Annotated in this window: 51 protein-coding genes and 1 pseudogene (1 of these 52 cut by a window edge); 42 read left to right on the forward strand and 10 right to left on the reverse strand. The window is 61.3% G+C overall.

From position 1 onward, the window contains the following. The 14 genes and pseudogenes from C1M53_RS27075 to C1M53_RS27140 all read left to right on the forward strand — a co-directional run. Positions 1-278: the final stretch of a VOC family protein gene (locus C1M53_RS27075; protein WP_245488305.1), read on the forward strand. 625 nt of this gene lie to the left of the window's left edge; only the last 278 of its 903 coding nucleotides appear in the window; its start codon lies beyond the left edge, outside the window; the stop codon is at positions 276-278. Further along, a pseudogene (gene kdsA, locus C1M53_RS27080) lies at positions 275-1,107 on the forward strand (3-deoxy-8-phosphooctulonate synthase). Before C1M53_RS27075 ends, kdsA begins: the two are co-directional and overlap by 4 nt. A gap of 91 nt (positions 1,108-1,198) precedes the next feature. Then, on the forward strand, positions 1,199-1,402 hold the full coding sequence (locus C1M53_RS27085; RefSeq protein ID WP_129415122.1) for a dodecin family protein: 204 nt from the start codon (positions 1,199-1,201) through the stop codon (positions 1,400-1,402). Positions 1,403-1,491: 89 nt separating this feature from the next. Next, entirely contained in the window at positions 1,492-2,481 is a 990-nt protein-coding gene (locus C1M53_RS27090; RefSeq protein WP_129415124.1) for a 2OG-Fe(II) oxygenase family protein, read from the forward strand. Between the two features lie 132 nt (positions 2,482-2,613). After that, entirely contained in the window at positions 2,614-3,888 is a 1,275-nt protein-coding gene (eno, locus tag C1M53_RS27095; RefSeq protein WP_129415125.1) for a phosphopyruvate hydratase, read from the forward strand. Next, on the forward strand, positions 3,888-4,340 hold the full coding sequence (locus C1M53_RS27100) for a DUF6636 domain-containing protein (RefSeq protein WP_129415127.1): 453 nt from the start codon (positions 3,888-3,890) through the stop codon (positions 4,338-4,340). Before eno ends, C1M53_RS27100 begins: the two co-directional genes overlap by 1 nt. Before the next feature lie 127 nt (positions 4,341-4,467). Then, complete coding sequence (locus C1M53_RS27105; protein ID WP_129415129.1) at positions 4,468-4,791, forward strand: septum formation initiator family protein; 324 nt, start codon at positions 4,468-4,470, stop codon at positions 4,789-4,791. A gap of 264 nt (positions 4,792-5,055) precedes the next feature. After that, the gene (pdhA, locus tag C1M53_RS27110) at positions 5,056-6,093 is read left to right on the forward strand and encodes a pyruvate dehydrogenase (acetyl-transferring) E1 component subunit alpha (protein WP_129415131.1); all 1,038 of its coding nucleotides are present in this window, start codon (positions 5,056-5,058) and stop codon (positions 6,091-6,093) included. Between the two features lie 15 nt (positions 6,094-6,108). Beyond that, complete coding sequence (locus C1M53_RS27115; protein ID WP_129415133.1) at positions 6,109-7,494, forward strand: pyruvate dehydrogenase complex E1 component subunit beta; 1,386 nt, start codon at positions 6,109-6,111, stop codon at positions 7,492-7,494. Positions 7,495-7,512: 18 nt separating this feature from the next. Then, positions 7,513-8,886 (forward strand): pyruvate dehydrogenase complex dihydrolipoamide acetyltransferase, encoded by a 1,374-nt coding sequence (locus tag C1M53_RS27120; protein WP_129415135.1) that lies wholly within the window; start codon positions 7,513-7,515, stop codon positions 8,884-8,886. 20 nt (positions 8,887-8,906) lie between these two features. Continuing rightward, positions 8,907-9,548: an SGNH/GDSL hydrolase family protein gene (locus tag C1M53_RS27125; protein ID WP_129415137.1), complete on the forward strand. Its 642-nt coding sequence runs from the start codon at positions 8,907-8,909 to the stop codon at positions 9,546-9,548. A 166-nt stretch (positions 9,549-9,714) separates the two neighbouring features. Further along, a complete protein-coding gene (lpdA, locus tag C1M53_RS27130; protein WP_129415138.1) occupies positions 9,715-11,157 on the forward strand; it encodes a dihydrolipoyl dehydrogenase in 1,443 nt (480 codons plus the stop codon). A gap of 125 nt (positions 11,158-11,282) precedes the next feature. Continuing rightward, entirely contained in the window at positions 11,283-12,257 is a 975-nt protein-coding gene (lipA, locus tag C1M53_RS27135) for a lipoyl synthase (protein WP_129415140.1), read from the forward strand. Positions 12,258-12,266: 9 nt separating this feature from the next. Then, a complete protein-coding gene (locus C1M53_RS27140; protein WP_129415142.1) occupies positions 12,267-12,719 on the forward strand; it encodes a type II toxin-antitoxin system RatA family toxin in 453 nt (150 codons plus the stop codon). Positions 12,720-12,755: 36 nt separating this feature from the next. Here the strand turns inward: C1M53_RS27140 and C1M53_RS27145 are convergent, their stop codons facing one another. Beyond that, positions 12,756-13,244 carry a CinA family protein gene (locus tag C1M53_RS27145; protein WP_129415144.1) on the reverse strand — a complete coding sequence of 163 codons (489 nt, stop codon included), beginning with the start codon at positions 13,242-13,244 and terminating at the stop codon, positions 12,756-12,758. Then, on the reverse strand, positions 13,241-14,470 hold the full coding sequence (locus C1M53_RS27150) for a bifunctional 2-C-methyl-D-erythritol 4-phosphate cytidylyltransferase/2-C-methyl-D-erythritol 2,4-cyclodiphosphate synthase (RefSeq protein WP_129415146.1): 1,230 nt from the start codon (positions 14,468-14,470) through the stop codon (positions 13,241-13,243). The genes C1M53_RS27145 and C1M53_RS27150 overlap by 4 nt, the downstream gene beginning before the upstream one ends. 139 nt (positions 14,471-14,609) lie before the next feature. Here C1M53_RS27150 and dusB point away from each other — a divergent pair, with 139 nt between their 5' ends. The 9 genes from dusB (at position 14,610) to C1M53_RS27195 (ending at position 25,132) form a co-directional block, all read left to right on the forward strand. Continuing rightward, a complete protein-coding gene (gene dusB / locus C1M53_RS27155) occupies positions 14,610-15,638 on the forward strand; it encodes a tRNA dihydrouridine synthase DusB (protein ID WP_129415147.1) in 1,029 nt (342 codons plus the stop codon). Beyond that, a complete protein-coding gene (locus C1M53_RS27160) occupies positions 15,635-16,768 on the forward strand; it encodes a nitrogen regulation protein NR(II) (protein WP_129415149.1) in 1,134 nt (377 codons plus the stop codon). Before dusB ends, C1M53_RS27160 begins: the two co-directional genes overlap by 4 nt. Further along, positions 16,765-18,225 carry a nitrogen regulation protein NR(I) gene (ntrC, locus tag C1M53_RS27165; protein ID WP_129415151.1) on the forward strand — a complete coding sequence of 487 codons (1,461 nt, stop codon included), beginning with the start codon at positions 16,765-16,767 and terminating at the stop codon, positions 18,223-18,225. Before C1M53_RS27160 ends, ntrC begins: the two co-directional genes overlap by 4 nt. A gap of 145 nt (positions 18,226-18,370) precedes the next feature. Beyond that, positions 18,371-20,656 (forward strand): PAS domain-containing sensor histidine kinase, encoded by a 2,286-nt coding sequence (locus C1M53_RS27170; protein WP_165358248.1) that lies wholly within the window; start codon positions 18,371-18,373, stop codon positions 20,654-20,656. Next, on the forward strand, positions 20,646-22,007 hold the full coding sequence (locus C1M53_RS27175) for a sigma-54 dependent transcriptional regulator (RefSeq protein WP_129415155.1): 1,362 nt from the start codon (positions 20,646-20,648) through the stop codon (positions 22,005-22,007). Before C1M53_RS27170 ends, C1M53_RS27175 begins: the two co-directional genes overlap by 11 nt. A 91-nt stretch (positions 22,008-22,098) precedes the next feature. Continuing rightward, entirely contained in the window at positions 22,099-22,959 is an 861-nt protein-coding gene (locus C1M53_RS27180) for a D-amino-acid transaminase (RefSeq protein WP_129415157.1), read from the forward strand. Positions 22,960-23,103: 144 nt separating this feature from the next. Then, entirely contained in the window at positions 23,104-23,349 is a 246-nt protein-coding gene (hfq, locus tag C1M53_RS27185) for an RNA chaperone Hfq (RefSeq protein ID WP_018428055.1), read from the forward strand. Then, positions 23,350-24,735 carry a GTPase HflX gene (gene hflX, locus C1M53_RS27190; RefSeq protein ID WP_129415161.1) on the forward strand — a complete coding sequence of 462 codons (1,386 nt, stop codon included), beginning with the start codon at positions 23,350-23,352 and terminating at the stop codon, positions 24,733-24,735. Further along, complete coding sequence (locus C1M53_RS27195) at positions 24,704-25,132, forward strand: VOC family protein (protein ID WP_245488306.1); 429 nt, start codon at positions 24,704-24,706, stop codon at positions 25,130-25,132. The genes hflX and C1M53_RS27195 overlap by 32 nt, the downstream gene beginning before the upstream one ends. A gap of 95 nt (positions 25,133-25,227) precedes the next feature. On the opposite strand, the gene mazG is transcribed toward C1M53_RS27195, so the two are convergent. Beyond that, a complete protein-coding gene (mazG, locus tag C1M53_RS27200) occupies positions 25,228-26,052 on the reverse strand; it encodes a nucleoside triphosphate pyrophosphohydrolase (protein WP_129415163.1) in 825 nt (274 codons plus the stop codon). Positions 26,053-26,192: 140 nt separating this feature from the next. Continuing rightward, positions 26,193-27,377 (reverse strand): amino acid aminotransferase, encoded by a 1,185-nt coding sequence (locus C1M53_RS27205; RefSeq protein WP_129415164.1) that lies wholly within the window; start codon positions 27,375-27,377, stop codon positions 26,193-26,195. Positions 27,378-27,655: 278 nt separating this feature from the next. Between C1M53_RS27205 and C1M53_RS31800 the strand changes: the two genes are divergently transcribed. Then, a complete protein-coding gene (locus C1M53_RS31800) occupies positions 27,656-27,805 on the forward strand; it encodes a hypothetical protein (protein ID WP_165358249.1) in 150 nt (49 codons plus the stop codon). Positions 27,806-27,886: 81 nt separating this feature from the next. Then, entirely contained in the window at positions 27,887-28,819 is a 933-nt protein-coding gene (locus C1M53_RS27210; protein ID WP_129415166.1) for an LLM class flavin-dependent oxidoreductase, read from the forward strand. A gap of 63 nt (positions 28,820-28,882) precedes the next feature. Here C1M53_RS27210 and C1M53_RS27215 read toward each other — a convergent pair whose 3' ends face one another. From C1M53_RS27215 to C1M53_RS32255, 5 genes are all read right to left on the reverse strand, one after another. After that, positions 28,883-30,250: an FAD-dependent oxidoreductase gene (locus C1M53_RS27215; RefSeq protein WP_129415168.1), complete on the reverse strand. Its 1,368-nt coding sequence runs from the start codon at positions 30,248-30,250 to the stop codon at positions 28,883-28,885. A gap of 237 nt (positions 30,251-30,487) precedes the next feature. Further along, positions 30,488-31,852: a PepSY domain-containing protein gene (locus tag C1M53_RS27220; RefSeq protein ID WP_129415170.1), complete on the reverse strand. Its 1,365-nt coding sequence runs from the start codon at positions 31,850-31,852 to the stop codon at positions 30,488-30,490. 62 nt (positions 31,853-31,914) lie between these two features. Next, positions 31,915-32,304: a DUF2946 family protein gene (locus tag C1M53_RS27225; protein ID WP_129415172.1), complete on the reverse strand. Its 390-nt coding sequence runs from the start codon at positions 32,302-32,304 to the stop codon at positions 31,915-31,917. Between the two features lie 134 nt (positions 32,305-32,438). Next, entirely contained in the window at positions 32,439-33,419 is a 981-nt protein-coding gene (locus C1M53_RS32250; protein ID WP_245488307.1) for a TonB-dependent receptor, read from the reverse strand. After that, positions 33,416-34,612, reverse strand: a complete 1,197-nt coding sequence (locus C1M53_RS32255; RefSeq protein WP_245488308.1) for a TonB-dependent receptor plug domain-containing protein — start codon at positions 34,610-34,612, stop codon at positions 33,416-33,418. Before C1M53_RS32255 ends, C1M53_RS32250 begins: the two co-directional genes overlap by 4 nt. Positions 34,613-34,811: 199 nt before the next feature. Between C1M53_RS32255 and C1M53_RS27235 the strand changes: the two genes are divergently transcribed. From C1M53_RS27235 to C1M53_RS27315, 17 genes are all read left to right on the forward strand, one after another. Next, positions 34,812-35,810: an AraC family transcriptional regulator gene (locus tag C1M53_RS27235; protein ID WP_129415174.1), complete on the forward strand. Its 999-nt coding sequence runs from the start codon at positions 34,812-34,814 to the stop codon at positions 35,808-35,810. 209 nt (positions 35,811-36,019) lie between these two features. Beyond that, a complete protein-coding gene (locus C1M53_RS27240; protein WP_207213044.1) occupies positions 36,020-38,599 on the forward strand; it encodes an ATP-binding cassette domain-containing protein in 2,580 nt (859 codons plus the stop codon). Then, positions 38,596-40,296 carry an ABC transporter ATP-binding protein gene (locus C1M53_RS27245; RefSeq protein WP_129415176.1) on the forward strand — a complete coding sequence of 567 codons (1,701 nt, stop codon included), beginning with the start codon at positions 38,596-38,598 and terminating at the stop codon, positions 40,294-40,296. The genes C1M53_RS27240 and C1M53_RS27245 overlap by 4 nt, the downstream gene beginning before the upstream one ends. A 16-nt stretch (positions 40,297-40,312) precedes the next feature. Beyond that, complete coding sequence (locus tag C1M53_RS27250; RefSeq protein WP_129415178.1) at positions 40,313-40,555, forward strand: hypothetical protein; 243 nt, start codon at positions 40,313-40,315, stop codon at positions 40,553-40,555. A 44-nt stretch (positions 40,556-40,599) separates the two neighbouring features. After that, entirely contained in the window at positions 40,600-42,126 is a 1,527-nt protein-coding gene (locus C1M53_RS27255; protein WP_129415180.1) for an ABC transporter substrate-binding protein, read from the forward strand. A gap of 96 nt (positions 42,127-42,222) precedes the next feature. After that, positions 42,223-43,152, forward strand: coding sequence for an ABC transporter permease (locus C1M53_RS27260; protein WP_245488309.1), 930 nt, complete (start codon positions 42,223-42,225; stop codon positions 43,150-43,152). A 9-nt stretch (positions 43,153-43,161) separates the two neighbouring features. Continuing rightward, positions 43,162-44,019 carry an ABC transporter permease gene (locus C1M53_RS27265; protein WP_129415182.1) on the forward strand — a complete coding sequence of 286 codons (858 nt, stop codon included), beginning with the start codon at positions 43,162-43,164 and terminating at the stop codon, positions 44,017-44,019. After that, positions 44,016-45,686, forward strand: coding sequence for an ABC transporter ATP-binding protein (locus C1M53_RS27270; RefSeq protein ID WP_245488310.1), 1,671 nt, complete (start codon positions 44,016-44,018; stop codon positions 45,684-45,686). Before C1M53_RS27265 ends, C1M53_RS27270 begins: the two co-directional genes overlap by 4 nt. 46 nt (positions 45,687-45,732) lie before the next feature. Beyond that, on the forward strand, positions 45,733-46,929 hold the full coding sequence (locus C1M53_RS27275) for a serine hydrolase (RefSeq protein WP_129415183.1): 1,197 nt from the start codon (positions 45,733-45,735) through the stop codon (positions 46,927-46,929). Positions 46,930-47,153: 224 nt separating this feature from the next. Continuing rightward, a complete protein-coding gene (locus C1M53_RS27280) occupies positions 47,154-48,188 on the forward strand; it encodes an extracellular solute-binding protein (protein WP_129415185.1) in 1,035 nt (344 codons plus the stop codon). Between the two features lie 82 nt (positions 48,189-48,270). Beyond that, the gene (locus C1M53_RS27285) at positions 48,271-49,233 is read left to right on the forward strand and encodes an alpha/beta hydrolase (RefSeq protein ID WP_129415186.1); all 963 of its coding nucleotides are present in this window, start codon (positions 48,271-48,273) and stop codon (positions 49,231-49,233) included. Between the two features lie 6 nt (positions 49,234-49,239). After that, positions 49,240-51,207, forward strand: a complete 1,968-nt coding sequence (locus C1M53_RS27290; RefSeq protein ID WP_129415188.1) for an MOSC N-terminal beta barrel domain-containing protein — start codon at positions 49,240-49,242, stop codon at positions 51,205-51,207. 242 nt (positions 51,208-51,449) lie between these two features. Continuing rightward, positions 51,450-52,859, forward strand: coding sequence for an aminotransferase class III-fold pyridoxal phosphate-dependent enzyme (locus C1M53_RS27295; RefSeq protein ID WP_129415190.1), 1,410 nt, complete (start codon positions 51,450-51,452; stop codon positions 52,857-52,859). Beyond that, positions 52,843-53,814 carry a 3-hydroxyacyl-CoA dehydrogenase NAD-binding domain-containing protein gene (locus C1M53_RS27300; protein ID WP_245488311.1) on the forward strand — a complete coding sequence of 324 codons (972 nt, stop codon included), beginning with the start codon at positions 52,843-52,845 and terminating at the stop codon, positions 53,812-53,814. The genes C1M53_RS27295 and C1M53_RS27300 overlap by 17 nt, the downstream gene beginning before the upstream one ends. Beyond that, on the forward strand, positions 53,811-54,635 hold the full coding sequence (locus tag C1M53_RS27305; protein ID WP_245488312.1) for a 3-keto-5-aminohexanoate cleavage protein: 825 nt from the start codon (positions 53,811-53,813) through the stop codon (positions 54,633-54,635). Before C1M53_RS27300 ends, C1M53_RS27305 begins: the two co-directional genes overlap by 4 nt. Continuing rightward, the gene (locus tag C1M53_RS27310) at positions 54,628-55,539 is read left to right on the forward strand and encodes a siderophore-interacting protein (protein ID WP_129415192.1); all 912 of its coding nucleotides are present in this window, start codon (positions 54,628-54,630) and stop codon (positions 55,537-55,539) included. The genes C1M53_RS27305 and C1M53_RS27310 overlap by 8 nt, the downstream gene beginning before the upstream one ends. A gap of 59 nt (positions 55,540-55,598) precedes the next feature. Further along, positions 55,599-56,759, forward strand: a complete 1,161-nt coding sequence (locus tag C1M53_RS27315) for a serine hydrolase (protein ID WP_129415193.1) — start codon at positions 55,599-55,601, stop codon at positions 56,757-56,759. 5 nt (positions 56,760-56,764) lie between these two features. Here C1M53_RS27315 and C1M53_RS27320 read toward each other — a convergent pair whose 3' ends face one another. Beyond that, positions 56,765-57,457 carry a GntR family transcriptional regulator gene (locus tag C1M53_RS27320; protein ID WP_129415195.1) on the reverse strand — a complete coding sequence of 231 codons (693 nt, stop codon included), beginning with the start codon at positions 57,455-57,457 and terminating at the stop codon, positions 56,765-56,767. Positions 57,458-57,671 lie beyond the last annotated feature (214 nt).

Consider the following 57,671-nt stretch of genomic DNA (forward strand, 5'->3'; position numbering starts at 1 on the left):
GGGGCAAGTCTTCGGCTCAGCCGGATGGTCTGTTGGTATTGCCGAATGCGGATGTCGCGGTCATGCGACCGGATGAATTCGAGGCAGAATTCGCGATAGGTGCCGGCGGGCGCACGGCGCTGCGTTTCGCCGCCGTGATTTTCGCCGTGGCAGATCGTGGCGCGACAGAACGACTGCTTGTTTCGGCGGGCATCAGGCACCATTTACAGGGCGGCCGGCTTGTCGTGCCGCCCGCGCCGGGCCAGGGTGCAGCCTTCATCTTCGAGGACCTGAAATGACCAAACCCAATGCCAAGGTGACTGTCGGGCAGACGCTGTTCGCCAATGATGCGCCACTGTCGCTGATCGCCGGGCCTTGCCAGTTCGAATCGCGCCAGCATGCCTTCGATATGGCAGGTGCGTTGAAAGAACTGACGGGAAAGCTTGGTATCGGCTTCGTCTACAAGTCCTCCTTCGACAAGGCCAACCGCAGTTCGCTGAGCAGCACGCGCGGCGCCGGGCTGGAAGCGGCGTTGCCGGTCTTCTCGGAGCTGCGCCAGGAACTTGGTGTGACGATCCTGACGGATATCCACACCGAGGAGCAGTGCGCGATCGTGGCGCCGCATGTCGACGTGCTGCAGATCCCGGCATTCCTGTCGCGCCAGACCGACCTGCTTGTCGCCGCCGCCAGGACCGGCAGGTCGTCAATGTGAAGAAGGGGCAATTCCTCGCTCCCTGGGACATGAAGAACGTGGTGACCAAGCTCACGGATTCGGGCAACCCGAATGTGCTGGTGACCGAGCGCGGGGCCTCGTTCGGCTACAACACGCTGGTTTCCGATATGCGGGCCCTGCCGATCATGGCCGACATCGGCGCGCCGGTGATCTTTGATGCCACCCATTCGGTACAGCAGCCAGGCGGGCAGGGCGCCACGTCAGGCGGCGAGCGTCGCTTCGTGGAAACGCTGGCTCGTGCGGCGGTGGCTGTTGGCGTGGCTGGTGTCTTCATCGAGACGCATGAAGATCCCGACAATTCGACCTCGTCGGACGGCCCCAACATGGTGCCGTTCAAGGATATGCCTGCCTTGCTCGAAAGGCTGATGGCGTTCGACAAGGTGGCCAAGGCCTGACGCAAGGCTCGGCAAGACTACCTTTGCTTGCGAGGCGTATGTCCCGGTTGTAGGCTTGCCGGGCAAATTGGCTCGTCGTCAGGAGTAGGACATGTCCGTCGCCCGCGTTACCGAGATCACCGCTTCCTCCAAGAAAAGCTTCCAGGATGCCATCGAGAAAGGCATCGAACGTGCCTCCAAGACGCTGAAGAATGTCGAGGGTGCCTGGATCCAGGATCAGAAGATCGTGGTCGAGGGCGGCAAGATCGTTGCCTACCGCGTCAACATGAAGGTCACCTTCATTCTCGCGGACTAGCGCGCCGGGCTGGAACAACGCTTCCTCATTGAAGCGGATCGCACGAAAGTTATGCTCGCATCGGAACCAATATCCGATGGGAGTGGAAAATGGTTGCGGCGTTTCCGGTTTTCGATCTTTCCCGTTTCGAGCAGGCGGATGCTGCCGGCCGAAAGGCGCTTGGCCGGGAGGTGGACGAAATCTGCCGCGCTACCGGTTTCCTGGCGGTCAGCGGGCATTCCGTCCCGCAGGCCGTGATCGATGCCGTGTGGTCCAAGGCGCGAGACTTCTTCGATCAGCCTGCCGAGTTGAAGGACAAGGTGAGGGCTCCGTATCCAGGCTACCCCTATGGCTATCTTGGCGCCGGCGCCGAAGCCCTGGCGAAGTCCAAGGGGGCAGACACGCCGCCGGACCTCAAGGAAAGTTTCAACGGCGGTCCGCTTTCGGTTCCGGAGGGGCTGACCGATCCGCAGGCGCTGGCTTTCTGCTATGCCGAAACGATCTGGCCGGAAGCTCCTGACGGCTTCGTCGATGCCTGGAAGGCATATTATGCGGCGATGGAGGATCTTGCCGCACGCATCATGCGCGTGTTCGCAGTCGCGCTCGACCTGCCGGAAGGCCATTTCCAGCCGATGATCGATCGGCCGATCAGCGCCCTGCGTGCGCTGAACTATCCCGAGACCGATACGCCGCCACTTGCCGGTCAGCTGCGCGCCGGTGCGCACACCGACTACGGCAGCCTGACGATCCTGCTGCCGCAACCCGGCTCGGGTGGATTGCAGATATTCACCCCGGAAGGCGATTGGCGCGAAGTGCCGCCCGTGGAGGGGGCGTTCGTCATCAACATCGGCGACCTGATGGCGCTTTGGACCAACGATCGCTGGGTCTCGACCCTGCACAGGGTCGTCAACCCCGACGTCGGAGCGACCAGGTCCGCGCGGCGCCAGTCACTTGCCTTCTTTCACCAGCCGAACTGGCATCAGGAAATCGCCTGTATCGAAACCTGCCTAGAGCAAGGAGAGGCACCCCGCTACCAGCCCGTGCAGTCAGGCCCCTACCTGATGGGCAAATTCAATGCGACAGTGAAGCCGGCCGCCTGAAAGCCCGGACAAAGAGCGGAATCTGACGCCGGGCGCGGTTGCGTTTCGCGACGCTTTGGCTATTGAGTTTGCGCAGCGTCACCCCGCCGATGCCACCTCGCGCATCGTCCTCATCCCAAGCAGGAGCTTCCAATGACTGCCATCATCGACATAGTTGGCCGTGAAATTCTCGACAGCCGCGGCAACCCGACAGTCGAGGTCGATGTCGTCCTCGAGGATGGCTCGATGGGCCGCGCCGCCGTGCCGTCCGGTGCTTCCACCGGCGCCCACGAAGCGGTCGAACTGCGTGATGGTGGTCCGCGCTATCTCGGCAAAGGTGTCGAGCGCGCCGTCGAGGCCGTCAATGGCGAGATCTTTGAAGCGATCGGCGGGATGGAAGCCGAGCATCAGATCCAGATCGACCAGACCATGATCGAATTGGACGGCACCGCCAACAAGAGCCGGCTCGGGGCGAACGCTATCCTCGGTGTATCGCTGGCTGTTGCCAAGGCCGCGGCCGAGGCATCCGGCCTGCCGCTCTATCGCTATGTCGGCGGTCCGAACGCCCGCGTGCTGCCGGTGCCGATGATGAACATCATCAACGGTGGCGCTCACGCCGACAACCCGATCGATTTCCAGGAATTCATGATCATGCCCGTCGGCGCTCCGACGTTGCGCGATGCCGTGCGCTGGGGCTCGGAAATCTTCCACACGCTGAAGAAGGGCCTGAAGGACGCAGGGCACAACACCAACGTCGGCGACGAGGGCGGTTTTGCACCGAACCTGAAGAGTGCTCCTCTGGCACTCGACTTTGTCATGGCTTCAATCGAGAAGGCTGGCTTCAAGCCAGGCCAGGATGTCGCGCTTGCGCTCGACTGCGCAGCGACCGAATTCTTCAAGGACGGCAATTACGTCTATGAAGGCGAGAAAAAAAGCCGCGATCCCAAGGCACAGGCCAAATACCTCGCCAAGCTCGCCGCCGACTATCCGATCATCTCGATCGAGGACGGCATGGCAGAAGACGACTGGGAGGGCTGGAAGTACCTGACCGACCTCGTCGGCAAGAAGGTGCAGCTGGTGGGTGATGACCTGTTCGTCACCAATTCCTCGCGCCTGCGCGACGGCATCAAGATGGGCGTCGCCAATTCGATCCTGGTCAAGGTCAACCAGATCGGCTCGCTGACCGAGACGCTGGAGGCGGTCGAGACGGCGCATAAGGCTGCCTATACCGCTGTGATGTCGCACCGTTCCGGCGAGACCGAGGATTCCACGATTGCCGATCTCGCCGTCGCAACCAATTGCGGACAGATCAAGACGGGTTCGTTGTCGCGCTCCGACCGCATGGCAAAGTACAATCAGCTGATCCGCATCGAGGAAGAGCTCGGTGCACAGGCGCGCTATGCCGGCACGTTGGTCCTCAAGGCTTGATGGCCGAAACCTGTAGCGTCTATCGCCAGCGACCGATCGCAAGGATCGGCCGCTACGCGATTCCATTTGCAATGGCCGCCGTCTTTGCTGCGGCGGTCTTTGCGCAGGAGGTGCCGAATGGCTTCCGCTCGCCAACCGGCAACATCCAGTGTTTGTTTTTCGACGCTTCATCGGTCCGCTGCAACATCGCCGCGGTTTCGAACCCGCTGACGCAACGGCCGGCCGATTGTGAATTGGAATGGGGACACGACTACGGTGTCGGAGCGAACTCGCGGGAAGGCGAGCGCTTGTGTGTGGGCGATACCATCGCCGGCAGCTATCCAGTTCTGCACTACGGCGAGAGCGCGGGTTACGGCGCCGTCATCTGCCGCTCGGCGCGCAAGGGCGTGACCTGCGTCAATCGCATGGGCGCCGGCTTCGAGCTGTCGCGTTCCCTGCAGCGTATCTTCTGAGCGCGAACAAGTTTCTCACAGGCAGTTTCTGACGCGGAAAGCGAGCTCCTACAGGGGCGTCACCACCGTCATCGTAACCCTCCATTAAGCACAATCGGGCGACAAGAGGCGGACGAGGAGTCGCGCCATGTGGACACGCCAGCACAAGCAGACAAATACCGGCCGGCTGATCGTGCCGACGCTTTGTGTCATGGTTCTGAGCTATTTCGGCTACCATGCCTATCACGGCGCCTTCGGCATCAATTCAAGAGCCAAGCTCCAGGAGCAGGTCTCGAGCCTGCAGGCGCAGCTTGCTGCGGTCAAGGAACGCCGCATGGAAATCGAGCAGCGTGTCAGGCTGCTGCATGACGGCTCTATAGAAAAGGACATGCTCGACGAGCAGGCGCGGCGGGCACTCAATGTGACGAGCGCCAACGAAGTCGTCATCATGTTGCCGACAAAAGCCAATTAACCCAATGTCGGTTAATCGTTGTTATTTTCAATCTTTCTAATTGCTTAGATGCATGTCAGCCATGCATTTTTCCGCATGGCGTAACGGCAGCTTGCATGTTAGCCTTTTCCCAATCGGTGGGGCAAACATCTCCCCAGGGCAATTCCGGCAAAAGTGCGCAGCGGTTTTGCGCTGAGGATTGCGCAGAACCGAAGAATTGGAGTGTTTCCGTGAGAAATGGAAACGCTCCAGGGTCCGCGAAGAGACACCAACAGGGAGTGAAGCATGGCAACCGCCGCCAGAAAAGCGCCTGCCAAGTCCAAATCTGACAAATCGATAAGCCTGACACCTCCCAAGCCCCTGGAGTTCACCAAGGAGCAGGAGCTTTCGGCGTACCGCCTGATGCTTTTGATGCGTCGTTTCGAGGAAAAGGCCGGCCAGCTTTACGGCATGGGTTTCATCGGCGGTTTCTGCCATCTCTATATCGGCCAGGAAGCGGTCGTCACGGGCCTCAAGATGTCGCTCATCGAAGGCGACCAGATGATCACCGCCTATCGCGACCACGCTCATATGCTGGCGATGGAGATGAGCCCGCGCGGCGTGATGGCTGAGCTGACCGGACGCCGTGGAGGCTACTCCAAGGGCAAGGGCGGCTCGATGCACATGTTCTCCAAGGAGAAGAATTTCTACGGCGGCCACGGCATTGTCGGTGCGCAGGTGTCGCTGGGGACAGGGCTGGCGTTTGCCAACAGGTATCGCGGCAACAAAAATGTTTCCGTGACCTATTTCGGTGACGGTGCGGCCAACCAGGGTCAGGTCTACGAAAGCTTCAACATGGCTTCGCTGTGGAAGCTGCCGGTCATCTACGTGATCGAGAACAACCGCTATGCGATGGGCACGTCGGTATCGCGTTCATCGGCCGAAACCGATTTCTCGCAGCGTGGCCTGTCGTTCCGTATTCCTGGCATTCAGGTCGATGGCATGGATGTTCGGGCGGTCAAGGCGGCTGGCGACCTTGCCACCGAATGGTGCCGTTCCGGCAATGGGCCGATCATCCTGGAGATGCAGACCTATCGCTACCGCGGCCACTCCATGTCCGATCCGGCCAAGTACCGCACCAAGGAAGAAGTGCAGAAGATGCGCTCCGAGCACGATCCCATCGAGCAGGTCAAGGCGCGCCTTGCCGCCAAGAAATGGGCGAGCGAGGATGATCTGAAGGCCATCGACAAGGATGTGCGCGACATCGTCGCCGATGCCGCCGACTTTGCGCAGACCGATCCCGAGCCGGATGTTTCCGAGCTGTGGACGGATATTCTGGTATAAGGGGAGGGTGCGACCATGCCGATCGAAATTCTCATGCCCGCGCTCTCTCCGACCATGGAAGAGGGCAATCTGTCGAAATGGCTTAAGAACGAGGGTGACAAGATCGCCCCCGGCGACGTCATTGCCGAAATCGAGACCGACAAGGCGACCATGGAAGTGGAAGCTGTCGACGAAGGCACGCTTGGAAAGATCCTGATCGCCGCTGGTTCGGAAGGCGTCAAGGTCAACACGCCAATTGCGGTCCTGCTGCAGGAAGGCGAAAGCGCGGGTGATATCGGCAAGGCTGCCGCTCCGGCGAAGGCCGAGGCGCCTGCTGCGACGGAGTCTGCGTCGGCTGAAAAACCTGCCGCCGCCGCTCCTGTGGCCGCTGCGCCCAAGTCCGAAGTTGCCGCCGATCCCGATATCCCGGCGGGAACCGAAATGGTCTCGACCACCGTTCGCGAAGCGTTGCGCGACGCCATGGCCGAAGAGATGCGCCGCGACGCGGACGTCTTCGTCATGGGCGAGGAGGTGGCCGAATACCAGGGTGCCTACAAGATCACGCAGGGCCTCCTTCAGGAATTCGGGCCGCAGCGTGTGGTCGATACTCCGATCACCGAACACGGCTTTGCCGGTGTCGGTGTCGGCGCCGCGATGACGGGTCTGAAGCCGATCGTGGAGTTCATGACCTTCAACTTCGCCATGCAGGCGATCGACCAGATCATCAATTCGGCCGCCAAGACGCTTTATATGTCCGGTGGCCAGATGGGCGCGCCGATCGTGTTTCGCGGGCCGAACGGCGCGGCTTCCCGCGTTGCCGCGCAGCACAGTCAGGATTACGCCGCCTGGTACAGCCATATTCCAGGCCTCAAGGTGGTGCAGCCTTACAGCGCAGCCGACGCGAAAGGCCTGCTCAAAGCCGCGATCCGCGATCCTAACCCGGTCATCTTCCTGGAAAACGAAATCCTCTACGGTCACTCCTTCGACGTGCCGAAGCTGGATGATTTCGTGCTGCCGATCGGCAAGGCGCGCATCCACAAGGCTGGCAAGGATGTCACCATCGTCTCCTGGGGCATTGGCATGACCTATGCGGTCAAGGCCGAGGCGGAACTTGCGAAGCTGGGGATCGATGCCGAAATCATCGATCTAAGGACCATCCGGCCGATGGATCTCGATACCATCATTACCTCGGTGAAGAAGACCAATCGTCTGGTCACCGTGGAAGAGGGTTTCCCGCAGTCCTCGGTTGGGGACTTCATTGCCAACCAGGTGTCGCGCCAGGCTTTCGACCATCTCGATGCACCGGTCATCACCATCGCCGGCAAGGACGTGCCGATGCCTTATGCGGCGAACCTTGAAAAGCTGGCGCTGCCCAATGTCGCGGAAGTGATCGAGGCGGTGAAAGCCGTCACCTATCGCTGATCTGGCCGGGAGGACAACATGCCGATCAACATCACCATGCCGGCCCTCTCGCCAACCATGGAAGAGGGCAATCTCGCCAAGTGGCTGGTCAAGGAAGGCGACAAGGTCTCGCCGGGCGACGTGATCGCCGAAATCGAGACCGACAAGGCGACGATGGAAGTCGAAGCCGTCGATGAAGGCACCGTCGCCAAGCTGGTCGTTCCAGCCGGCACGGAGGGCGTGAAGGTCAATGCCGTGATCGCCATCCTTGCTGCGGAAGGCGAGGATGCAGGCGCCGCCGCCAAGGGCAGCGAAGCTGCGCCTGCCAAAGCGGAGGCTCCCAAGACTGTAGCAGCCGAGGCTCCTAAAGCCGAGACAGCAAAAGCCGAGGCTGTCGCGACCCCTGCCGCATCGAAACCGGCCGGCAACGGAGCCGCGCCGGCAACCGCCGGCGAACGCACCTTCGCTTCGCCGCTCGCTCGCCGCATCGCGAAGGATGCCGGTGTCGATGTCGCTGCCGTCGCCGGTTCAGGTCCGCATGGTCGCGTGGTGAAGGCGGATGTAGAGGCGGCGATTGCCGATGGTGGCGTGGCCAAGGCTGCTGCTGCTCCGGCTGCGGCGCCAGTTGCCGCCGCTCCGGCTGCCGCGCCTGCGGCCAAGCCGATGTCGGACGAAGCGGTGCTCAAGCTGTTCGAGCAGGGCTCCTACGACCTCGTCCCGCACGACAATATGAGGAAGACCATCGCCCGCCGTCTGGTCGAGGCGAAGTCGACCATCCCGCATTTCTACCTCACCCTCGACTGCGAGCTGGACGCACTGCTGAAGCTGCGCTCCGAACTCAATGCCGCCGCCCCGATGCGGAAGACCGAAAAGGGCGATGTCCCGGCCTACAAGCTTTCGGTCAACGACATGATCATCAAGGCGATGGCACAGGCGCTGGTCGCCGTGCCGGATGCCAATGCGTCGTGGACGGATAGTGCCATGGTCAAGCACAGGCATGCCGATGTCGGCGTGGCGGTGTCGATCCCGGGCGGGCTGATCACGCCGATCGTGCGGAAGGCCGACCAGAAGACGCTGTCGGTGATCTCCAACGAGATGAAGGACCTGGCCAAACGGGCGCGCGACCGCAAGCTGAAGCCGGAAGAGTATCAGGGCGGCACCACGGCGGTGTCGAACCTCGGCATGTTCGGCATCAAGGACTTCGCTGCCGTCATCAACCCGCCGCATGCGACGATCCTGGCGGTTGGCGCGGGCGAGGAACGGGCGGTGGTGAAGGGTGGCGAGATCAGGATCGCCACCGTGATGTCGGTGACGCTGTCGACCGACCATCGCGCCGTTGACGGTGCGCTGGGAGCCGAACTGCTCGGCGCCTTCAAGCGCATCATCGAAAACCCGATGACCATGCTGGTCTGACAACCGCGGTAGGGCGGCATATGAAGACCGTGCTTTGCTACGGCGATTCCCTGACCTGGGGCTATGATGCCGCAGGTCAAGGCCGCCGCCATGCATTCGAGGATCGCTGGCCGAGCGTGCTGCAGGCGGAGCTCGGCGGGGCGGCGCGGGTGATACCCGAAGGATTGAACGGCCGCACAACGGCGTTTGACGATCATCTGGCCGATTGCGACCGCAACGGTGCCCGCACCCTGCCGACGATCCTTGCGTCGCATGCTCCACTCGACCTGATCATCCTGTTGCTTGGCACCAACGACATGAAGTCGTTCATCTGCGGCCGAGCAATCGGCGCCAGGCAAGGCATGGGACGGCTGATCGACATCGTGCGTGGTCTCACCTATCCGATGGCAGCTGCAGCACCCAAGGTCTTGCTGGTGTCGCCGCCGGCTGTCAGGGAAACCGAGGACATCAATTTCTCCGCCATGTTTGGAGAGAGTATCGCGGAATCGCGCAAACTGGCGCCGCTCTACGCAGCACTCGCCGCAGAGGTGAATTGCGATTTCTTCGATGCCGGAACCGTCGCTGAGACAACACCACTGGATGGCATCCATCTCGATGCCGAAAACACCCGCCGCATCGGTGCCGCGCTGGCGCCGAAAGTGCGCGACATGCTGGAGATCTGATTTGTCGGATCAGACCACCATCGGACCGGCAATGACCACTCAGGCGGTCGAAATGTGTGTTCGGGCTTTACAAATCGCGCGGATTTGCCGAGGTGGCGCGACGGCAAGGAACATGACTGGGTGCTGCTGACACGCAGCGCTGCTTGACGAAAAGGCAGGGAAGAACATGGCTGACAACTACGACGTCATCATCATCGGTTCCGGTCCGGGCGGCTATATTGCGGCCATCCGCTCCGCGCAGCTCGGTTTCAAGACGGCGATCGTCGAGCGGGAGCATCTGGCCGGCATCTGCTCCAACTGGGGCTGTATCCCGACCAAGGCGCTGCTGCGTTCGGCCGAAATCTTCCACTATGCCGAGCACGCCAAGAGCTATGGCCTGACACTCGAAGGCACGATCAAGCCCGACCTCAAAGGTATCGTCGACCGTTCACGCGGCATCGCCCAGCGCATGAACAACGGCGTCGGCTTCCTGATGAAGAAGAACAAGGTCGACGTGATCTGGGGGGAAGCCAAGATCACCAAGCCGGGCGAGATCGTCGTCGGCAAGTCGTCCAAGAAGCCGATGGAACCCATGGGGCCGATCCCGAAGGGTACCAAGGGCGAGGGCACCTATACGGCCAAGCACATCGTGATCGCCACCGGTGCACGCCCACGTGCGCTGCCGGGCATCGAGCCGGATGGCAAGCTGATCTGGACCTATTTCGAGGCCATGGTGCCACAGGAAATGCCGAAGTCGCTTCTGGTCATGGGCTCGGGCGCGATCGGCATCGAGTTCGCCTCTTTCTATCGCACGATGGGCGTTGACGTGACTGTGGTCGAGATCATGCCGCAGATCATGCCGGTAGAAGATGCCGAGATCTCCACCTGGGCGAAGAAGCAGCTTGAGAAGCAGGGCATGAAGATCCTGCTCGAGACCAAGGTCACCAAGGTCGAGAAGGGCGCCAATTCCGTGACCGCGACCGTCGAGGGCAAGGATGGCAAGACCCAGACGATTACCGCTGACCGGATGATTTCCGCGGTTGGCGTCCAGTGCAACACCGAAAATCTCGGCCTGGAGACCGTTGGCGTGAAGGTCGACCGTGGCGCCATCGTCATCGACGAATTCTGCCGCACCAATGTCCCGGGTATCTATGCGATTGGCGACGTCGCCGGACCGCCCATGCTGGCGCACAAAGCCGAGCATGAGGCGGTGATCTGCATGGAGAAGATCGCTGGCCTTCACGTTCATCCCATGGACAAGCTCAAGATCCCGGGCTGCACCTATTGCAGTCCGCAGGTGGCATCGGTTGGCCTGACCGAGGCCAAGGCCAAGGAACAGGGCAAGGACATCCGTGTCGGCCGCTTCCAGTTCGTCGCCAACGGCAAGGCCGTTGCGCTCGGCGAGGACCAGGGGCTGGTCAAGACCATCTTCGACAAGAAGACGGGCCAGCTGCTTGGCGCCCACATGGTCGGAGCTGAGGTGACCGAGTTGATCCAGGGCTTCGTCGTGGCGATGAACCTCGAAACCACCGAGGAAGAGTTGATGCACACCATCTTCCCGCACCCGACGCTGTCGGAAACGATGAAGGAAAGCGTGCTCGACGCCTATGGAAGGGTGTTGAACGCCTAGGGATGCAAAAATGACCGTGGCAGCATGCGTCGCCACGGTCTTTTTCTTCCATCCGAAAAGCCTTAGATGAGGCTTGTACCCAGTCTCCGACTCCGAAGGTCTCGGGGAGATGCAGGAAAGATCAGATGGTCACCGTTCTCGATCTCGTCGCCAACAAGCCGCGCCCCCGTCATCCGGAGAAGGCGCATCGGCCCGACCAGGAAGTGCTGCGCAAGCCGGACTGGATCCGCGTCAAGGCGCCGGTCTCCAAAGGTTATTCCGAGACGCGCGAGATCGTGAAATCGCACAAGCTGGTGACGGTCTGTGAAGAGGCTGGCTGTCCCAACATCGGCGAATGCTGGGAAAAGAAACACGCCACCTTCATGATCATGGGCGAGATCTGCACGCGCGCCTGTGCTTTCTGCAACGTCGCAACGGGCATCCCGACCGCGCTTGACCCCGATGAGCCAAACCGCGTGGCGCAGGCCGTCAAGACGATGGGCCTTTCGCATGTCGTGATCACCTCGGTCGACCGTGACGATCTCGAAGACGGTGGCGCGCAGCACTTCGCCGATGTCATTCTCGCCATTAGGGCGGCTGCGCCGACGACGACGATTGAAATCCTCACGCCGGACTTCCTGCGCAAGGATGGCGCCCGCGCACTGGAAATCGTCGTGGCCGCCAAGCCCGACGTTTTCAACCACAATCTCGAGACCGTTCCGTCAAACTATCTGACCGTCCGTCCGGGTGCACGTTATTTCCATTCGATCCGTCTCCTGCAGCGGGTGAAGGAACTCGACCCGTCTATCTTCACGAAATCCGGCATCATGGTCGGGCTCGGCGAGGAGCGTCATGAGGTTCTGCAGCTGATGGATGACCTGCGCTCGGCCGACGTCGACTTCATGACCATCGGGCAGTACCTGCAGCCCTCGAAGAAGCATCATCCGGTGAAGAAGTTCGTCACGCCGGAGGAATTCCAGTCTTACGCCATCGTCGGCAAGAGCAAGGGGTTCCTGCTGATGGCTTCGAGCCCGCTGACGCGCTCCTCGCACCATGCCGGCGAGGATTTCGCCCGGTTGCGCGCTGCGCGCGAAGAACAGCTCAAGAAAACCGCGCGATAAGCCGGTTTCATGCCGAAATTCGAGGCGACGCGCCGTGTATCGCACAGCCCCGACCAGATGTTCGCGCTGGTCGCCGATGTGGAGAAATACCCGCAGTTTGTGCCGTTGTGCGAGGCGCTGAGCGTGCGCTCGTGCCGCGAGCGTGACGGCCGCACCGTGCTCGTCGCCGACATGAGCGTCGGCTACAAGGCGATCCGCGAGACCTTCACCACGCAGGTGCTGTTGAAGCCTGATGAGCGTATCATCGATGTGAAGTACATCGATGGCCCGTTCAAATACCTCAGCAACATTTGGGGTTTCGAGCCGGCGAGCGACGGCTGCTTCGTGCGCTTTTTCATCGACTACGAGTTCAAGAGCCGTATTCTGGGCGCGATGATGGGCACGATGTTCGACCGGGCCTTCCGCATGTTCTCCGAAGCGTTCGAAAAGCGCGCCGACGTGATCTACGGGAAGGATGGTTGAATTAGGGATTCGCCCGGTTGATGGCGAAGTGCATTTTCAGTCGGCGAGAGCCCTGAGCCCCATCTCGAGCGCATGCCGCACCGTCTCGCGGCGGATGAAGTCGCGGCCTCGATTGTCAAACATGCGGTGCTCAGAGATGGTCGGCTGGCCTTTGACTGCAAGGCCAAACCACACAAGCCCGACAGGCTTTTCCGGCGAACCGCCGTCAGGGCCGGCAACGCCGGTCACAGCCAGCGCAATGCCGGCACGCGAGCGGGACACTGCGCCGGCGGCCATCTCCAGCGCCGTTTCGGACGACACCGCGCCGAAGGCTGCCAGGGTGGATGCACTGACCCCCAGCATGTCCATCTTGGCATCGTTCGAGTAGGTGACGAAACCGCGATCGACGACGGCGGATGAGCCGGCGACGTCGGTCAGATGTGCAACGATCATACCGCCGGTGCAGCTTTCAGCGGTTGCCGCCATGATCCTGCGCGCCAGGCAGGCTTTCAGAAAACGGTCGGCCAGCGGCGTGAGTTCGCTCATTCCGGCACCTCGCCAGGATAGACGACACTCGCCGTGGCAATCGCGGCGATGCCTTCCTGGCGGCCGACGAAACCGAGTTTTTCGTTCGTCGTCGCCTTGATCGAGATGCGTTCTGCCGCAATGCCAAGCATTTCGCAAAGCGCGGCCGTCATCGCTTCACGGTGAGGGCCGACGCGTGGTGCCTCACAGATCAGTGTGATGTCGGCATTGGCGATGCGCCCGCCACGAGCCCGCACGATCCTGGCTGCGTGTTCGACGAACAAGCGAGAGGCTGCCCCTTTCCATTGCGGATCGGAAGGTGGGAAATGCGTGCCGATGTCGCCTGCGCCGCAGGTGGCGAGCAGTGCGTCGGTCAAGGCATGCAGGCCGACGTCGGCATCAGAATGACCGGACAGCTTGCGATCGTGCGGAATGGCAATCCCGCACAATGTTACGTGGTCACCTGCCTCAAAGGCGTGCACGTCGTAACCATTGCCGGTGCGGATGTCAGGGAAGCTCGAGCGCGCACCATGCAACCGTTGATCTGCCATGACTATATCCCGTGCCCAGGTGAGTTTTACATTGTCAGGTGAGCCGGCCACGATCTTGACTGGCAGGCGTGCCCATTCGGCTATGGCTGCATCGTCGGTGAAGTCGTCCCGGCCCGCCTGATGCGCCTTCTCGTGCGCTGCCAGAATGGCACGGAAGGGAAAGCCTTGCGGCGTCTGTGCCGCATGAAGGCCTGCTCGCGGTACCGTCTCGCCGATGGTGCCGTCCCGGCTTTCACGTTTCAAAGTGTCGGCCACGGGAAGAGCAGGAAGTGCTCCTTGGCCGACGCCAATCACGTCGATGACGCGATCGATGAGATCGCGATCGGCAAAAGGCCGCACGGCATCGTGGATGAGCACCTTTTCCGGTGTGCTGTGGTCCAGGGCGACGAGGCCGAGCCGCACCGAGTCCTGCCTGGTTCGGCCGCCGGTGACGATGGTGACGCCGGCAAGACGATCGCCAACGGCCTTTTGCAGCAACTGCAGGTCGTCACTGTGGATAACGACGACGATCTGGCCAATGCGCGGATGTGAAAGGAACGTCTCCAGCGTGCGGGCAAGGATGGCGCGACCGCCAATGTGGCGATATTGCTTTGGTCCGTCAGCCTGGCCGGCGCGCTCGCCGCGGCCCGCCGCGACGATGACGGCGGCAACGCCGCCATCGGCGGACACGGCCTTGATTGCGCTCGGTTCCCTCATGCGCAGAGGCTTAGTCGCGGGCGAACAGGAAGGCCAGCGTTTTCCCAAATAAGCCGCAATGCATGTTCATTCTGCATTGCACAATCATCCCGATCTGGCTAGTGAATAGGCAAAGACAGACATTGCTTGGTTTTTGTGCATGACCAGTCCAGATAAGCTCGCCTCGCCGCTCGTTGTCGGCGGGGTCGCTGTACGCAATCGTGTTTTCCTGGCGCCGATGTCCGGGATCACTGACGAGCCGTTTCGCAAGCGCGCTTATGCGCATGGGGCGGGTCTCGTGGTTTCCGAAATGGTGGCGAGCGGTGAACTCGCCCGCGGCCGGGAAGGGTTCGACCTGCGCATCCGCCATTCCGGTTTGCCGGTCCATATGGTGCAGCTTGCCGGGCGCGAAGCGCTGCATATGGCGGAAGCTGCGCGCATTGCCGCGGGCGAGGGCGCTGACATCATCGACATCAATATGGGCTGCCCGGCCAAGAAGGTAACCGGCGGCTATGCCGGCTCGGCGTTGATGCGCGACCTCGACCACGCGCTGACCTTGATCGAGGCGGTGATCGATGCGGTGAAGGTGCCGGTTACGGTGAAGATGCGGCTGGGGTGGGATGAGGAAGCCTTGAACGCGCCGATGCTGGCCCGCCGCGCGGAGCAGGCCGGGGTGAGCATGGTAACCATCCATGGCCGCACCCGATGCCAGTTCTATCAGGGCAAGGCCGATTGGCGCGCGATCGCACGCGTCAAGGAAGCCGTCTCGATACCTGTCGTTGCCAATGGTGATGTCGCGACGCCAGCCGACGCGGTCGCGATCCTCGAACAATCCGGCGCAGATGCCGTGATGGCCGGCCGCAGTCACTACGGTGCGCCATGGACCGCGGGCTCCATCGCGGCCGCTGCCGCCGGGATCGAAGTATCAGGCCTGCCAAAGGCAGGCGCTGAATTCGGCGACTATGTCGTCGAGCACTATGAAGACATGCTTGCCCTTTACGGGATCGAGAGCGGGCTGAGGCAGGCCAGGAAACATCTCGGCTGGTATCTGGATCGACACGCGGGAGCGACGCCGGCGCCTCTGCGCAAAGACATACTGACTTCGTTCGAGCCTGCCAGTGTCGTGAAGCTGTTGCGTGCGGTGTTTTCGGACAGCATGCAGTTTGGTGAAATCAGGAGCGCGGCATGACCATCGCGACGACCGCAGTCGCGGATATGGCCGACGCCGCGCAGATTCTTCTCAATACAATTCGCCGCCCGGTGATCATGGTCGGGCCAGAAGGCCACATCACCTACGCCAACGCCGATGCCGAGGACTTCTTTCGCTCCAGCGCGACCATGCTGGCACGCAACACCTTGGCCAAACTCATCCCCTTTGGCAGCCCTTTGCTGGCTCTTGTGGATCAGGTTCGCGACCGGCGCACACCGGTCAATGAATATCGCGTCGATGTTTCCTCACCGCGTCTCGGCATCGAGAAGGTTGTCGATCTCTATGCCGCGCCAGTGCCGGAATTTCCGGATTCGGTGGTGGTGATGTTCCAGGAACGTTCGATGGCCGACAAGATCGATCGGCAGATGACACATCGTGGCGCGGCACGTTCCGTCACCGGCCTGGCGGCAATGCTGGCGCATGAGATCAAGAACCCACTCTCGGGTATCCGTGGTGCTGCACAGTTGCTCGAACTTTCCGCTTCGGATGAGGATCGTGCGCTGACGCGGCTGATCACGGACGAGACCGACCGGATCGTATCGCTGGTCGATCGCATGGAGGTGTTTTCCGATGAGCGACCGATCGACCGGTATCCGGTCAATATTCACGTCGTCCTCGATCATGTGAAGGCAATTGCGAGAAATGGTTTCGCTAATAGAATCAAAATTATAGAAGACTATGATCCTTCGCTGCCTTCGGTTTACGGCAACCGTGACCAACTCATTCAGGTGTTTCTGAATCTCGTCAAGAACGCCGCGGAGGCGATTGGTTCGGATCCGCTCGGCGAGATCACTCTGACCACCGCTTTTCGCCCTGGCATCCGTGTCTCGGTGCCTGGAACCCAGGACCGTGTGTCGTTGCCGCTGGAATTCTGCGTGCACGACAATGGTTCAGGGGTGTCGGAGGATATTCTGCCGATCCTGTTCGATCCATTCATCACGACGAAGCCGAACGGTTCCGGACTGGGGCTGGCTTTGGTCGCCAAGATCGTTGGCGAACATGGCGGCATCATCGAGTGTGAGTCGACGCCACGTGGCACCACCTTCCGCGTGCTCCTGCCTGCCTGGAAGGAGCCGACAGCAGAAAGCCATGAAGGATACCGTCCATGAGTACGCGCGGCACCATTCTCGTCGCCGATGATGACGCGGCGATCCGCACCGTGCTCAACCAGGCGCTGTCGCGTGCCGGACATGAGGTGCGGGTCACATCCAACGCCTCCACGCTGTGGCGTTGGGTTGCAGCAGGCGAGGGTGACATTGTCATTACCGATGTGGTGATGCCGGATGAAAACGCCTTCGACATGCTGCCCCGCATCAAGAAGGCACGGCCGGAACTGCCGGTCGTCGTCATGAGCGCTCAGAACACCTTCATGACCGCGATCCGTGCCTCCGAGACCGGTGCCTATGAATATCTGCCGAAGCCGTTCGATCTGACCGAACTGCTCAACATCGTCGCCCGGGCGATGGCCGAGCCACGTCGCCCCAAGGCCGATGTCCGTCCCGACGATCAGCCTGAAACGATGCCGCTCGTCGGTCGCTCGGCAGCCATGCAGGACATCTACCGCATGCTTGCCCGCATGATGCAGACCGATCTGACCGTCATGATCAGCGGTGAGTCCGGTACCGGCAAGGAACTGGTGGCGCGTGCCCTGCACGAATATGGCCGCCGGCGAGGTGGGCCGTTCGTCGCCATCAACATGGCCGCCATCCCGCGTGATCTGATCGAATCGGAGCTGTTCGGCCATGAGAAGGGCGCTTTCACCGGCGCGCAGAACCGTTCCACCGGTCGTTTCGAGCAGGCCGAGGGTGGCACGCTGTTCCTCGATGAGATCGGCGACATGCCGATGGAGGCGCAGACCAGGCTGCTGCGTGTGTTGCAGCAGGGCGAATATACGACCGTGGGAGGGCGCACGCCGATCAAGACGGATGTGCGCATCGTGGCAGCCACCAACAAGGATCTGCGCACGCTGATCAATCAGGGGCTGTTTCGCGAAGACCTGTTCTACCGTCTCAACGTCGTGCCGCTGAGGCTTCCAGGGCTGCGCGAACGCGCCGAGGACATACCAGACCTTGTACGGCATTTCTTCAAGCTCGGTGCCAAGGAAGGGCTGCAGGCCAAGCGCATCGCGCCTGCCGGTGTGGAATTGATGAAGCGCTATCCCTGGCCAGGCAACGTTCGCGAACTGGAAAATCTGGTGCGGAGGCTGGCAGCGCTTTATCCGCAGGACGAGATCTCAGCCGAGATCATCGATGCAGAACTGAAGACCGGGGAGGCCCCTGCCGTTCCCAATGCCAATGTCCTGATCCCCGACGACCTGTCCATCAGTCAGGCCGTCGAGCACTACCTTCAGCGCTATTTCACGTCCTTCGGCGATGAGTTGCCGCCATCAGGGCTGTATCAGCGCATTCTGGAGGAGGTCGAACATCCGCTCGTGCTGGCTGCGATGACCGCGACGCGTGGCAACCAGATCCGTGCTGCCGACCTGCTCGGCCTCAATCGCAACACGCTGCGCAAGAAGATTCGCGATCTTGGCGTCAACGTCTACCGCGGGGCGCGGCAGGGCTAGTCCGATCCCGCGACGGCCCAATCGTACTAGTCCATCAAAAACCAGTTGATGAGACGTCGAAAGATTTTTGTGATCAGACGTCTTGTTGCATATTCGCCACAATGCGTTGCATAGATGCTACGCAACCATGACAGCAAGCGGCGAAATGGCTGAGCAGGCCATACCATTGAGCGGACCATTGTTTCGGAGATCCGGTGTGCAGGAGGCCAGGCGGCTGATGGCGCTTCCCGGCATCCTCGCGATCATCGGCGCCCTGCTGACGGCCGCGGTTTCCTTCGCCATCCTGGTCGGTGCGACACCGATCACGCCTGATCGGACAACGACATTGTGGCTGATCGGCCTCAATGCACTGTTCATTTTCTTCCTGGTGGCGCTCGTTGCTCGAGAAGCCAGGCGAATCATCATGGCTCGTCGCGTCGGCAAGGCCGCGTCTCGCCTGCATGTACGCATTGTCCTGATGTTTGCGCTGGTCGCTGCGGTTCCGGCGATCCTGGTGGCGATCATTGCGGCCATCACGCTGAACATCGGTCTCGATCGCTGGTTCGAGATCCGCACCAAAACCATCATCAATTCGTCGCTTTCGATCGCGGAAGCCTATGTCCAGGAAAATGCCCGCAACCTGCAGGGCACGACCTTGTCCATGGCTTATGACCTGGACAGCTCGCGCACGCTCTACGGGCTCGACAGAGGCGGCTTCCTGGACCTGATGAACAAGGAAGCGATCGGCCGCGGTCTGGCTCATGCCGCACTGGTCAAGGAGGACGGCTCCTTCGTGATGAGCGCCAAGACAGGCGCAGACTTCCCCATGCCGGGGCCACCCGATGGGGCCGTCAAGCAGGCGGTGGACGGCAAGCCGCTGCTGATCGAGCCGCGCACGCGCAACATCATGGGCGCGATCATCAAGCTGAAGGAGATCGAGGGGCTTTATCTCTACACCATTCGCGTGGTCGATCCGGAGGTGATCAGGGCGCGGGAGATCGTGAGGGCAAACACCGCGGAGTATCGCGGACTCGAAACCAATCGAGGGTTCTCACAGGTCGCATTTGCACTGCCCTACATGTCGCTGACGCTCATCGTCATCCTATCCGCGATCTGGACCGGTATCGCCGTGGCGGATCGCCTGGTGCGCCCTATCCGTCAGCTGATCGGCGCAGCCGACGAGGTGGCGACCGGAAATCTCGATGTCTCGGTGCCGGTCCGCAATTCGGACGGTGACGTTGCGCATCTGGGGGATACCTTCAACAAGATGCTGCTGGAGTTGAAATCCCAGCGCAATGAAATCCTGACCGCCAAGGATCTGGCCGATGAACGGCTCCGGTTCTCGGAAGCCGTTCTGGCGGGGGTGACCTCGGGCGTCGTTGGTGTCGATCCCTTCGGCACCATCACCATTGTCAACAAGTCCGCCGAGGCGATGCTGGCGATGTCGTCCGAGACTGCGCTGGGACAGAATCTGTCCGCTGTGCTGCCGCATGTCGGGCGCGTGCTGGAGATCGGCCGCAAATCCGGCAAACCGGTCTATCGCGAGCAGGTGACCTTCTTCCGCGCTGGTTCAGAGCGGACTTTCAATGTCCAGGTGACGATCGAGGAAGACCAGGACGAGGCCTATGAGGGTGAGAAGTCCTACGTCGTGACCGTGGACGACATCACCGATCTCGTGACGGCACAACGCACCTCTGCCTGGGCCGACGTTGCCCGGCGCATTGCTCACGAAATCAAGAATCCGCTGACGCCGATCCAGCTTTCGGCCGAACGCATCCGGCGTCGTTATGGCAAAGTGATCACCGAAGATCGTGAAGTCTTCGACCAATGCACGGACACCATCATCCGGCAGGTCGAGGATATCGGGCGCATGGTCGACGAGTTCTCGTCGTTTGCGCGCATGCCCAAGCCGGAAATGAAAGCGATCGATTTGCGCGAGCCGTTGCGCGAAGCCTCGTTCCTGGTGGAAGTCAGCCGGTCCGACATCGCATTCGAACGTTCCTTTGGTGACGAGCCGCTCAAAGGCACCTTCGACAACCGACTGCTGTCGCAAGCATTCGGCAATGTCATCAAGAACGCCGCCGAGGCCATGGAAGGGCTCGAACGGGCACCCGGTGAAAAAGGTGTGATCCGTGTCCAGGCAGCGTATGTCGACGGTTCGATCCGGGTCGATGTGATCGACAACGGCAAGGGGCTTCCGCGTGAAAACCGGGGTCGGCTGCTCGAGCCATATATGACGACGCGCGAGAAAGGCACCGGGCTTGGCCTCGCGATCGTCAAAAAGATCGTGGAAGACCATGGCGGGCGGCTTGAGCTGCACGACGCCCCTGCCGACTTCCACGGTGGGCGAGGAGCCATGATCAGCATCATCCTTCCCGCCGGTACGGCACCACGTGGCCGGGAACTGGTGGAAAACGAACGAGAAACTGAGAAGGTCGGTAATGGCGTCTGATATTCTGATCGTCGACGACGAAGAAGACATCCGTGAACTGGTGGCGGGTATCCTGAGCGACGAAGGCCACGAAACCCGCACGGCGCACGACGCGGACAGCGCGCTGGCCGCGATCGCTGACCGCGCGCCGCGCCTCATCTTCCTCGACATCTGGCTGCAGGGCTCGCGGCTCGACGGCCTGGCCCTGCTCGATGAAATCAAGACCCTGCATCCCAACCTGCCAGTGGTGATGATTTCCGGTCACGGCAACATCGAAACCGCGGTGTCGGCCATCCGTCGGGGCGCATATGATTTCATCGAAAAGCCGTTCAAGGCGGACCGGCTGATCCTCGTCGCGGAGCGTGCGCTGGAGACCTCGAAACTGAGGCGCGAGGTTTCCGACCTCAAACAGCGCAGCGGCGAAACATTCGACCTGATCGGCATGTCGTCGGCGATGAGTCAGTTGCGGCAGACCATAGAGCGTGTCGCACCGACCAACAGCCGTATCATGATCATGGGACCATCGGGCTCGGGCAAGGAACTGGCGGCGAGAGCCATCCATGCCTTGTCGGCACGCAAGAGCGGGCCGTTTGTCACCCTGAGCGCGGCCAACATCACGCCCGAGCGCATGGAGATCGAACTGTTCGGTACCGAATCGAATGGCACCGAGCGCAAGGTCGGGGCCCTGGAGGAAGCACATCGCGGCATCCTCTACATCGATGAAGTCGCCGATATGCCGCGCGAGACGCAGAACAAGATCCTGCGCGTGCTGGTCGAGCAGCAGTTCGAACGGGTGGGGGGTACCAAGCGCGTCAAGGTCGATGTGCGCATCATCTCGTCAACCGCGCAAAACCTCGAAGCCATGATTGCCGAGGGCCGCTTCCGCGAAGACCTTTATCATCGCCTGGCTGTCGTGCCTGTGGCGGTGCCCGGACTTGCGGAGCGACGCGAGGACATTCCCTATCTGGTCGATACCTTCGTCAAGCAGATCGCGAGGCAGGCGGGGATCAAAGCGCGCCGCATCGGCGACGACGCGATGGCAGTGCTTCAGGCGCACAACTGGCCAGGCAATGTGCGCCAGCTGCGCAACAACATCGAACGGCTGATGATCCTGGCGCGCGGCGACGATGTCGAGGCACCGATCACCGCCGACCTGCTGCCGTCGGAAATTGGCGATGTGATGCCACGCACCCCCAACCAGTCGGACCAGCACATCATGGCGCTGCCCTTGCGCGAGGCCCGTGAACAGTTCGAGAAGGATTACCTGATCGCCCAGATCAATCGCTTTGGCGGCAACATCTCCAAGACCGCCGAATTCATCGGCATGGAGCGCTCCGCCTTGCATAGAAAGCTTAAGTCTCTCGGTGTTTGACCAGCCGTTGCGGGGCGGCTGGACCATGTATTTGTCCGATACGCGGTCATCGGAATCGCGTAAGAAAACCTGATATTTCAGAGGGTTCGCCATGCCGCGCATTGCTTATGTCAACGGACGCTATGTCGCCCATCGCGATGCCGCCGTGCATATCGAGGATCGTGGCTACCAGTTTGCCGACGGCGTCTACGAAGTCTGCGAGGTGGCACGCGGTTTCATCGTCGACATGAAACGCCATCTTGACCGGCTTGATCGCTCCCTGCGCGAACTTCGCATCGAATGGCCGGTCGGCAGGAAGCCGCTCGAGATCGTGTTACGCGAGGTTGTCAGGCGCAATCAGGTGTTCAATGGACTGGTCTATGTGCAGGTGACGCGTGGTGTCGCCAGCCGTGACTTCCTGTTCCCCGCAGACACGATGTCGTCGCTCGTTGTGACCGCCAGGAAGGTCAATCCGGCGCTTGCGGCCAAGCGGGCGGAAGACGGCATCAAGGTCATCACGGTGCCGGAGAATCGCTGGGATCGCGTCGACATCAAGTCGGTCGGGCTGTTGCCTAACGTGCTGGCGAAGCAGAAGGCGAAGGAAGCCGGAGCTCAGGAAGCCTGGTTTGTCGACGAGAACGACAACGTCAAGGAAGGTGGGTCGTCGAATGCCTGGATCGTCACGAAGGAGGGTGTCCTGGTGACGCGACCTGCGGACCATGGGATCCTGCGCGGCATCACCCGTACGACGATATTTGACGTTGCGGCCAAGCTTGGCCTGAAGATTGAAGAGCGCGGTTTTTCCGTTGCCGAAGCCAAGGAAGCGCGTGAAGCCTTCATCAGTTCGGCAACGACAATCGCCATGCCGGTGGTGGCCATTGACGGACATACCGTTGCCAATGGTCATCCGGGCTCGATAACACTTTCGTTGCGGCAGGCGTTTTTTGACGTTGCGGAAAAAAGTCCGGCCTGATAACCGGCACAACAGGAATGGACATCAATACATCTCGTTCTACTTGTCGTTGTTCACGACAAGCATGTCTGCAAGCTTGACATATGCCGAGTATTTTGGCGCACTGGCATGCATACCGAAGGGGATCGGCGAAAGATAAGAACAATGGCAGAGCGTTCGCAAAATCTTCAGGACCTGTTCCTGAACTCGGTGCGCAAGAGCAAGAATCCACTCACAATCTTCCTCATCAACGGCGTGAAATTGACCGGGGTGGTGACCTCGTTTGACAATTTCTGTGTGTTGCTGCGGCGCGACGGGCATTCGCAGCTCGTCTACAAGCATGCCATTTCCACGATCATGCCGAGCCAGCCGGTTCAGATGTTCGATGGTGAGGAAAGCCAAGGCGGCTAATTGACCAGGCAGGACGACGCGAGCCGGAAGGGCCGCGGGCAATCGGCACATGATGAGGGCGCGGGCTCCGGAGAGGCAACCCGTGCCCTCGTAGTCGTTCCCGTGCTGCCGAATCACACAAGGCAGGAAGACGACACCGGTCGGGTTCGGCTGGCACGCTCACCCGAGGCGCGGCTGGAAGAGGCCGTTGGTCTGACGCGAGCCATCGATCTCGATCCCGTGCAGGCATCGATTGCCGTCGTCGCTGAACCGCGACCGGCTACGTTGCTCGGATCGGGAAAGGTTTCGGAGCTGGCCGAGGCGGTCAAGGACAAGCGTGCCGAACTCGCCATCGTCGACCATCCGCTGACGCCGGTGCAGCAGCGCAACCTCGAGAAGGAACTGAACGTCAAGGTTCTGGACCGGACCGGCCTCATCCTCGAAATCTTTGGCGAACGCGCCCGTACCAAGGAAGGTACGCTGCAGGTCGAGCTGGCGCATCTCAACTATCAGAAGGGTCGTCTGGTGCGATCCTGGACCCACCTTGAGCGTCAGCGCGGTGGCGCCGGCTTCCTGGGCGGCCCCGGTGAAACGCAGATCGAGGCCGACCGTCGCGCGCTGCAAGAGAAGATCATCAAGCTGAAGCGTGAGCTGGAGACGGTGCGGCGCACGCGTGATCTGCATCGAGCAAAGCGAAAAAAGGTGCCTTTTCCGGTGGTTGCGATCGTCGGTTACACCAATGCAGGCAAATCGACACTGTTCAACAAGCTGACCGGCGCCGGCGTTCTGGCGGAGGACATGCTGTTTGCAACGCTCGACCCGACATTGCGGCGGGTGCGCCTGCCGCACGGCACACCGATCATCCTTTCCGATACGGTGGGTTTCATTTCCGACCTGCCAACCCATCTGGTCGCCGCTTTCCGAGCCACCCTCGAAGAGGTGGTGGAGGCTGACCTGGTCATCCATCTGCGTGACATCTCCGATCCGGACACCGCCGCGCAGGCAGAAGACGTCGAGCGCATCCTGGGCGATCTCGGCGTCGATGCCGCCGACACCAATCGTGTCGTCGAGGTCTGGAACAAGATAGACCTTTTGGATGAAGGCAATCGCGAGCGCCTTCTGGCGGAAAGCACCGATGCAAAACGCCCGCCGATCGCCATTTCGGCGGTGACGGGCGAGGGCATCGACGCCCTGAAGGCGCTGATCGAGACACGCGTGTCAGGTGAGCTACAGTCGGTCGAGATCACCTTGCAGCCCGCGCAACTCGGCATGGTCGACTGGCTTTACCGCAACGGGGATGTCGTCAAGCGTACGGACAATGAAGACGGCAGCGTTTCCCTGTCCCTGATGGCGACCGAAAGCGCGCGCGAAGAGATTGAAGGTCGGCTGCGACGCAAAAGCGGTTGAGATGCCCGGTTTCCCCAAGATGCGGGTGGCGAGGCCATCCGACGACCTCGAAGCTTTGCTGCGCTTTTATAGAGACGGCCTCGGCCTTCAGGTCCTGGCGCGCTTCGATGATCATGACGGCTTTGACGGGATCATACTGGGGCAACCGAACGCTCCCTACCATCTGGAGTTCACGACGGCTCACGGTGAGGTCGCTGGTCGAGCGCCAACGGATGATAACCTTCTTGTCTTTTATCTTCCTGATCAGACGATGTGGGAGGATGCTGTCGCTTCGATGAAGTCGGCGGGTTTTGACCCGATCCCATCATTCAATCCGTATTGGGACAGGGTTGGCGTCACCTTCCAGGATCCGGATGGATATCGTGTCGTGCTCCAGCGGGCCGAATGGAGCCGCTAGGTCGGCTCCGGTGCTCACGGAAATTCATCCAACTCTTTGTTTTAGATAACTCCGGACGCAAACCGCTGCGCCTTTGCTGGCATTGCTCCAGGTTTTCAGCCGGCACCTTTCGCTTGCTGCCAAAGTGCTTCCATCTCGTCCAGCGAGGCTTTCTCCAGGCTGCTGCCGGAGGTGTCGAGTGCCTGCTCCACATAGTGGAAGCGCTTGCGGAACTTGTCGTTGGTACCGGAGAGGGCAGCTTCCGAATCGACCTTGAGATGGCGGCCGAGATTGACGACAGCAAACAGCATGTCGCCAAATTCATCCCTGATTGAAGCGGCATCGCGCTTGGCCAGGGCTTCGCGCAACTCCGCGATTTCCTCTTCAATCTTGTCGAGGATCGGTTCGGCTTCGCTCCAGTCAAAGCCGACTCGGGCGGCTTTCTCCTGCAACTTCAGTGCCCTGGTCAGCGCGGGCAGGGCAACCGGCACGGAATCCAGGAAACCCTTGCCGTGATCTTCCGGATCCAGGCCTCGCGCCAGCCTTTCTGCGCGGCGCTCCGCTTTTTCTTCTGCCTTGATCTTTTCCCACATGCCCTTGGCCATTCCGGCGCTGCGGGCGTCTTCGCTGCCGAAGACATGGGGATGGCGACGGATCATCTTGCGGGTGATACCTTCGACCACGTCGCCGAAGGCAAATTCACCTTGTTCGTCAGCCATTTGGGCGTGGTAGACGACCTGAAGCAGGAGGTCGCCAAGTTCCTCGCGCAGATTGTCGATATCATTGCGCGCAATGGCGTCGGCCACCTCGTAGGCTTCTTCGATCGTATAAGGGGCGATGGTCGAGAAATCCTGCTCGATGTCCCAGGGGCAGCCAGTGACCGGCGCACGCAGGGCGGCCATGATCTCGATGAGGCGGGAGATGTCCTTGGATGGTTTCATGGCCAGAGCCTATTCCGCATCGGGCAGAACGGCCAATGCCGCTGAATGGCATTGGCCTCTTGTCCACAATCTCGCGGAACCATCCGGAGCACCGCGCGTCGATTGTGCTTCTCGAATATCGATTCCGATTTCGAAGCGCGCTATTCGAGTACCGAAACAATCGCCTTGGCGAGCTTGTCCAGGCCGTCTTCCGGCAGGCCGGCCACATTGATGCGGCTGTCGCCCACCATATAGACGCCGTGTTCGGTTCGAAGCCGATCGACCTGCGCTTCCGTCAAGCCGAGGCGCGAGAACATGCCACGATGCTCCGCAACGAAATCGAAGCGGTCCGAATTGGACTGCCTGCGCAGCGCCTCCGCGAAAGCGACGCGCAGCCGCAGCATGCGCTGGCGCATTTCCTCAAGCTCGGTCTCCCAGTCGGCGCGCAGCTTCTCGTCCTGCAGCACGATGCGGACCGCAGCAGCGCCATGATCCGGCGGCATCGAATAGAGCGTGCGTGCCGCTGCCAGCATGTGGCTCAGCGCGATGTCTGCTTCCGCGCCGTTCTTCGCCAGGATCATCGCGGCGCCGACACGATCGCGATAGACGGCGAAATTCTTCGAACAGCTCGAAGCGACCAGCATTTCAGGCACTTTGCCGGCGATAAGGCGCAGGCCGGCAGCATCAGCTTCGAGGCCTTCACCGAAACCCTGATAGGCAATGTCGACAAAAGGCAGCAGGCCGCCTTCCACCAACAGATCCGCCACTTTGGCCCACTGCTCGATGGTGAGGTTGGCGCCGGTCGGGTTATGGCAGCAACCGTGCAACAACACCGCGTCGCCCGGCTTGGCGGTCTTCAGCGTCGCCAGCATGTCGTCGAAGCGGACCGAACCGCTTGCCGCATCGAAATAGGGATACTCGGCGATGGTGAGACCAGCTTCCCGCATCATGGGGATGTGGTTCGGCCAGGTCGGATTGGAAATCCAGATCGTGGCGCCTGGCCGGGTACGCTTCAGCAGTTCGGCGGCCAGTCGCAACGCACCGGAACCGCCCGGCGCCTGTGCCGCGCGGATGCGGGTGAGGTCGGCGCCGTCACCGAAAACCAGCCTGGTCATGACTTCATTGAAGGCGAGATCGCCTGCAAGGCCAAGATAGGTCTTTGTGTCCTGGTTCTGCAGAAGCCGCGTTTCGGCCTCGCGCACCGCCCGCATGACTGCCGTCTTGCCGTCACGATCCTTGTAGACGCCCACGCCGAGATCGACTTTGTCGGTGCGCGGATCGGCACGGTAGAGCCCGATCAGGGCAAGAATCTTGTCTGTTGGCGCCGGCTGCAGGTCTTCAAACATCTGAGGCTTTTCCATGGGCATCGCGCCGCCTTTCGGGCGCGCCGGAGTGATACGAAAATCGACCGTGTTAGGCTAGGATTATTGCGCCGGATATTGCATCCGGCTTCAACGGCACTCGCGTGTCCCGCTTTGTATGGGCCAAATTCACTGGATCCATCGGGTGGGGAACAATCTTCGACATCGCGGTCATTTTTGAGAAAGCCATCCCAATTCGGTCTTGAAAATAGCAATCGACAAAATCTACTGAGTTTATAGACTAATGGGAAATGGAGGACGCGATGGCGAATTTCCTGACCCAGGCCGGTACACGAAAGTTCCGCCACCGTGGCATTTCTGTGTCGCCTGCTGGCGGTGCGCTGCTGCCCTATGCGGTTTTCGCCGTGTCTTTCCTTTTTGCAAGCGCCTTCATCTTTGGGCTTGTGCCCTGAACTGATGCGGTCATGTGACCGCCTGCAATTCCAGAGGAGTTGAACCGCCCGCCTGTCCACCACAACAAGGGAGAAGTTGTGATGAGCGTTGTGTTCACTTTTGTATCCCCTGCAAGCACCGATCGATCAAATGCTGCCGCTGAAAGGCATGCAGTCAGAAGCCGGGTCACGCCCGCTTCGGCGTGGCGCGCAGGCTTTCAGTCTTGGCTGTCCGACGGGCAGAGCAACTCGCTTAATGTTGTCGACCGCGCTGTCGCCGGAGAAATCGAACAACAGCAGATTCTGCTGACACACGGCGCCGGCGAACTCGATCCCGTTACCGCAGCGCGCCGGCTGGCGGCATTGCAGCTTCGGCACGGCGGTCGGATTGCGCTTCGGGTGCCTGCGCGCGGACTGGTCGATACCGACCGACAGCCCAGCCATATAGCCTTCTGGCGGCGGATCGACGAATATCTGACGCTTTTGAAGCGCCTGTGGGCGAATGAAAAACCGATCGATCACGAAGGGCCGTTCTACAGTGTCGTGGGCGGCTTCGTGCCGCGCAAGAGTGCGCGCGGCATAGCGGTGCCGATCCGCATGGCGGGATTGTCCGGAACGGCCCTGAACGTTGCGGGAAAACATGCCGACGTCTTCGAACTTGCTGCCATGTCGCCGGACGAGGCCCGTTTGCTGGCCAGCCGGGTTCGTGCGGCGGCAGCGAGGCATGGTCGACAAGGCAAGGTTCGTTTCGCGTTGCCGGTTGTTTTTGACGCTGCAGGACAGGAAACCGCTGCCTCAGGTCAGTCGATCCTGTCGCAAAAGCCGGCCCAGGCTGCTCTTCAGCTGCTGAGCTTCGTCGATGCCGGGGTTTCGGAGTTCATGGTCCGAGGAATCGGGACAGCCGATGGTCTCGACGCTTTCGAACATGTGGTGTCCTTCGTTCAGAACTCCTCGTCACGGCGAGAGGCAGCCTGGGCGGCAAGCGCCGGTGTGGCGGCTGGCCGCTTCGATATGGTGCCGGCCGGCAGCCACTGACGTTCCGCAGTAAGGTATGTACGGCGGCGCGGACTGAAGTTCGCGCCGTTTTCGCTGTCGCGTCTAACGGAAACCCGGTGCCGTGCGCTGCGTCAGTTGTCCCGCGAGTTTGGCAGTCTGATTGCGGATGTCGGGCACTGCGTCGATTTCAAAGAATGTTCCGCGAGTGAGCGGGCCGACGGCAAAGAGACGGTCGGAGGCGCTGCCGCCACGGTCGATCACGGCACAATCCAATGTCACATCGAGGCCAAGCCGCAGTGGATCAGCCCGGGCGAGGCCTCGATCGGTCAGGGACCTGATGACCGCGACCGAGCCGGTCGAGACATCCTTGACGATGCCTGTGCAGTCGTAGATGCGGGCAACCCGCAAGGTTTCTGTATCTCGCGACCTGCGGGGCAGGAGTTTCACCAGCCTGTCGCCATTGTCGGAGGCCGTGCCGACCACGCGTGCGGCGAGCAGCTTCAACTGGCCGGAGCGAACTGCCTGGTTCACGCGAGCATGGATCTGTGGTGGCATGCGATGGCGGTGGATATCCCACCATGCCTTGGTGTGTTCCAGAAACCGCCGCTTTGCGGTGGATGGCCAGTTTTGCCAGATCCGCTGGTTGAACGGCCTCAATCCATCGACCACATCACGCCAGTTGCCGCCGGCTTTTTCCGTCTCGCGGACCAGTTTGTGAAACCAGTCGACGAAATAGGACAGTTCAGTGCCGAGAGGAATGTCGGCACTGTCCAGTTTGATCGGATTGCCTTTCTGGTGCGGCCAAGGCAGCAATCCACGCCGCGAGACGGCCGTTATCTCTCCCTTGTGTCCCCGGTGCTCGAGCGTCAGCCAGGCATCGACCATGCTCAGTCCGGTGCCAAGGATGAGCACGGGCGCGTCCGGATCCAGGGGCGTATCGTCGGCAGAACCCATGCGGACCGCGAAGTTCTGGTCGGGCGCGGGCTCCTGGTCATGACCGGTGGCCAGGACAGCTATATGACCGACAAGGCTGGTGCCATCAGCAAGACGCGCTTCGACACCGGCCGGCGTCGTGACGACGCCGGTACATTCCTGCCTTATCAACCTCAGGCGCCCGGTCGTGCGCTCATCTTCGGCGAGGCGCTCGAGTATGTCCTGCAGATAGCGGCCATAGGTGCTGCGAGATGTGTAAACCGGACCGGTATCGGTCTGAACAAGCTGCTTTTCCTGAAGCCAGCGCCAATAATGGGACGGATCGTCGGGATAGGCACTCATGTTGGTGGCTGCGACGTTCAGCAGGTGATCGGGCAAGGCGGCGGAATAAGCCATGCCCTTGCCGAAGCTTTCGCGGCGTTCGATCACAGTGACACGCAGGCCCGGATCGTTCGAACGCAGCAGATGCGCAGCCAGGATGACGCCACTGGCACCGCCGCCAATTATGATGACGGAATTGCGCGAACGCTCGATCATCGTCGCTCCTCCCTTAAGTCCATAAGAATAGTAAACTTAAGGATGTTTGCGCGAAACGAAATCCTGAAATTACGAGGGAAGATGACAAGCTAGTTCGGTTCATCGGCTCGAAAATGGAATTGCTTTGCTCGGCAAGGCCTGGAAGACGTATAGCCATCCGAACGGGTCGGCTCACCTGCCGACCATATGGGCAACTGGGACGCAGGCTGACCGACTACGCCCCAGAAGACCGGAAGGCTATGCGGTTCTCGGCCCGCGTATCCTGGAATACGTCCAATCCAGAGCCAGCATGATCACAAGCGAAATCCCGACCAGCGGGAAGATGAGGCCGCCGACAAGCAGGATGGCGAGCAGGCCGCGAAACACGCGGTTGTCCCCGGGCTGCGGCGGGACGCCGAGTGAGCCCGATGGCCGTCGCTTCCACCACATGATGCCGGCCGAGACGGCAAGCATGACGATCGCGATACAGACGGCAAGCAGTACCAGCTGATTCACAAGACCGAACTGCTGGCCCATGTGGACGCTGATGCCCCATTCAATCGCTTTGGCAAACGGCCCGTAGTCGGCGTAGCTGACATCAATAAGTGGCTTGCCGGTGTACTGGTCGAGATGAACGACCCGCTGGCTCGCAAGATCGTCGGGGAAGACCGAACCGGTATACACGCCTGATGCGTCGGCCGGCAGGTTGACCGCATAACCCTTGTGAAGACCAAGCTTCTCAAACGTGGCGACGGCTTCATCAAGGCCTACGGGTTGACCGTCTTGTGCCGGAGATTGCGGCACCTTGGCCTGCTCCAGAGACCAGGACATCTGGGCAACGTGATTGGCGTGTTCGTCCGACATGGGGACCCCGGTCCAGACGCCGTTGGGATAGCCGTAGTTGTTGCCGTTCACCCAATCATTGACCTTGGCGCCCCAGACGCCGGACCACGGCATTCCGGTGATTGCCAGGAACACGATGAAGAAACCGACGAAGACGCCTGTCACGGCATGGGTATCGCGCCAGAAGACACGGCGGCGCGGCGTTCCCCTTACACTCAGCACCCCTCCGGTCTGGCGCCGTGGCCACCACAGATAGATGCCGGTGCCGACCAGCAAAATCGACCAGCCACCGGCGATCTCGATGAGGGCGCGTGTGAACGAGCCGAAATATTTGAGACTGTGCAGGTAGCGGATCGTCCACATCACCGTGCCGCGGTCGGGCAGGGTGCCGAGCACCTTACCAGAGTAAGGATCGACATAGACGGCGAGCTTGCCCTGATCGGACGTCTCGACCGTCACTTCGGCGGAACTGTCGGGCGAGGCGGGGTCGGTGAATTTGACGGCCGTTCCCGGATTGGCGGTCAGCGCTGCGGCGACCATCTGTGAAGGTGCTGCCTTTGTCACGCCTTCCTGGATTTCGACGCGCTTGAGGTCGGAATGGATGATGCCGTCGATCTCATCCTTGAACAGATAGAGCGCTCCCGTCAGCGCAAGCGTGATCATGAAGGGCAGGACAAGCAGACCTGCGTAGAAATGCCAGCGCCAGACGGCGCGATAAAGGTCGGACGCGGAGCGCGCAACGATGCCTGCGGGCTCCCGCCCGAGGGTGAGTTCGGACATGGGTTTCTCCTGACGTTGTGAAATGCACGACAGCGTCGAGCCGTCGTGTTCGAACAGTGTGGTCAGGAAAGGAGTGGTGGTGCCCTCGGGCCTGGAACGAAGCCGCGCAACGAGGGCGTGAACGGGTTCGACGCAAGCGGCAGGCGAACTGGCTCAGCTCTGGTCGCGGTCAGATAGACATGATCTTGTCCACCCACGACGGCCGGAGCAGCCAAACCCGCGATGTTGCACAGGGCAGCGCAAGGGCAGGTGCTGCCCTTTCCGGCTGGTCCGGTTGGATCCGACGAAGACTCCGCGCCATCGGTGGTGCAGATGACATGCAGCGGATCGGCGGCCGAGGCGGCCATCGCGCCCTGGGTCATGCCGGAGACGAAAGCCTGCAGCAGGAACAGATAGACAAGGATGGCTGCAACGGCCGTGGCCGTCAGCCTGTCCCTGAAAATGTCCCGCATCGCTCCCATCGGCTTCAGATGCCAGACTCCCGGCCTGAAGTCACTGCGGCAGATGGGTTGCGGTCGCTCGCATCGGCATTTTCCCGGGCTGGGGCGCCTCGGCCGGCAACAGCCACAGCGACTGGTGCGTTACCTCACCACTTGACCGTAGCACCGGCTCCGAAAACGCGGCCGCGACCGATGTAAACGCCGCGTACGCCGGGCGCCATCGTCAGCGAGTAAGCCAGCGGCCGCTCGTCGAGCAGATTGTTGACGAAACCGTAGAAGCCGTACTTCTCGTTTTCCCAGCCGATGCGGGCATTGATGGTGTGATAGGGCTCCAACTCTTCCTTGTCGGCGAGATCGGAGACGCGCGTCCCGACATATTGATAGCTGACGTTGGCGGTAAAGTTGCCGCTTACCCCCAGCGCCTCGCCGGGCAACCGATAGCCGAGGCCGAGATTGGCGGTCCACTCCGGCACCTGTGGCACCCGGTTGCCTTCGCGCGCACCCGTCAGCATCGATTCCGCCGTCACGTCGACCATCTCGGATTTCGTGTATCCGATGCCTCCCGTCAATTCGAGGCCGTCGGTCAGCTCGGCGGAGCCGCCAAGCTCCAGGCCGTAGCTGCGGAAATTCTGGTTGGTCATGAAGACGCGCATCGTCGCCAGATCGAAACCGCTGAGCTGGCCGTCGCGCACATCATTGTAGAAAACAGCCCCGCGCACGGCGATGCCGTCGGCCAGATTGGCTTTGGTGCCGATTTCGTATGTCCAGCTCTTGGCAGGGTCGAATTTCAACGAAGGCATGCCGAACCCCGCATATTGTGAGGTCTTTTCGAAGCCGCCTGAAGCATAGCCGCGGGCGATGGAGGCATAGCTCATCACGTCCGCGTTCCAGTTGTAGGCGATCGCGGCGCGTCCGGTCATGTAGGTATCCGAGGTCTCGCTGGCCTGTTGGAACGCAGGGATCGTGCCGGGGAAACCATTTGTCACGTAGTTGCCGTCGAACGTCTGGCGATCGTGCGCCAGTCGAAGTCCACCCGAAATGGACCAATGCTCATTCAGCGGGACAGTCGCGTCGCCGAAGGCGGCATAGGTTTCGCTGGTCATCTTGTTGTCGAAGGTGCCGTTCATCGTCGGGAACGGCGTCCTGTCTTGCGATGGAAGTCGTAGTCGGAACGCAGGTAGCTTGCTCCTGCAACCCATTGCCAATCTGATGACTCTGAGGAGTTCAGGCGGAACTCCTGGGTAAAGATGCGCTCTTTCTCGTCCGAATCAACCTTGTCGGCTGCTGGGTTGAACAGGAACTGCGGCGGCAGGCCGAGATAGGGGCCGTAGAGATAGGAATCCGTGAAGTCGCCGAAGTTCGAGACGCCGATGTCCTGATAGCTGGTTGTCGAGGTGAAGCTGACGTTCTCGAAGTCCTTGCGGATGTTGATCGTGCCCTGCGCGATGGTGCGCAGGTTCTTTGGCTCGACATCTTCGCCGCTGATGGGGAAGTCGGGGTGATTGTAGAGCAGATAGGCGGGGTTGTTTCTCTGGTCGCGGCTGTATGAGCCGCTGACATCGATGGTCCACGTCGCGTCGGGCGTATAACGCACGGTTCCGCGCGCCGCGCCGACCTTGGCGCCACCGAGGTCCTTGTCGAGGTATGGGTTGGGGACATCGCCGTCGTACTTCTGCAGGCGCACAGCGCCGCGACCGGCAAGTACGTCGGGCGAGATCCAGCCGCCGGCTATACCTTCGACAAAGGCGTGACCGTTGCTGCCGATCTCGGTGTTGACGCGGAAATCGCGTTCGCCATCCGCTGGCCGGCTGACGACGTTAATGGCGCCGGCAAGGGCGTTGCGCCCGAATGTGGTTCCTTGCGGGCCGCGCAGCACTTCGACCTGCTCGACATCGAGCAGGGGTGGGGCAAAACCGATGACGCTGGTCGGCACGCCATCGACGGAGAAGCCGACCGTGGAATCGAAGGAGTTGAGCGGGCCGCCAAGTGTCGAAACACCACGGATATTCAGGTAATTATCACCGAAGCGCGAGTAGTCGACGAAATTGGTGTTGGGCGCCTTCCTGGCAATATCGGCGCCTGAATCCAGGCCGGAGGCTGGAATATCCTTGGACTGGATCACCGTCGCGCTGACCGGTGCCTTCTCTTCCACTTCGGTGCGCTTTCGCCCGGTGAGCACGATCTTGTCCAGCACGGTCGCACCTTGCTCGACCCGGGGCGCTTCCTGGGAAGCAGCCGGTTGCGGTGTCATAACGACCGGCAAGCTCAACAGAGCGGCAACGCCGCAGGTCAGCGACCTGCGATATGCTTTCAAGCGCATTGGATCCCCACGCAGTTCAAATGCGCCGGCCGGGGCGGACCCTAGCCAGCTTCCTAAATCATGATTATAATTATCAGGTATTAGCCACGCGGCTGGGCGGCCGCAATCGCGTCACTATCGCGGCAGCAAGCAAAACCATCGCGGGAAACAGAAACCGCGGTTCTGCGCGCCGGCCGTGCTGGATTCGGGGATATCGTGCATGGGTGCTTCAACAGCCATCGTGGGGGACTTTTCTGTCTCCGATCTGCTGCGTGAAGCCGCCGAGCGCGCGATCACCATCGAACACCGAGTTCTGGCTGGGACGTCGATCGAAACCCCGGCTATGTCCGGCATGCTCAAGGCCGATGAGGTTCAGCCCGGCCTGCTGATGTCCGGCTACGACATCACCTATCTGAAGGACAGCGGCCTGGCGATCGAGATCGAGCCGTCGCTGCTGTGCACGGTGCTGCTCGATGGCAGCAGCGAGCCGCTGCTGCTTGATGGCCTTTCCTCCGTCGCCCACAAACCGGGCAGGATAGAGGTTCTCGGTTTCGGCTCGCGCCAGGCCGGAGAACGTGTCTGGTTCACCGGCCAGCGAGCGAGGGCTTTCGGTATCACCGTCAAGCCGGATTTTCTCGATCGTTTTGCGAGCAGCGTGGACAACGACAGCCTGTCCTGCCTGAGAGAGTTCCTGCGACCGGGTTTCCGGCGTGTGACCTTGCCGCACCTTGCGCGTGCGGTGGAGATCGCCAACGAGGTGCTGGACCACCCGTACGAAGGAAACCTGGCACGGCTTTACCATGAGAGCCAGACGCTGCGTTTCCTGCTGGAAATCGCCATTGCGCTGCATGAGCAGGAGCGCGTCGGCCGGAAGATCGGGCGGCTGCAATACGAAAGAGCGCACAACGCTCGCGAGATCCTCGATCGGCGCCTTGCCGATCCGCCCAAGGCGCTCGACCTTGCCCGTGAGGTCGGGGTGAATCTCACCACGCTGCAGTCGAACTTCAAGCTTGCGTTCGGAACGACGATCTTTGGCTATGTCCGGGTGCAGCGGCTGAAGATGGGGCGCATCCTGATGTCGGAGCATGGCTTGCGCGTCGCCGAGGCTGGCCGCCATGTCGGGTTCTCGAATCCGGCGGCTTTCACCGCCGCATACAGAAAACATTTCGGCCATCCGCCGACTGCTGATCAGGTGCGCGGTCAGCAACGGCGGCATTGAGACCGGCAGGTTTGCTGGCGCGATAGTTTTCCTTGATTTCGCGATAGCGGCCCCGGTTGCGGTTCCCGGGGCTTGGCAGTTATTTCATGATTTGAATAGTCATGTTTTCCTGAGGCTTTGAGCGTCGGGCAAACACCAGGCGCAACCCATCGATCCTGTCGGGACCCAATCCGTCGGCGCTGGCGATTGCGCAGGCAGCGAGGATGGCGATGGCACGCGGTTTCCAGAACGCGTTGATGAAGGCTTTTGGCGCGACCGAGCACGTCATGACCGTGCTTAGCGTCGAGGATCTGGCACCTGCCTTTCGTCGAATCCGTTTTCATGCACCGACCATGATCGACGGACGCGAAACACCGACCGCCAGCTTCATCCGTTTGTGGGCTCCCGATCCGGATGGTTCCGACAAGGTTCACCAGCGCGGCTACACGCTGATTGATCCGGATCCGGAAAGCGGCGAGGTTACTTTCGATTTTGTGCTTCACCAGCCGGCAGGTCCGGCGGCGAGTTGGGCCATGGCGGCCAGACCCGGTGACGCGATTACGGCCTCCTACATATCCTTTACCAAGTTCGATACCCCCGAACCCGAACCGGAAGGCTATCTCCTGATCGGCGATCCATCAGCCATTCCCGCAATCAACAGCATCCTGGCTGTTGTTGCGCAGGAAGCACGAATTGTCGTGCTGCTCCAGGAGGTCTCGGCGGGCGACAGGGCCATTCCGATTACCGCGCATCCGAATGCCAGCGTGGAGTGGGTTTCACAAAGCACAGCCGAGGCTATGGCGGGCGCCATTCCGCATCGCGACTGGTCGAATTGGCACGCCTGGCTCGCGGGCGAGGCCAGGATGGTCAAGGAAGTGCGCGCGTGCCTCAACAAGCAGCATGGTTTTCCGCTCGCCGATATCCAGCACCGTGCCTATTGGGTGCGGGGCAAGGCGATGCGCTTGCGAAAGGACCACGGCGCGGAGGAGGCCGAGCCGGCCGTCGAGGCCAAGGTCGCCGACCAGGCGGGGCGGGTGACGGAGCCACCAACGTCCGAACCGGCGCCCGCCGCGGGACGCTGGCGCTCCCAGCGCGGGCTCGAACTTCTGGCGCCACTGCGATGGAAGCTGCGGGCCGCCGGCCTGCTGCAGGGGTTGATCTCGCTGATGCGTCTGGCACCGTTCGTCCTGCTCGCAGAAATCGGCCGCAAGCTGCTGTCCGGTGAAGCCGGCTGGAGTGCATACCAGCCGTTGGTGATCGCGACGCTCGCACTTTATGGGGCGGCGACCTTGTTCGCTTCGATCCTGCTTCTCTGGCTGCATGTGGTGGATGCCGATTTCGGTCGCGATCTGCGCCGCATCGTGATCGACAAGCTCGGCCGGCTGCCGCTCGGCTGGTACACCGAGCGAAACGCTGCTTCCGTTCGCCAGTCGGTGCAGGAAGATGCGGGCCGCCTGCACTACATGGTCACGCATGCGGTGCCGGATGCCGTCGCCGGGGTTGTCACGCCTGTTGCGGTCATCCTCTATCTTTTCACCGTCGATGCGGGCCTGGCGGCAATGCTCTTCCTGCCCATCATCGCTTTCATATTCCTCTTCAGCCACATGATGCGCGGCAATGGTGACAATCTGGCGCGGGTGGCCGATTTGACGAAGAAAGCCAATGCCGCCGCGGGTGCCTTTGTCGACGCGCTGGCCGTGGTGCGCGTGTTTGGCGGCAACGGGCGCGATTTGCGTGCGGTGCTGGACGGCCAGGCGATGTTCCTCAATGGCTGGCAGCGGCCGATGGCAGGCCGCAAAGTGCTTTCACAACTTGCCATTCAGCCACCCACCTTCCTCCTGTTGATCGTCGCCGGGGGCATGTGGCGTATCGGTACCGGTGGAATGACGCCTGCCGATATCCTTCCTTTCATTTTCCTCGGCACGGCTTTCGGAGCGCAAATCATGGCCGTGGCATACGGGCTCGTGCCACTGCGCGAGGGGCGCCTAGCGGCCCGACGCATCGGTGTTTTGCTGGAGGAAAAAGAGCTCGATCGCCATAGCTCGAATGTTGACCTGCCTGACGGGCCGCTGACACTGCGGTATCGCGATGTTTCCTTCGGCTATCGTCCTGGCAAGCCGGTGCTCAAGCGCATTTCGCTCGAACTGAAACCCGGCACGATGACCGCCTTGATCGGACCGAGCGGCGCGGGCAAGTCGACGCTGGCTGCGCTTCCGGGGCGTTTTCACGATGTAACGGAAGGCGCTATCACGCTGTCGGCCGGGAGCACCGAGATCGACATCCGCGACCTCAGCCCTGAGGTTCTCAACAAGCGCATCGGCTTCGTGTTTCAGGACGTTTGTTTCATCCGGGCGTCGGTTCGCGACAACATCGCACTGTCCAGGCCTGGTGCCAGCGACACTGAGATCGAAAGCGCGGCGCGTGCTGCCAACATCCATGACAGGATCGCCCGGTTGCCACGGGGATATGACAGCGTCGTTGGCGAGGACGCCTATCTTTCAGGGGGCGAGGCGCAACGCCTGTCGATAGCGCGCGTTCTTCTGGCCAATCCGCCGATCCTGGTCCTCGACGAAGCGACGGCATTTTCCGATCCGGAATCGGAACATCTCGTGCAGCAGGCGGTCGCCGCGCTGACGCGGGACAGGACCGTCCTGGTCGTCGCGCATCGACTGCACACGATCACGCGGGCCGACACAATCGTCGTGATGAAGGATGGCAGCATCGTACAATCTGGTCGTCACGAAAGCCTGGTCGCCACTCCGGGGCTCTATCGGGACCTCTGGCATGCCGGAGAGGAGGTCGCGGCATGAGCCTGCTGGTCCCGAAGGAAGCTCGGCGCCATATCGCGCCCTACGTTGCCTGGGTTATTTTTGCCGCGCTGGCGCGCGCGGCTGCAGCGCTTGCACTCTTGCCTTTGCTCGGGGCGCTGTTCAGCGCCGGTCCGCAAGAAGCGCTGCCATGGCTCGGCGTGCTTGCCGCCGCGATCGCGGCCGGATGGTTTGCGGAATCACGATTAATCGTCCGTGCCTTCGATCTGGGCTTTGCCGTCGCCAACAGAACCAATCACGCACTCATCGATCACTTGCTGGCCGTTCCGCTCGGGGAGTTCCGCGCGAAACAGCAGGGCGAGGCCAAGCGTGCGCTCGCCGGTTCAGTGCCCGAGCTTTTCGCTGCCTTCGTCAATCTTTGCGGCCAGATAGGCATTTCGCTGCTGCTGCCACCGCTCATCGGCATCAGTCTGCTTTTCGTGTCCTTGCCGCTTGGTCTGGTCGCCGTGGCCGCCGTGCCCGTTCTCCTGGCGGCGCTGTTTTTGGGAGCCAGGTTGATGCGGCAGTCGGAAGCGGCTTTTGCAGCCGCTTCCGAAGAGGCTGCCGAGCGAACCGACGAGTTCGCAAAGGCGCAGCTGATCCTGCGCGCGGCCGGCCGCCTCGGTCTCGAGGGCACGCCACTCGGAAATGCGGTCGAGCGGCAGCATCGCGCCGGGCTTCGCATGCTCTGGTTCACGGTGCCCGGCACCTTGTTGTTTTCGATTGTCTTTCAGGTGGTGCTCGTTGCGCTCATCGGCCTGATTGCCTGGCTCGTCGCTACCGGCAAGATCGATGCGGCCGGGGCCGTCGCGCTCATCGTCGTGACGACGCGCTATCTTGAACCCTTCATGACGCTCTCGGATCTGGCGCTGGCACTGGAATCCGTGCGCGGTGCCTGGCGACGCACTGTGGACATCCTGGCTCTGCCAACGTTACGACATCCAGCAACAGATGCAGTTGCCGGTGCGCCGGATGTCGAGTTTTGCGATGTCGATTTCGCGCCGGGCGGCAATGTCGTGCTGGAGGGCGTCTCCTTCAAGGTGCCCACCGGTTCGACCACCGCGATCGTCGGCCCCTCCGGCTCCGGCAAGAGCACGATCCTGTCGCTGATTGCCAGGTTCCATGACGTCGATGGCGGCAAGGTCCTGGTGGGTGGACAGGACGTCCGCGATTACCACCCATCGAGCCTGATGGATCAGGTGGCGGTGGTTTTCCAGACCGTTCAGCTGTTCGAGGGGGGTATCAGGGAAAACATCCGGATTGCGCGTCCCTCCGCAACCGACGATGACGTTCAACAAGTGGCGAACGCGGCCAGGGTCGATGAAATCGTTACGCGTCTGGGAACATGGGACGCAGCTGTCGGGGAGAGGGGTTCCGCGCTTTCCGGTGGCGAGAGGCAGAGGGTCAGCATCGCGCGAGCGTTGCTGAAGGAGGCGCCAATCCTGTTGCTCGACGAGGCCACGAGTTCCCTCGACACCGGCAACGAAGCGGCGATCGCCGCTGCATTGCGGAATTTTGCCAACCGTACCGTGTTGATCGTCGCCCATCGGCTGGAGACCATCGCACACGCTGACAACATCGTGTTCGTGGAGAACGGCCGGGTAGTGGAAGCAGGTCCGCGCGAGTCCCTCATCCGCGCCGATGGGCGCTTTGCAGCCTACTGGACGCATCGACGCGCTTCACTAGCCTGGCAGTTCTAGGCTTTCAATCACAGCAATGGCCAATCCCGAGCCCGGTCACATCGACCGGGCTGACCTGCGCATGGGCGCTGCGGGTTGCCGGGTGCTTGGGATTTCCGGCAAAAAACGCCGTTCTTATCTGCCTGCAAGCAAAGGAGCTCGTGCGCCAGGTTCGTACCCGCTGAAAAGAGCATCGAAATTGCTGGTCAATGGCACAATGACCTTGACATTATTTGCGATCTGCGATCGCATAATGACGCCGGCTGGAATACTGTTTTGACGGCGAAAACAAGAAGGCGCAAAGCGCCCCAGAGGGAGTTTCAGATGAAAACGATGATGAGGGCGTTGCTTGCGGCTGCGCTGGGGTTGGTGGTGCTCGCGCCGGGCGGTTATGCACAGGCCGAGTCGGTTATCCGCATCGCATCGCCTTATCCGGCGACGACGCTCGATCCGTCCCGCTCCGGCGCGGCCGGCAATATCGAAGTTTTCGGGCAGCTTTATTCACGCCTTTTGCATCGCAATTTCGAAACCGGCGAACTGGAGCCAGGGTTAGCGGAAAAGTGGGACATCTCCGCTGACGGTTTGACCTATACCCTGCATCTGCGCGACGCCAAGTTCTCGGATGGGTCGCCGGTGACAGGCAATGATGTGGCATTCAGTCTGGAGCGTGTGCGTTCGGACAAGGAGTCGGCCCTGCCATCGCCTCTTGCGGCAGTGGCGTCGATCTCGGCGCAGGATGCCAAGACCGTCGTCATCAAGATGAAGCATGCGTTGGCACCCATGCTGGCCAATCTTGAACTTTGGAATGTCGGCATCGTTTCCAAAGCCGACGTCGACAAGCGCGGTGTCGATGGTGCCTTTGCCTCGGTGCCGCTTTCGTCAGGGCCCTACATGGTCAAGGAATGGAAGCCAGGCGAAAAACTCGTGCTCGCCCCCAATCCTCACTACTGGCGCCAGGGTTATCCGAAGTCGGATGCGACCGTGGAATTGCTCGAGATCGCCGAGCCTGAAACGGCTGCCGCCATGCTGAAGACCGGTGAAGTCGAGGTCATGCGCGGTGTCAACTGGTCGCAGGTCGATGATCTCAAGGCGACCGATGACATCGACATGCGCATGGAGCCGTCGAATGTCATCTTCGTCTCGCTTCTCAATCACGGCCGCGAACCATTCTCCAATCTCAAGGCAAGGCAGGCGGCCGCTTACGCACTCGACAACAAGGCTCTGACCCAGGCCGTCACTGGCGGCTATGCGAAGCCGGCGAACACACCGCTCCCCGGATCGTTGCAGTTCCACGATGACAACTATCCCGGCATCGTCGCCGACATGGAGAAAGCCAAGCAGTTGCTGGCGGAATCCGGCATGGCAGGCAAGGAAGTGAAGATCATCCTGGGCGGCGGCTCGACCAACCAGCAGATCGGGCTATTGATGCAGGCACAGTGGGAAGCGATCGGGCTGAAGCCGGTGCTCGTCAATGTCGATACGCCTGGCTGGTGGGATGCGACCGGCAAGGGCGAGTACGATGCAACGCCGACCTGGTGGATGAATGAAGTGACCGATCCGGACCTCGCGGTGCGCTGGGCGCTGTGCGGCGAATGCGACTCGCATGCCTTCAACACCTTCTACAACAACAAGCGGCTCAACGAGCTGACCGAGCAGGGATCGCGCGAGCAGGATCCGGCCAAGCGGGCCGTCATCTATCAGGAGATTTCGAAGATCGCCACGGAAGAGGTCTCGCAGATCCCGCTTTATTACTCGCCTTATGCAATCGCCTATTCGAAGCGTCTGAAGAATCTGAAGATGACTCCGGCAATGCAGTGGACGCTCGAAGAGACAACGATCGAGCAGCAATAGATCCTCCCAGAGGCGGTGCGGTGCTGAAAGGCACCGTGCCGCTTTCTTTGCGCCGGCCTTTGCCGGCTTGGTTCCAGAAATGGAAACGGTGGCGAGTTGCAAACAGTTCTCAGACGCATCATCCAGCTGATCTTCGTGCTCGCCGGCATCTGTATCGTCACGTTCCTGCTCGTGCATATGGTGCCGGGCGATCCGGCCCGGGTCATTGCCGGCGATCGCGCCAGCCCGGAAACGATCGAAGCGATCAGGCAGCGTTTCGGGCTTGACCAGCCACTGTGGCAGCAATTCATGACCTACGCCGGCAATCTGTTTGCCGGCGATATCGGTCAGTCCATGCGCTACAAGCGTCCGGTCGTCGCCTTGATCGGGCAGTACATCTGGCCAACGCTTTTCCTGACCGGTTATGTCATCTGTCTCGCGGTGCCGCCGTCGGTTGCATTGGCAATTGCCAGCGCGCGCCGACCCGGCAGCCTGGCCGACCAGTTCATCCGTTTCATCGGCATTGCGGGCATGGCCATTCCGGTGTTCTGGCTTGGCATCATGATGTCGCGCTTCTTCGGCGTCGGACTCGGCTGGTTTCCTGTCTCAGGCTACGGCAAGACCTTCGCCGATCATCTGCACCATCTGTTCCTGCCGGCGCTGTCGACGGCGATCTGGATGGTGCCGGTTCTGGTCCAGAGCTTGCGGGCTGCTCTCATCGAGAAAGCCTCGGCCGATTTCGTCGTTGCGGCGCGCGCGCAAGGGGCAGGCGAACGGGAGATATTCTGGCACACCGTTCTGCCCAACGCGATTCTGCCGACGCTTAACCTGTTCGGCGTCCTCGTCGCCTTCCTGATCGGCGGCACCATCATCGTCGAAACCGTCTACGCAGTGCCGGGTCTCGGCACATTGATGGTCAATTCACTGCTCGCTCGGGACTACCAGGTCGTCCAGGGCCTCACCTTGATGTTTGCGGTAACGACGGTAGCGGTGACATTCGTGGTTGATCTGGTGTCCGCCGCCATCGATCCCCGCGCACGGCTGTAGGAGATCGCCATGTCGATTGAAGCCACTCCTGCATCCGGGCCGATCAAACAAGCCGATGCCACTATGCCCTGGAGCATCATCGTTGCCGGATCAATCGTCGGCGCATGGGTTCTGCTGGCCTTGTTCGCGCCTGTTGTTGCGCCGTATGACCCGACTGCGGTCGACATCACGAATGCGCTGAAAGCTCCGAGTGCTGCCCATTGGTTCGGTACGGATCAGGTCGGGCGGGACGTGCTTTCACGTGTCATCCACGGCGCGCGCATCGATCTCTTGATGTGCCTTGCCGGCGTGCTGCCCCCGCTCGTCATCGGCACGACCGTCGGTCTGCTGAGCGGCTATTATGGTGGTGTGATCGATACGCTTCTGATGCGGCTCTACGACCTGACGGCTGCCTTTCCATTCTTCGTCCTGGTGCTGGCGATTGTTGGTGTGCTCGGACCGGGGCTGCTCAATTTCTTTGTCGCGCTGGCACTGGTCGGCTGGGTGACCTACGCGCGACTGGTTCGCGCAGAAGTCATGGCGATCCGGGACAGCGAGTACGTGCAGGCCGCGCAGTGCCTGGGTTATCCCGATCGCGTCGTCTTGCTGCGCCATGTGCTGCCCAATGCTTTCGGGCCGGTGGTCGCCTATGCGGTGAGCGATGCAGTGCTGGTGATGCTTGCGGGCGCGAGTTTCGGCTTTCTCGGCATGGGGGCACAGCCGCCGCTGGCCGAATGGGGCGTGATGATATCGGACGGCAGCCGTTACATCCGTCAGGCATGGTGGATTTGCATGTTCCCCGGCCTTGCAGCCATTTCGCTGGGGCTTGGCCTGGCTTTCCTTGGCGACGGCCTTGGTCAGCTGCGCCGTGGGCAGGTGTCGGCATGAACGGCCCTCTCGCGCCACTCAGAATGGCAGGCCGCCCATTGCTCGACATTGCCGATGTCTCGGTGACGTTCGGCAATACCCGCGTGCTGAAGAACGTGTCGTTTCGGATCATGCCCGGCGAGATCGTCGGCATTGCCGGCGAAAGCGGGTCCGGCAAATCGACCATCTGCCGTGGCGCGATGGGGCTGCTGCCGTCGACGGCAGAAGTCGCTGGGGAGGTCCGCTTCGATAATCAGGCATTGTTGGGTCTTGGCGAGGCCGAATGGGCGAAGCTGCGCGGTCGCGACATGGCGATGATCTTCCAGAATCCGGCTTCGCACCTGAACCCGCTGCAGAAGGTCGGCAAGCAGATCGCGCAACCGATGATCCGGCATCTTGGCCTTTCGGTAGGCGAGGCGTGGGAGAGGGCCGTCAGGCTCCTCGAGGATGTCGGTATTCGCGAACCCGCCATGCGGGCAAAATCATACCCGCACGAGTTGTCAGGCGGCATGAAGCAGCGCGTGATGATCGCAGCCGCGATCAGTTGCGCGCCGAGACTGCTGATCGCTGATGAACCGACCACCGCCCTCGATGTCACAGTCCAGGCAAAGATCCTCGAATTGCTGAAGGATCTCAATCGGCAGCGAGGCCTTGCGATCGCATTGATCTCCCATGATCTGGGCGTTCTGGCCGATATCTGCTCGCGCATCATCGTCATGCGCCATGGCCAGATCGTCGAACAGGGAGAAGCCGGGCAGATCATCGACGCGCCGCAGCATCCCTACACGAGACTGCTGGTGGATTCGCAGCCGGGCAGAAAACAGTTCAAAGCCGGTTGGGCGCAAACCGAAGACGAGGTGCCATTGCTGCAGGTTGAAGGCCTGCGGGTGCTCTTTCCGGCCAAGCGGGATCTTGTCGATGTCCTGCGCAACCGCAAGGCAATGCCTTTTGCGGCGTTGGATGGCGTGGACCTCGCTGTCTCGGCCGGCGAAACGGTTGGCATCGTCGGTGAAAGCGGTTCCGGAAAAAGCACCCTGGCGCGCACCATCATCAGGCAGAACCGGCCGACAACCGGCACGGTCAAACTGGGCGGCCGCCCCATAGAGCGGCTTGCCGGCCGCGAGCTCCTGGAATTGCGGCGTCGCGTCCAGATGGTTTTCCAGAACCCGTATGATTCCCTCAATCCGCGCATGACAGCGCTTGAGACGATCGCCGAACCGATCTGGCGCCATGGCATGGCTGACCGACGAGCGGCTCTCAGCCAGGCCCTGAAACTTCTCGACATGGTTGAATTGCCGTCAGCGCTCGGCGAGCGCAGGCCGCGGCAATTGTCGGGCGGTCAATGCCAGCGTGTGGGCATCGCCAGGGCGCTGGCGTTGCAGCCGCAGGTGCTGATCGCCGATGAGATAACTTCGGCACTGGATGTGACCACGCAGGCGCAGATCCTGGAATTGCTTGCTCGCCTGCGTCGCGAGCGGTCGCTGACACTGATCTACATCTCGCACGACCTGTCCGTCGTCAGTTCCTTCTGCCAGCGCGTCTATGTGTTTCGCTCGGGCAGGATCGTCGAGCAAGGTAACGCCGCAGATGTCCTGACCAACCCGCAGCAGGCCTACACGCAGGAGCTTGTCGCTTCGCTGCATCGGTTGCCCGGATCGGCTGTGGAGCGGGAAAACATCGAAGGATGACAGGCGTTCAAGCAGATCGCGCGCCGGCAATGGAGATGAGTTGAAGATGAACGCCAACAGCAGCGCGCCCTGGCGCGATCCGAAGGTGCCGGGAACGCCGATCATCCCGCGCACGGATTGGGACTATCCCCCCTATCATCGCTGGACTTTCCAGCATGTGCGGGAAATGACTGCCACCGCCCAGATCTGGCGCGGGCAGGGGCCGGTCTTGCCGCTGCCGACACGCAGCGTCGAAATCGATCAGATCGAATTCGAAGCTGCAGGACGTCGTCGCACGATCCGCGATTTCCTCGACAACAGCTTTACCGATGGATTTCTCGTGCTGTCGCGCGGTGAAATCGTTGCCGAGCGCTACATGAATGGCATGAAGCCGCATGGCCACCACCTGGCGATGTCGGTGACCAAGTCGATCGTTGCCACGGTGCTGGGGATTCTTGTTCATAGAGGGCTTGTCGAGACCGTGGCTCCGGTGACGAAGTACCTGCCGGAACTGGAAGCGACGGCGTATCGAGGGGCAACAGTCCAGCAGGTGTCGGACATGACGAGTGGTGTCCTGTTCGACGAGTCCTACACGACAGAGGGCTCGCACATGCAGCAGCTAGACCAGGCCTGTGGCTGGAAGCCGATGACCCGTCCCGAGTGGCCACAAACCGTGTGGCAGCTGATCATGACGCTGACCGAGCAACAGCGGCCGCATGGCCAGATCTTCAGCTATCGGTCGATCGAAACCGATATCCTCGGCTTCCTGATGGAACGGGTCAGCGGGCTGCCGCTGGCCGAGCTGATCAGCAATGAACTGTGGGGCCCGATGGGCGCTGAAGAGGATGCCTACATAACCGTCGACCATGGTGGTTATGCGCTCGCCGACGGTGGCCTCAACGCGACACTGCGCGACTATGCCCGGTTCGCCCTGCTGCATCTGCGTGGCGGCAGGCTGAACGGCCGGCAGATCGTTCCGTCAGAATGGATCGAGGAAACCCGGCGCGGCAATCATGAGCTCTTCCAGGGCGTCTATCGGACCGTCCTGCCGCACGGTGCTTACCACAACCAGTTCTGGATCGAGGATCCCGAGCGGCGGTCCTACATGTGTCGAGGTATCTTCGGCCAGTATATCTACATGGACCCGCAAACCGATTTCGCCGCGGTGAAGCTGTCGACCTGGCCGGAGTTCGTCAATCCGGACCGCTCGATCGAGGCCTTGGCGGCCATCCACGCTATTCGAGATGTATGCGCCGAAGCGTGAGTTATCGATGGCGGCAACGCCACTGTCCCAACGTTTTCAGTATGTTTTCAAAGCCTCCTGTCGATGCGCCGGAGGCCTTTCTGGGTGTCGATCAGAGCATGGCTTTGTCTGTCGAGAAATATTTTTTGCGATCGCAGATCGCACTCTTGTGTACTGCTCGATCGCATGACAGTCTGCCGGTGAAGCGCACAAGACGATGCGCGGAACCGGGAGGGAAGAACACAATGGCCTGGACGAAGACCTTAGCCGCAGCTGGTGTCGCAATGCTTGCAGGCATCGGTTCGGCAGGTGCCGAAGGGGTGCTCAATATCTACAACTGGGGCAACTACACCAGCCCCGAGATGGTCAAGAAGTTCGAGCAGAAATACGACGTCAAGGTCACGGTGACCGAGTACGATTCCAACGACACTGCTCTTGCCAAGGTTCGTCAGGGTGGCCACGGCTATGACGTCGTGGTGCCTTCTGCGCCGGTGGTGAAGGTCTGGATCGACGAAGGCCTCGTCCTGGAGAGCCGTCCAGACCAGATGGAGAATTTCAAGAATGTCGACCCGCGCTGGGTCGATGTGCCGTTCGATCCCGGCCGGCGGTATTCGGTGCCGTGGATGTGGGGCACGACGGGCGTGACGGTCAACAAGTCGGTCTATTCCGGCGACATCAACACGTCGGCCATCTTCATGGACCCGCCGGCCGAACTGGTCGGCAAGGTCAATGTCGTGCCTGAAATGTCGGACGTCATGTTCCTTGCCGTCAGCTATGTGGGCGGCGAGCCGTGCACCAATGACAAGGCGGTGCTGAAGAAGGTACGTGACACGCTGGTAGCGGCCAAGCCGAAGTGGCTGGCCATGGATTTCGGCAATATCGACAAATATTCGCGCGGCGACATCGCTGCCGGTGTCAACTGGAACGGTTCTTCCTTCCGCTCACGGCTGCAGAATCCCGACATCCTGTATGGCTACCCCAAGGAAGGGTATCCGGTCTGGATGGACAATCTGATGATCCTGAAGGATGCCAAGAATGTCGAGAACGCCAAGCTGTTCATGAATTTCGTCATGGATCCGGAGAATGCAGCGATGCTGTCGGCATTTTCCCGCTATGCGAACGGGATCAAGGGTTCCGAGAAGTTCATGCCCGCAGACATGAAAGATGCGCTGGAGCTGAACATTCCGGCCGATCTGGTCCAATACGGGAAGGTCAATGTCGGCTGTCCGGCCGATGTCCAGGCGATGTATACCAAGATCTGGACAGAGCTGCTGAAGTGAGCCTGGCATCCGGGTCGTGAATTCCCTCGGGCCGCGGAAATGATGCCCCGAATTCACGACCTGATTGGGAGTTGAGGTGGAAATGGCACTCGATCCGGATATCAGGATCATGCTCGACCGGCTTGCGCAGGAGCAGGCCGCCCAGCACGATGAGGTCACGCTGGCTGGCTCGCGCCTCAGCTACCGCGACCAGTATCGTGAAATGAGCCGGGCCTCTGAAAAGCCGGTCACGGAAGAGATCATCAAGCTTGGGACGGACAGGGGCGATGTCTCGCTCCATCTTTACAGGCCGGCGGATGCCGATGGTCCTTTGCCGGTTATCCTCTACCTTCATGGCGGCGGCTTCGTCCTTGGCGATGCCGAAACCTACGCGCTGCAGTCGGCGCGCATCGCGTCGGAGTGCGGTGCGCTGGTCGTCTTCGCTGAATACAGGCTTGCGCCGGAGCATCCATTCCCCGCAGCGGTGGAAGACGCGCTTGCAGCCGTCGACTGGGTTTTGGCCGAAGCGGTCAGGCATGGCGGCGACCCGGCATGCTTTGCGCTCATGGGGGACAGTGCGGGTGCCAACCTGTCGATTGCACTCATGCGGCATTACAGGCAGCAAAGACTGTTCCGTGCTGTCTGCCTGCTCTATCCGCTGGTCGACGCCAGGCCCTATCTCGGCCTCGCGGTTCCATCAGGCTCGGACCGTGAATTTGCTTCCGGCTACTATCTGGAATTCGCGGAGACCGAATATTTCGCGAAGGCCTATCTGCCGGAGCTTGCAATGGCTACCGACACGCGCGTTTCGCCTGTGCTGGCAAAAGACCTCGGTGATCTGCCGCCGGTACTTTTCTACGCGGCTGAAAATGACGTGTTGCGTGACCAGGGACGGGCTTTCGCCGAGCAGCTCAAGACTGCCGGAAACGATGTCCGCTATCGCTGCTTCGACGGACTGATCCACAATTTCATGCAGCATGCCGGGATCTCGAAGGCGTCGGACGCCGCTTTTCTGGAAGTTTGCGCTGCCGTTCGCCTCGCGCTCGCGGGCAAGGGTCTGCGGTAGGCCGTCATGTTCGATACGTCATGCCGCGTTGAACGCATCACCTTCTATCCGCTGAAATCGGGCGCCGGTGTTACGGTCGAGACGGCGCGCCTGGAAGCCGAAGGGCTGGCTGGCGATCGACGCATGATGGTGGTCGACGAGACCGGCAACTGCCTTACAGCCCGCAAGGCACCGCGTCTGATGCAGATCCGCACGCATATGGACGGTGACGACATCATTCTCTCTGCACCCGGCATGTCGCCTCTGGTGTTCTCGCGGGCCCGGCTCGATGTCGCCCGCAACGTGTCGATCTGGGGCGACGATGTCGTGGCGCTCGATGCCGGCGAAGAGGTTCACCAGTGGCTGGCGCGTTTTCTCGACCGCTGCTGCAGGATGGTCATCAAGGGTGCAGTGACGCATCGCCCCCTGGCGATCGGCCCGGGTGGAACAGTGAGTTTTGCCGATACGGCTCCGTTGCTGCTGACCAATTCGGCCTCGCTTGCCGAGGTCAATCGCTACCTCGATCTCGAAGCCGAGATGGAGCGGTTCCGGCCCAATCTGGTTGTCGATGGCGCCCCTGCCTTTGACGAGGATGGCTGGCGTCACGTGCGCATCGGCGATGTCGAGTTCGAGGCCATTGGCGCGTGTGACCGTTGCGTGATGATCACGCTCGATCCCGCGACCGGCGAGGCGAGGTCCGATCACGAGCCGCTGGCAATGCTGGGCCGGCAGCGCCGGGGGGAGGACGGCAAAGCCTATTTCGGTCAGTTTCTCGCCCCGCGCACGCTCGGCAGGCTGCATGTCGGCGACAAGGTCGAAGTACTGTCCCGCAAGCCAGCGATCACCATTCTGCCGGGAAACGCGCAGCCGGTCACGCGGCTGCCGTCCACTGCGGTGAATGGCGGCGTGGCTGCTCGTCACGGCAGTCACGAGCGCACGCTGCGCTGCGTGGCGATCATCGACGAGGCGAGGGATTTCCGTACCTTCCGTTTCGTGGCGGATCATGCCGTCGACTACAAGCCCGGCCAGTTCATCACGCTGCTGCTGGATATCGACGGCGAGGTTGTCCGACGCAACTACACGATCTCTTCGTCGCCATCGCGGCCGCATTTTCTTTCGGTGACGGTAAAACGGGTCGATGGTGGGCGCGTTTCCAACTGGCTGCATGATACGCTGAAGGTTGGCGACAGCATTCGCTCGCTTGGGTCAAATGGCCGCTTCCACCTTGGGGCCGCGGGAGTTGGCGGCAAGCTTCTGCTGTTGTCGGCCGGCAGCGGCATCACCCCGATGATGGCGATGCTGCGCTTCATTGCCGACACGAACCTGCCGCTCGATGTGTGCTTCCATAACAGCGCACGCGGTGTCGATGATGTCGCCTTTCTGCATGAATTGCTGTCGATCAAGGTGCAGATGGGTGACCGGCTGAAGCTCTCCTGGAACCTGACGGGAATGAATGCCGCTGCGGAGGCCGACGTCCTGGCTGGCCGGTTCGAGGGCAGGCCTGGTCTACGGACACTGGCTGGCCGGCTTGATCCTGGCATGATGGAGGCTGTTTGTCCCGACCTTGCCGAGAGGGCAGTTCTGTGTTGCGGCCCGGATGGCTTTCGAACCAGGGCTCGCGAAATCTATGAAGGCTGGAAGGTGCGGCCGGAATTCCCGTTCCTGGAAGAAACCTTTGGCCCTGATCGGGCGGCGACGCCATTGCCGGAAATCGGCAACTACAAGGTCTCCTTCCTCAAGGCCGGCAAGTGGATCAGCGGTTCGGGCACGGTGACGCTGCTGGAATTGGCACGCAAGATTGGCGTCGAACTGACGTCCGATTGTGAAGCCGGCATCTGTGGAAGCTGCCGCTGCAAGGTGACTTCCGGAGAATGGCGAGTGGCTGCCAACGCGGCCGATCCCGAGCGGTCGGTGCTTTCGCAGGACGAAAAGGATGAAGGTTATGTCCTGGCCTGCTCCACTAGTCCGATCGGAGATGTCTGCGTCGAAGCATAGCTTCCGCGTCGCGCGGTTGTCTTCGTCAGTTTGGTTCCTTTTCTGAAGTCGAATGCTTCTCACGAAATTCGACTCTCCAGGGTCATATAAGTTTTTGAAATCAATATGATGTTCGATTTTCCAGCCACTTTAAACGCGGTGGAAATTCTGGATCAGTCGCTTCTATTGTGTGATCGTCGATCGCAAATTATACAAGGGAAAGGCACCGGATTTTGCAACGTCGCCGGTGCGGGAGGAGAAAGATGGTGGCAAACGCCGGACTTGATGGCGAGGCCTTGGTGGCACTCGATCGGGAAACCCAGTTTCATCCCTTCACGGCGATTGCCGATCAGCAGGGGAATGGCGCGCTGGTGATGGCGCAGGCCGCGGGTTGTTCCATCACCGATGTTTCCGGCAGGACCTATCTCGATGGCGCAGCCGGTCTCTGGTGCGTGAACGTCGGCTACGGACGGACGGAAATCTCCGACGCCATCCACCGGCAGTCGCTGGAGCTGCCTTATTTTCACTCCTTCAACACCGTTGCCAACGAGCCGAGCATCAGGCTGTCGGAAAGGCTTTTGCAGCTCGCGCCGAACGGAATGCGGCGCGTGTTCTATGGTCTGTCCGGCTCGGACGCCAACGACACCGCGGTGAAGATGCTGTGGTCGTACAACATGCTTCGGGGCAAGCCGCTGAAGCGCAAGATCATCTCACGGTCCTACGCCTATCATGGTGTGACGGCGGCAGCCGGCAGCCTGTCCGGCATTCCGATGGTTCATCAGAATTTCGGACTGCCGCTCGATTTCGCGAGGCACCTTTCGCGCCCCGACCTGTATCGGGATGCGCCGGCGCGAGGCTTTTCCACCGAAGAGGCCTATTCGGACTTTCTTGCCCGTGAGCTCGAGGACATGATCCTGGCTGAGGGAGCCGATACGGTTGCCGGTTTCATTGCGGAGCCTGTAATGGGAACCGGTGGCGTGCTGCCGCCGCCGGCGGGTTACTTCGCCGCGATCGCCAAGGTGCTCGAAAAACACGACGTTCGTTTCGTTGCCGATGAGGTCATAACCGGTTTCGGGCGGGTCGGGGCATGGTTCGCGTCCGATCTCTATGGCATCGAGCCGGATCTCATCGTTGCCGCCAAGGGCCTGACCAGCGGCTACCTGCCATTGTCGGCGGTGCTGGTTGGCGAACGCATATGGTCGGTATTCGAAGAGGCTTCCCGCGACGGACGCCCGTTTGCGCACGGCTTCACCTATTCGGGACACCCGACCTGTGCTGCGGCGGCCCTGGCCAATCTCGACATTCTCGAGCGCGAAAGCCTCGTCGAGCGCGTCGCAGCGATGGCACCAGCATTCGGGTCGCGTTTTGCCGAGACGTTGCTCAACCTTCGCCTGGTCGGCGACGTGCGCAGTGCCGGCTTCATGATGGGCGTGGAGCTCGTCGCGGATCGGGCGACCAAGGCAGCATTCCCGGCTTTGCTGAAGGTGGCAGGTCGTGTCGCTTTGGCGGCGCGCCGTCGTGGCGTGCTCGTCCGCGCCTTGCCGAACTCCGACGTGATCGCGCTGTCCCCGCCCTTTGTCGTGACGGATGCGGAACTGTCGCAGCTTGCGGAAACCTTGCGCGACGCGATCGATGAGGTGACTGCGGACCTCGTTCGTGAAGGGCATCTCTGAAATGGTGCAGGCGGTGCCTTTCCGTTCCGAGACGATCGAGACGGTTGCCGTTGTCGGCTCAGGGCTGATCGGCGGGACCTGGGCTGCCTATTTCCTGAGCCGTGGCCTCAAGGTACGCGCCCATGATCCCCAACCAGGCGCGGAAGCCCGGTTGTGCAGGACAGTCGACGATGCGCTTCGCGATCTGTCACAGCTGAAGCCTGTTGCCAGTGCTTGCGCCGACAAGCTGCTGTTTTTCGAGCGGCTCGAGGACACGCTGGCAGACTGCGACTACGTCCAGGAGAACGCGCCTGAAAAGCTCATGCTGAAGCAGGATCTGCTTGCCGAAATCGATGCCATCGCCGCGCCCGACGTGGTGATCGGCTCCAGCACGTCTTCATTCATCGCCAGTGAACTCCAGCTAAGGTGCAGGCACCCTGAGCGGGTGCTCGTCGCGCATCCATTCAACCCGCCGCATCTTGTTCCTCTCGTCGAACTGGTGAGGGGAACGGCAACGGCACAGGCGGCGCAGGACGCCGCTTACGCATTCATGGAACGCATCGGCAAGGTGCCGATCAAGGTGGCGCGGGAAGCGCCTGGGCATGTCGCGAACCGCATGACGGCGGCGCTGTGGCGTGAGGCCGTGAACATCGTAGCCGAAGGTATAGCCAGCGTCGCTGACGTGGACAAGGCCATCCGCTACGGTCCTGGCTTGCGCTGGGCCATCGACGGCCCGCACATGCTCTATCATCTTGGTGGCGGCGAGGGCGGAATGGCCGCCTATCTGAAACATCTCGGCCCGGCGCAGGAAGCCCGATGGGCATCGCTCGGCGCACCAAAGCTCGATGCGGAAATTTGCGCGGCGCTCATTTCCGGGGTCGAGGAGGAAGCGGCCGGCCAGGACATCGAAGAGCTGTCCGCACGCCGTGACCGGTTGCTGATCGCCTTGCTGCGCACGCTGGAGGAGGCGGCATGAGCAGCATGACGATCATGCCGCGCATCATGGTTGCGCCGAACGGCGCCCGCCGCACCAAGGCCGATCATCCAAACCTGCCAATGGCTGCGGAAGAAATAGCGGCGAGTGCTGCAGCCTGCTTCGCTGCGGGGGCTGGTGCCATTCATCTTCACGTGCGCGATGCGGAGGGCCGGCATGTGCTCGACGCGAGTCTCTATCGGGAGGTCATCCGGCTGATCATCATGGCCGTGCCGGACATGATGGTCCAGGTCACGACCGAAGCCGTAGGTCTTTACACCCCAGCACAGCAGATGGCGCTGGTACGCGATCTCAAACCGCATGCGATTTCCGCCGCTGTCCGCGAATTTGTTGCCGATGCCAGTGCTGAAGCGGCTGCCGCCGATTTCCATGGCTGGTGCGCTGACCACAACATCGCTGTGCAGCACATTCTCTATGATGCCGCCGATGTTCTCCGGCTCGCTGATCTCATCAGGCGCGGCATCGTCCCGGACGCGGGGCTTTCGGTGCTTTATGTCCTGGGTCGCTATTCCACCGGGCAGGAGAGCAGTGCCAGTGATCTCGACCCGTTTCTGGAGGCCGCCTCGTCATTGCCGGTTCGGCCTGACTGGATGGTGTGCGCTTTCGGTCGGGGCGAGACCGCGGCGCTTGCCGCGGCCATCGCCGCTGGCGGCAAGGTGCGTGTGGGGTTCGAGAACAGCCTGTGGAATGCAGACGGATCGACCGCTGCCTCCAATGAAGAGCGGGTAGCCGCGATCACTGCAATAGCCGCGCAGTTGGACGCTCGAAAGGACGTCGTGGAAGGAGGAGTCAAACGTGGCTGAACAGAGCGCCTATCGCATTTTCGACGTTCGCCACGCAGGCAGGCAGATCCTCTCGCCGCATATGGCCCGTATCACCTTAGCCGGTGAGGATGTTGCTGCCATGGCGACCTTCGCGCCGGACCAGCGCATCAAACTTTTTTTCCCGCGAGCGGACGGCACATTGCCGGCAATCCCGAACCGACCGGACTGGTACGATATCTATCGCACAGTGCCACCGCGCGAGCGCGCGCCGATGCGCACTTACACAATACGATATCTGCGGGCCGACCGCTGCGAGGTCGATGTCGACTTCGTGCTGCACGGTGATAACGGGCCGGCGTCACGCTGGGCCCTCAATGCGCAAATAGGCGACCGCATCCAGATATCTGCGCCAAATGCGAATTACCGCGGCGAGGTTGGTGGCTATGAGTGGCAGCCGCCGGCGGGTGTCCGGCACATCCTGCTGCTTGCCGACGAAACCGCGTTGCCGGCGGCGGCCGGGATCCTGGAGGAACTGGCTGCGCTCGACGCGCCGCCGCGTGTCGATGCCTTCCTGGAGGTACCGGACGAGGCGGACAGGCTCGACCTGCCATCCTGGGATGGCCTCGATCTGCGCTGGCTGGTCCGCGAAGGTCGGGCAGGGCAGGTGCATGCCTATGGTGACAGAATGACAGCGGCCGCTAGTCAGGTTGAGCTGCCGCGCGATGTCGTGTCCGGTTCGAACGCAGAAACGCTGGTGGAACCCGATAGTGATGACCTGCTTTGGGATCGCGCTTCATCGGCATCCGGCAAATTCTACGCCTGGGTGGCTGGCGAAACCGGCGCGGTCAGCCGGATCCGCACGGCGCTCGTCAAGGAGCGGGGCATCGATCGCCGGCTCGCGAACCTGATGGGGTACTGGAAGCTCGGCAGAGAACGCGAGTAGCCGCGCCGGCTAGGCCTGCGCCATGCCCCGTCTCTCCTTTGTTCAATACGGAAGAAAAAATGCAGAACGCTATAGCAGACCGCGCAAAGATCGACCTGGCGAACTGGCGGACGAGACCGCACTCGTCCTGGGCGTTTCACAATGCCGCCGAGCTTGTGCCGACAGCTACCATTCGCGGGGCCCGGTTGCTGGAAAGCCCGGCGTGCGAACTGGGTGACTTCGGCGCCATCGAGGTCGACGATCTCGATGGGCAATCACGAAGCCTGCGCGAGTTCCTGGTAAGGAACCACACCGATGCCTTCGTCGTCATGCGTGGCGGCAAATTCATCGCGGAGTGGTGCGCGGACCACAACGACGCTGCCAAGCCACACCTCGTGTTCTCCGTTTCGAAGTCGATCACCGGCCTTCTCGCCGGAGTGCTGGCCGGAAACGGCACGCTGTCGCTGGAGGCTGTTGCCGGCGACTATGTTCCCGAAGCGATCGGTTCGGCCTACGGGGACGTGCCTGTGCGCGACCTGCTCAACATGCAGGTGAGCCTCGATTTCGACGAGATCTATCTCGACCGCAGCGGTGCCTTCGACCGCTACAGGCGAGCCATGCTGTGGAATCCCGAGCATAAGGACGAAGAGACGCCGGACCTCAAGAGCTTCCTGTGCACCTTGCCAAAGGCGTCGCATCCGCACGGTACGAGGCATGTCTATCGCTCACCCAACACCGACATGGCTGCTCTGGTGATCGAGCGGGCCGCCGGTGAGCGGTTCGCCGAGCTCCTGAGCCGTTTTCTGTGGCAGCCGATGGGGGCACATACCGATGCGCAGATCACGGTGGACAGGGCCGGAAATCCGCGTGCGTCCGGCGGTATTTCAATGACGGCGCGTGATCTCGCACGCGTCGGCGAACTGGTGCGTCAGGGCGGTAGCGGCGTGATTCCCGCGGATTGGGTGTCAGGTCTCTGGGAGGGTGGCGACCGCGCCATCTGGGCTGCCGGCGACCAGGCCGACTGTCTGCCGATCGGCAGCTATCGAAACTACTGGTACGAGACCGGCACCGGTGAGTTGGCGGCGATGGGCATTCACGGCCAGTGGTTGTGGGTCGATCGGAAGACGGAAACGGTGATCGTCAGGCAATCGGCGGAAAGCCAACCGATCGACGAAGCGATGGATCAGGTGATGATCAAGCTGTTGAGGAAGGTCTCGTCATTCGGCCGGGATGCGGGCTAGCGACCTCAGGCTTCAGGGAACCGGGCGTGCTTCAGCAGATGTTTATAGCCGTCATTGATGTCCCGGACGATGGCGGCGCGGGCACGCGCGCCGTCATGTTCCGCAATCGCCGCCACAGCCTCGTCGTGGTAGTCGATGTCGAGGATCGAGGCGAGATTGTCCTCGAAACCCGTGGTCAGGTTGCGCAGGAACGGGCCGACCTGCATCCAAACGGTTTCAATTAGGAAGATCATCTGGTCGTTGCCGCAATGGCGATAGATCGAGAATTTGAAGTTGTAATTCTTGCGCAGGTAATCGTTGATGACGCCGGCCTGCGCCGCGTCGGTCAACTCGGCACAGTTGCGGCGTATCGTGCGCAGGGCATTGCCGTTGATGCGCTGCGCGGCAAGTTCGGTCGCCGAGCCCTCCAGGAGAGTACGGACGGCCGTCAGCTGGGAAAACCGTTCGGCCGAGATGACGGGCACTTCCATGCTGCCGTTGGGCAGGGGGCTCAGCGCCCTCAGCGCCTGCAGGCGCATGAAGGCGCTGCGTACCGGCATGTCGCTGGTCCCCAGTTCCTTGGCGACCTTTCGCGACGTCAGCTTCTGGCCGGGCGCAAACTGTCCCGACATCAGCGCACGGACGATTTCCAGATAGACTTTTTCATGCAGGGGGGCGGTGTCGACGGCAGTCAGTCCAAGTTGCATCTTTTCGGCCATTGGCGGTGCGCTGCTTCAGCTTCTGAAATTCACGCATCTAGCTACAGTTTCAAATTGCCAGAGCCACAATGCGTGTCGATTGCGCTCAAGCGGTCGGCGGCCGAAGCTCGCATCATTTCAAGGACATAATGGCTGCTGATGCGACGTATCGCAAGCGCTGCGGTGGCACCTGCCGGCTTTTGCCGGAGACATGCACATGATCTTGCCCGCCCAA

The organism is Mesorhizobium sp. Pch-S, from assembly GCF_004136315.1.
Classification (GTDB): Bacteria; Pseudomonadota; Alphaproteobacteria; order Rhizobiales; family Rhizobiaceae; genus Mesorhizobium.

What these genes read in the sequence shown, in the direction of transcription:
- C1M53_RS27295 (WP_129415190.1), top strand. Translation starts at nt 51,450, where the DNA reads ATGGTGGCAAACGCCGGACTTGATGGCGAGGCCTTGGTGGCACTCGAT.
- C1M53_RS27255 (WP_129415180.1), top strand. Translation starts at nt 40,600, where the DNA reads ATGAAAACGATGATGAGGGCGTTGCTTGCGGCTGCGCTGGGGTTGGTG.
- C1M53_RS27215 (WP_129415168.1), bottom strand. Translation starts at nt 30,250, where the DNA reads ATGATCGAGCGTTCGCGCAATTCCGTCATCATAATTGGCGGCGGTGCC.
- C1M53_RS27210 (WP_129415166.1), top strand. Translation starts at nt 27,887, where the DNA reads ATGAGCGTTGTGTTCACTTTTGTATCCCCTGCAAGCACCGATCGATCA.
- C1M53_RS27145 (WP_129415144.1), bottom strand. Translation starts at nt 13,244, where the DNA reads ATGAGCGAACTCACGCCGCTGGCCGACCGTTTTCTGAAAGCCTGCCTG.
- C1M53_RS32255 (WP_245488308.1), bottom strand. Translation starts at nt 34,612, where the DNA reads ATGCGCTTGAAAGCATATCGCAGGTCGCTGACCTGCGGCGTTGCCGCT.
- C1M53_RS31800 (WP_165358249.1), top strand. Translation starts at nt 27,656, where the DNA reads ATGGCGAATTTCCTGACCCAGGCCGGTACACGAAAGTTCCGCCACCGT.
- C1M53_RS27285 (WP_129415186.1), top strand. Translation starts at nt 48,271, where the DNA reads ATGGCACTCGATCCGGATATCAGGATCATGCTCGACCGGCTTGCGCAG.
- C1M53_RS27090 (WP_129415124.1), top strand. Translation starts at nt 1,492, where the DNA reads ATGGTTGCGGCGTTTCCGGTTTTCGATCTTTCCCGTTTCGAGCAGGCG.
- C1M53_RS27270 (WP_245488310.1), top strand. Translation starts at nt 44,016, where the DNA reads ATGAACGGCCCTCTCGCGCCACTCAGAATGGCAGGCCGCCCATTGCTC.
- C1M53_RS27100 (WP_129415127.1), top strand. Translation starts at nt 3,888, where the DNA reads ATGGCCGAAACCTGTAGCGTCTATCGCCAGCGACCGATCGCAAGGATC.
- C1M53_RS27175 (WP_129415155.1), top strand. Translation starts at nt 20,646, where the DNA reads ATGGCGTCTGATATTCTGATCGTCGACGACGAAGAAGACATCCGTGAA.
- C1M53_RS27150 (WP_129415146.1), bottom strand. Translation starts at nt 14,470, where the DNA reads ATGAGGGAACCGAGCGCAATCAAGGCCGTGTCCGCCGATGGCGGCGTT.
- dusB (WP_129415147.1), top strand. Translation starts at nt 14,610, where the DNA reads ATGACCAGTCCAGATAAGCTCGCCTCGCCGCTCGTTGTCGGCGGGGTC.
- C1M53_RS27265 (WP_129415182.1), top strand. Translation starts at nt 43,162, where the DNA reads ATGTCGATTGAAGCCACTCCTGCATCCGGGCCGATCAAACAAGCCGAT.
- C1M53_RS27245 (WP_129415176.1), top strand. Translation starts at nt 38,596, where the DNA reads ATGAGCCTGCTGGTCCCGAAGGAAGCTCGGCGCCATATCGCGCCCTAC.
- C1M53_RS27220 (WP_129415170.1), bottom strand. Translation starts at nt 31,852, where the DNA reads ATGTCCGAACTCACCCTCGGGCGGGAGCCCGCAGGCATCGTTGCGCGC.
- ntrC (WP_129415151.1), top strand. Translation starts at nt 16,765, where the DNA reads ATGAGTACGCGCGGCACCATTCTCGTCGCCGATGATGACGCGGCGATC.
- C1M53_RS27225 (WP_129415172.1), bottom strand. Translation starts at nt 32,304, where the DNA reads ATGCGGGACATTTTCAGGGACAGGCTGACGGCCACGGCCGTTGCAGCC.
- hfq (WP_018428055.1), top strand. Translation starts at nt 23,104, where the DNA reads ATGGCAGAGCGTTCGCAAAATCTTCAGGACCTGTTCCTGAACTCGGTG.
- pdhA (WP_129415131.1), top strand. Translation starts at nt 5,056, where the DNA reads ATGGCAACCGCCGCCAGAAAAGCGCCTGCCAAGTCCAAATCTGACAAA.
- C1M53_RS27085 (WP_129415122.1), top strand. Translation starts at nt 1,199, where the DNA reads ATGTCCGTCGCCCGCGTTACCGAGATCACCGCTTCCTCCAAGAAAAGC.
- C1M53_RS27240 (WP_207213044.1), top strand. Translation starts at nt 36,020, where the DNA reads ATGGCACGCGGTTTCCAGAACGCGTTGATGAAGGCTTTTGGCGCGACC.
- C1M53_RS27120 (WP_129415135.1), top strand. Translation starts at nt 7,513, where the DNA reads ATGCCGATCAACATCACCATGCCGGCCCTCTCGCCAACCATGGAAGAG.
- C1M53_RS27315 (WP_129415193.1), top strand. Translation starts at nt 55,599, where the DNA reads ATGCAGAACGCTATAGCAGACCGCGCAAAGATCGACCTGGCGAACTGG.
- C1M53_RS27180 (WP_129415157.1), top strand. Translation starts at nt 22,099, where the DNA reads ATGCCGCGCATTGCTTATGTCAACGGACGCTATGTCGCCCATCGCGAT.
- C1M53_RS27280 (WP_129415185.1), top strand. Translation starts at nt 47,154, where the DNA reads ATGGCCTGGACGAAGACCTTAGCCGCAGCTGGTGTCGCAATGCTTGCA.
- C1M53_RS27170 (WP_165358248.1), top strand. Translation starts at nt 18,371, where the DNA reads ATGGCTGAGCAGGCCATACCATTGAGCGGACCATTGTTTCGGAGATCC.
- C1M53_RS27125 (WP_129415137.1), top strand. Translation starts at nt 8,907, where the DNA reads ATGAAGACCGTGCTTTGCTACGGCGATTCCCTGACCTGGGGCTATGAT.
- C1M53_RS27275 (WP_129415183.1), top strand. Translation starts at nt 45,733, where the DNA reads ATGAACGCCAACAGCAGCGCGCCCTGGCGCGATCCGAAGGTGCCGGGA.
- C1M53_RS27250 (WP_129415178.1), top strand. Translation starts at nt 40,313, where the DNA reads ATGGCCAATCCCGAGCCCGGTCACATCGACCGGGCTGACCTGCGCATG.
- C1M53_RS27160 (WP_129415149.1), top strand. Translation starts at nt 15,635, where the DNA reads ATGACCATCGCGACGACCGCAGTCGCGGATATGGCCGACGCCGCGCAG.
- C1M53_RS27105 (WP_129415129.1), top strand. Translation starts at nt 4,468, where the DNA reads ATGTGGACACGCCAGCACAAGCAGACAAATACCGGCCGGCTGATCGTG.
- C1M53_RS27305 (WP_245488312.1), top strand. Translation starts at nt 53,811, where the DNA reads ATGAGCAGCATGACGATCATGCCGCGCATCATGGTTGCGCCGAACGGC.
- C1M53_RS27115 (WP_129415133.1), top strand. Translation starts at nt 6,109, where the DNA reads ATGCCGATCGAAATTCTCATGCCCGCGCTCTCTCCGACCATGGAAGAG.
- eno (WP_129415125.1), top strand. Translation starts at nt 2,614, where the DNA reads ATGACTGCCATCATCGACATAGTTGGCCGTGAAATTCTCGACAGCCGC.
- C1M53_RS27320 (WP_129415195.1), bottom strand. Translation starts at nt 57,457, where the DNA reads ATGGCCGAAAAGATGCAACTTGGACTGACTGCCGTCGACACCGCCCCC.
- C1M53_RS27235 (WP_129415174.1), top strand. Translation starts at nt 34,812, where the DNA reads ATGGGTGCTTCAACAGCCATCGTGGGGGACTTTTCTGTCTCCGATCTG.
- lpdA (WP_129415138.1), top strand. Translation starts at nt 9,715, where the DNA reads ATGGCTGACAACTACGACGTCATCATCATCGGTTCCGGTCCGGGCGGC.
- mazG (WP_129415163.1), bottom strand. Translation starts at nt 26,052, where the DNA reads ATGAAACCATCCAAGGACATCTCCCGCCTCATCGAGATCATGGCCGCC.
- C1M53_RS27205 (WP_129415164.1), bottom strand. Translation starts at nt 27,377, where the DNA reads ATGTTTGAAGACCTGCAGCCGGCGCCAACAGACAAGATTCTTGCCCTG.
- C1M53_RS27140 (WP_129415142.1), top strand. Translation starts at nt 12,267, where the DNA reads ATGCCGAAATTCGAGGCGACGCGCCGTGTATCGCACAGCCCCGACCAG.
- lipA (WP_129415140.1), top strand. Translation starts at nt 11,283, where the DNA reads ATGGTCACCGTTCTCGATCTCGTCGCCAACAAGCCGCGCCCCCGTCAT.
- C1M53_RS27290 (WP_129415188.1), top strand. Translation starts at nt 49,240, where the DNA reads ATGTTCGATACGTCATGCCGCGTTGAACGCATCACCTTCTATCCGCTG.
- C1M53_RS32250 (WP_245488307.1), bottom strand. Translation starts at nt 33,419, where the DNA reads ATGAACGGCACCTTCGACAACAAGATGACCAGCGAAACCTATGCCGCC.